Annotated in this window: 59 protein-coding genes (1 of these 59 only partly in view); 31 read left to right on the forward strand and 28 right to left on the reverse strand. The window is 68.3% G+C overall.

Annotated elements, in window-relative coordinates; translation table 11 throughout:
* Positions 1–142, forward strand: partial view of an alpha/beta fold hydrolase gene (locus EV652_RS07585; protein WP_132208263.1) — the 3' end only. It extends 953 nt beyond the left edge of the window; only the last 142 of its 1095 coding nucleotides appear in the window; its start codon lies beyond the left edge, outside the window; it ends in the stop codon at positions 140–142.
* On the opposite strand, the gene EV652_RS07590 is transcribed toward EV652_RS07585, so the two are convergent.
* From EV652_RS07590 to EV652_RS07635, 10 genes are all read right to left on the reverse strand, one after another.
* On the reverse strand, positions 82–888 hold the full coding sequence (locus EV652_RS07590) for a carbohydrate ABC transporter permease (protein ID WP_132208264.1): 807 nt from the start codon (positions 886–888) through the stop codon (positions 82–84). The two genes, EV652_RS07585 and EV652_RS07590, sit on opposite strands and share 61 nt — an antisense overlap.
* The gene (locus tag EV652_RS07595) at positions 885–1763 is read right to left on the reverse strand and encodes a carbohydrate ABC transporter permease (protein ID WP_132208265.1); all 879 of its coding nucleotides are present in this window, start codon (positions 1761–1763) and stop codon (positions 885–887) included. Before EV652_RS07595 ends, EV652_RS07590 begins: the two co-directional genes overlap by 4 nt.
* Complete coding sequence (locus EV652_RS07600; RefSeq protein WP_132208266.1) at positions 1760–3100, reverse strand: extracellular solute-binding protein; 1341 nt, start codon at positions 3098–3100, stop codon at positions 1760–1762. The genes EV652_RS07595 and EV652_RS07600 overlap by 4 nt, the downstream gene beginning before the upstream one ends.
* 9 nt (positions 3101–3109) lie before the next feature.
* Positions 3110–4312: a threonine ammonia-lyase gene (gene ilvA, locus EV652_RS07605; RefSeq protein WP_132208267.1), complete on the reverse strand. Its 1203-nt coding sequence runs from the start codon at positions 4310–4312 to the stop codon at positions 3110–3112.
* Positions 4313–4348: 36 nt separating this feature from the next.
* Positions 4349–5101, reverse strand: a complete 753-nt coding sequence (locus tag EV652_RS07610; protein ID WP_132208268.1) for a hypothetical protein — start codon at positions 5099–5101, stop codon at positions 4349–4351.
* 125 nt (positions 5102–5226) lie between these two features.
* Entirely contained in the window at positions 5227–6030 is an 804-nt protein-coding gene (locus EV652_RS07615; protein ID WP_132208269.1) for an ABC transporter permease, read from the reverse strand.
* Positions 6030–6812 carry an ABC transporter permease gene (locus tag EV652_RS07620; RefSeq protein WP_132208270.1) on the reverse strand — a complete coding sequence of 261 codons (783 nt, stop codon included), beginning with the start codon at positions 6810–6812 and terminating at the stop codon, positions 6030–6032. Before EV652_RS07620 ends, EV652_RS07615 begins: the two co-directional genes overlap by 1 nt.
* The gene (locus EV652_RS07625) at positions 6812–7759 is read right to left on the reverse strand and encodes an ABC transporter ATP-binding protein (protein ID WP_132208271.1); all 948 of its coding nucleotides are present in this window, start codon (positions 7757–7759) and stop codon (positions 6812–6814) included. The genes EV652_RS07620 and EV652_RS07625 overlap by 1 nt, the downstream gene beginning before the upstream one ends.
* Before the next feature lie 54 nt (positions 7760–7813).
* Complete coding sequence (locus EV652_RS07630) at positions 7814–8542, reverse strand: SDR family oxidoreductase (RefSeq protein WP_132208272.1); 729 nt, start codon at positions 8540–8542, stop codon at positions 7814–7816.
* A gap of 51 nt (positions 8543–8593) precedes the next feature.
* Positions 8594–8833 (reverse strand): hypothetical protein, encoded by a 240-nt coding sequence (locus tag EV652_RS07635; RefSeq protein WP_132208273.1) that lies wholly within the window; start codon positions 8831–8833, stop codon positions 8594–8596.
* 112 nt (positions 8834–8945) lie between these two features.
* On the opposite strand from EV652_RS07635, the gene EV652_RS07640 reads away from it, so the two are divergent.
* From EV652_RS07640 to EV652_RS07660, 5 genes are all read left to right on the forward strand, one after another.
* Positions 8946–9545, forward strand: a complete 600-nt coding sequence (locus EV652_RS07640; RefSeq protein WP_132208274.1) for a MarR family winged helix-turn-helix transcriptional regulator — start codon at positions 8946–8948, stop codon at positions 9543–9545.
* Positions 9542–11152 (forward strand): MDR family MFS transporter, encoded by a 1611-nt coding sequence (locus EV652_RS07645; RefSeq protein ID WP_132208275.1) that lies wholly within the window; start codon positions 9542–9544, stop codon positions 11150–11152. Before EV652_RS07640 ends, EV652_RS07645 begins: the two co-directional genes overlap by 4 nt.
* A gap of 104 nt (positions 11153–11256) precedes the next feature.
* A complete protein-coding gene (locus tag EV652_RS07650) occupies positions 11257–11787 on the forward strand; it encodes a hypothetical protein (protein ID WP_132208276.1) in 531 nt (176 codons plus the stop codon).
* 161 nt (positions 11788–11948) lie between these two features.
* Positions 11949–12530: a hypothetical protein gene (locus tag EV652_RS07655; protein WP_132208277.1), complete on the forward strand. Its 582-nt coding sequence runs from the start codon at positions 11949–11951 to the stop codon at positions 12528–12530.
* An 8-nt stretch (positions 12531–12538) separates the two neighbouring features.
* On the forward strand, positions 12539–13570 hold the full coding sequence (locus tag EV652_RS07660; RefSeq protein WP_132208278.1) for a hypothetical protein: 1032 nt from the start codon (positions 12539–12541) through the stop codon (positions 13568–13570).
* 57 nt (positions 13571–13627) lie between these two features.
* Here EV652_RS07660 and EV652_RS07665 read toward each other — a convergent pair whose 3' ends face one another.
* The 3 genes from EV652_RS07665 to EV652_RS07675 are packed head-to-tail and all read right to left on the reverse strand — an operon-like array spanning position 13628 to position 17497.
* Positions 13628–14914, reverse strand: coding sequence for an AI-2E family transporter (locus EV652_RS07665; protein ID WP_132208279.1), 1287 nt, complete (start codon positions 14912–14914; stop codon positions 13628–13630).
* Between the two features lie 54 nt (positions 14915–14968).
* Positions 14969–16339, reverse strand: a complete 1371-nt coding sequence (locus tag EV652_RS07670) for a glutamate mutase L (protein WP_132208280.1) — start codon at positions 16337–16339, stop codon at positions 14969–14971.
* Positions 16340–16342: 3 nt separating this feature from the next.
* Positions 16343–17497, reverse strand: coding sequence for a cystathionine gamma-synthase (locus tag EV652_RS07675; protein WP_132208281.1), 1155 nt, complete (start codon positions 17495–17497; stop codon positions 16343–16345).
* Between the two features lie 287 nt (positions 17498–17784).
* Here EV652_RS07675 and EV652_RS07680 point away from each other — a divergent pair, with 287 nt between their 5' ends.
* The 4 genes from EV652_RS07680 to EV652_RS07695 all read left to right on the forward strand — a co-directional run bounded on the left by EV652_RS07680 (position 17785) and on the right by EV652_RS07695 (position 20796).
* Positions 17785–18366, forward strand: coding sequence for a hypothetical protein (locus tag EV652_RS07680; RefSeq protein ID WP_132208282.1), 582 nt, complete (start codon positions 17785–17787; stop codon positions 18364–18366).
* An 11-nt stretch (positions 18367–18377) separates the two neighbouring features.
* Positions 18378–19778, forward strand: coding sequence for a hypothetical protein (locus EV652_RS07685; RefSeq protein ID WP_132208283.1), 1401 nt, complete (start codon positions 18378–18380; stop codon positions 19776–19778).
* Positions 19779–19982: 204 nt separating this feature from the next.
* Positions 19983–20414, forward strand: a complete 432-nt coding sequence (locus tag EV652_RS07690; protein ID WP_132208284.1) for an SRPBCC domain-containing protein — start codon at positions 19983–19985, stop codon at positions 20412–20414.
* Positions 20404–20796: an ArsR/SmtB family transcription factor gene (locus EV652_RS07695; RefSeq protein WP_242001624.1), complete on the forward strand. Its 393-nt coding sequence runs from the start codon at positions 20404–20406 to the stop codon at positions 20794–20796. Before EV652_RS07690 ends, EV652_RS07695 begins: the two co-directional genes overlap by 11 nt.
* Before the next feature lie 39 nt (positions 20797–20835).
* Here EV652_RS07695 and EV652_RS07700 read toward each other — a convergent pair whose 3' ends face one another.
* From EV652_RS07700 to EV652_RS07710, 3 genes are all read right to left on the reverse strand, one after another.
* On the reverse strand, positions 20836–22080 hold the full coding sequence (locus EV652_RS07700; RefSeq protein WP_132208285.1) for an endonuclease/exonuclease/phosphatase family protein: 1245 nt from the start codon (positions 22078–22080) through the stop codon (positions 20836–20838).
* A gap of 92 nt (positions 22081–22172) precedes the next feature.
* Complete coding sequence (locus tag EV652_RS07705) at positions 22173–22472, reverse strand: DUF1905 domain-containing protein (RefSeq protein ID WP_132208286.1); 300 nt, start codon at positions 22470–22472, stop codon at positions 22173–22175.
* A 57-nt stretch (positions 22473–22529) separates the two neighbouring features.
* Positions 22530–23096 (reverse strand): TetR/AcrR family transcriptional regulator, encoded by a 567-nt coding sequence (locus tag EV652_RS07710; protein WP_132208287.1) that lies wholly within the window; start codon positions 23094–23096, stop codon positions 22530–22532.
* Between the two features lie 139 nt (positions 23097–23235).
* On the opposite strand from EV652_RS07710, the gene EV652_RS07715 reads away from it, so the two are divergent.
* Entirely contained in the window at positions 23236–25395 is a 2160-nt protein-coding gene (locus tag EV652_RS07715; RefSeq protein ID WP_132208288.1) for an MMPL family transporter, read from the forward strand.
* A gap of 76 nt (positions 25396–25471) precedes the next feature.
* On the opposite strand, the gene yczE is transcribed toward EV652_RS07715, so the two are convergent.
* Positions 25472–26131, reverse strand: a complete 660-nt coding sequence (yczE, locus tag EV652_RS07720; RefSeq protein ID WP_132208289.1) for a membrane protein YczE — start codon at positions 26129–26131, stop codon at positions 25472–25474.
* 62 nt (positions 26132–26193) lie between these two features.
* Between yczE and yczR the strand changes: the two genes are divergently transcribed.
* The 3 genes from yczR (at position 26194) to EV652_RS07735 (ending at position 29386) form a co-directional block, all read left to right on the forward strand.
* Positions 26194–27633: a MocR-like transcription factor YczR gene (yczR, locus tag EV652_RS07725; protein ID WP_132208290.1), complete on the forward strand. Its 1440-nt coding sequence runs from the start codon at positions 26194–26196 to the stop codon at positions 27631–27633.
* 90 nt (positions 27634–27723) lie between these two features.
* Positions 27724–28362 carry a peptide-methionine (S)-S-oxide reductase MsrA gene (gene msrA, locus EV652_RS07730; RefSeq protein WP_132208291.1) on the forward strand — a complete coding sequence of 213 codons (639 nt, stop codon included), beginning with the start codon at positions 27724–27726 and terminating at the stop codon, positions 28360–28362.
* Positions 28363–28738: 376 nt separating this feature from the next.
* A complete protein-coding gene (locus EV652_RS07735) occupies positions 28739–29386 on the forward strand; it encodes a hypothetical protein (protein WP_132208292.1) in 648 nt (215 codons plus the stop codon).
* A gap of 270 nt (positions 29387–29656) precedes the next feature.
* On the opposite strand, the gene EV652_RS07740 is transcribed toward EV652_RS07735, so the two are convergent.
* Positions 29657–30196 carry a helix-turn-helix domain-containing protein gene (locus tag EV652_RS07740; RefSeq protein WP_132208293.1) on the reverse strand — a complete coding sequence of 180 codons (540 nt, stop codon included), beginning with the start codon at positions 30194–30196 and terminating at the stop codon, positions 29657–29659.
* An 85-nt stretch (positions 30197–30281) separates the two neighbouring features.
* On the opposite strand from EV652_RS07740, the gene EV652_RS07745 reads away from it, so the two are divergent.
* Positions 30282–32231, forward strand: a complete 1950-nt coding sequence (locus tag EV652_RS07745; RefSeq protein ID WP_132208294.1) for a vWA domain-containing protein — start codon at positions 30282–30284, stop codon at positions 32229–32231.
* Here the strand turns inward: EV652_RS07745 and EV652_RS07750 are convergent.
* Positions 32218–33657, reverse strand: coding sequence for a serine/threonine-protein kinase (locus EV652_RS07750; protein WP_369410002.1), 1440 nt, complete (start codon positions 33655–33657; stop codon positions 32218–32220). The two genes, EV652_RS07745 and EV652_RS07750, sit on opposite strands and share 14 nt — an antisense overlap.
* Positions 33658–33730: 73 nt before the next feature.
* Here EV652_RS07750 and EV652_RS44515 point away from each other — a divergent pair, with 73 nt between their 5' ends.
* On the forward strand, positions 33731–33868 hold the full coding sequence (locus EV652_RS44515; protein ID WP_199238081.1) for a hypothetical protein: 138 nt from the start codon (positions 33731–33733) through the stop codon (positions 33866–33868).
* Positions 33869–34152: 284 nt separating this feature from the next.
* Here EV652_RS44515 and bfr read toward each other — a convergent pair whose 3' ends face one another.
* Together bfr and EV652_RS07765 are read right to left on the reverse strand one after the other, a co-directional pair.
* On the reverse strand, positions 34153–34641 hold the full coding sequence (gene bfr / locus EV652_RS07760) for a bacterioferritin (protein ID WP_132208297.1): 489 nt from the start codon (positions 34639–34641) through the stop codon (positions 34153–34155).
* Entirely contained in the window at positions 34628–34837 is a 210-nt protein-coding gene (locus EV652_RS07765; protein WP_132208298.1) for a (2Fe-2S)-binding protein, read from the reverse strand. The genes bfr and EV652_RS07765 overlap by 14 nt, the downstream gene beginning before the upstream one ends.
* Before the next feature lie 158 nt (positions 34838–34995).
* Here EV652_RS07765 and EV652_RS43965 point away from each other — a divergent pair, with 158 nt between their 5' ends.
* Entirely contained in the window at positions 34996–35136 is a 141-nt protein-coding gene (locus tag EV652_RS43965) for a hypothetical protein (protein WP_158441110.1), read from the forward strand.
* 47 nt (positions 35137–35183) lie between these two features.
* Here EV652_RS43965 and EV652_RS07770 read toward each other — a convergent pair whose 3' ends face one another.
* Positions 35184–35714: a DinB family protein gene (locus tag EV652_RS07770; protein ID WP_132208299.1), complete on the reverse strand. Its 531-nt coding sequence runs from the start codon at positions 35712–35714 to the stop codon at positions 35184–35186.
* 52 nt (positions 35715–35766) lie between these two features.
* Between EV652_RS07770 and EV652_RS07775 the strand changes: the two genes are divergently transcribed.
* Together EV652_RS07775 and EV652_RS07780 are read left to right on the forward strand one after the other, a co-directional pair.
* Positions 35767–37449, forward strand: coding sequence for an HD domain-containing phosphohydrolase (locus EV652_RS07775; RefSeq protein ID WP_132208300.1), 1683 nt, complete (start codon positions 35767–35769; stop codon positions 37447–37449).
* Between the two features lie 56 nt (positions 37450–37505).
* The gene (locus EV652_RS07780) at positions 37506–38219 is read left to right on the forward strand and encodes a DUF998 domain-containing protein (RefSeq protein ID WP_132208301.1); all 714 of its coding nucleotides are present in this window, start codon (positions 37506–37508) and stop codon (positions 38217–38219) included.
* A 192-nt stretch (positions 38220–38411) separates the two neighbouring features.
* Here the strand turns inward: EV652_RS07780 and EV652_RS07785 are convergent, their stop codons facing one another.
* Entirely contained in the window at positions 38412–40178 is a 1767-nt protein-coding gene (locus EV652_RS07785; protein WP_158441111.1) for a DUF2207 domain-containing protein, read from the reverse strand.
* A gap of 270 nt (positions 40179–40448) precedes the next feature.
* Here EV652_RS07785 and EV652_RS07790 point away from each other — a divergent pair, with 270 nt between their 5' ends.
* The 6 genes from EV652_RS07790 (at position 40449) to EV652_RS07815 (ending at position 44569) form a co-directional block, all read left to right on the forward strand.
* Positions 40449–41381 carry a hypothetical protein gene (locus EV652_RS07790; RefSeq protein WP_132208303.1) on the forward strand — a complete coding sequence of 311 codons (933 nt, stop codon included), beginning with the start codon at positions 40449–40451 and terminating at the stop codon, positions 41379–41381.
* A gap of 18 nt (positions 41382–41399) precedes the next feature.
* A complete protein-coding gene (locus tag EV652_RS07795) occupies positions 41400–41579 on the forward strand; it encodes a hypothetical protein (RefSeq protein ID WP_132208304.1) in 180 nt (59 codons plus the stop codon).
* The gene (locus EV652_RS07800; protein WP_132208305.1) at positions 41576–41782 is read left to right on the forward strand and encodes a hypothetical protein; all 207 of its coding nucleotides are present in this window, start codon (positions 41576–41578) and stop codon (positions 41780–41782) included. Before EV652_RS07795 ends, EV652_RS07800 begins: the two co-directional genes overlap by 4 nt.
* 481 nt (positions 41783–42263) lie before the next feature.
* The gene (locus EV652_RS07805) at positions 42264–43088 is read left to right on the forward strand and encodes an alpha/beta fold hydrolase (RefSeq protein ID WP_132208306.1); all 825 of its coding nucleotides are present in this window, start codon (positions 42264–42266) and stop codon (positions 43086–43088) included.
* 79 nt (positions 43089–43167) lie between these two features.
* Entirely contained in the window at positions 43168–43986 is an 819-nt protein-coding gene (locus EV652_RS07810; protein WP_132208307.1) for an alpha/beta fold hydrolase, read from the forward strand.
* A gap of 79 nt (positions 43987–44065) precedes the next feature.
* The gene (locus EV652_RS07815) at positions 44066–44569 is read left to right on the forward strand and encodes a GNAT family N-acetyltransferase (protein ID WP_132208308.1); all 504 of its coding nucleotides are present in this window, start codon (positions 44066–44068) and stop codon (positions 44567–44569) included.
* Between the two features lie 43 nt (positions 44570–44612).
* On the opposite strand, the gene EV652_RS07820 is transcribed toward EV652_RS07815, so the two are convergent.
* Positions 44613–46085 carry a M28 family metallopeptidase gene (locus tag EV652_RS07820; protein ID WP_132208309.1) on the reverse strand — a complete coding sequence of 491 codons (1473 nt, stop codon included), beginning with the start codon at positions 46083–46085 and terminating at the stop codon, positions 44613–44615.
* Positions 46086–46217: 132 nt separating this feature from the next.
* Between EV652_RS07820 and EV652_RS07825 the strand changes: the two genes are divergently transcribed.
* Entirely contained in the window at positions 46218–46982 is a 765-nt protein-coding gene (locus EV652_RS07825; RefSeq protein WP_132208310.1) for a DinB family protein, read from the forward strand.
* Here the strand turns inward: EV652_RS07825 and EV652_RS07830 are convergent.
* Complete coding sequence (locus tag EV652_RS07830) at positions 46979–47806, reverse strand: AAC(3) family N-acetyltransferase (protein WP_132208311.1); 828 nt, start codon at positions 47804–47806, stop codon at positions 46979–46981. The genes EV652_RS07825 and EV652_RS07830 overlap by 4 nt on opposite strands.
* Positions 47807–47916: 110 nt before the next feature.
* On the opposite strand from EV652_RS07830, the gene EV652_RS07835 reads away from it, so the two are divergent.
* The gene (locus EV652_RS07835) at positions 47917–48492 is read left to right on the forward strand and encodes a chloramphenicol phosphotransferase CPT family protein (protein WP_132208312.1); all 576 of its coding nucleotides are present in this window, start codon (positions 47917–47919) and stop codon (positions 48490–48492) included.
* A gap of 146 nt (positions 48493–48638) precedes the next feature.
* Entirely contained in the window at positions 48639–49550 is a 912-nt protein-coding gene (locus EV652_RS07840; RefSeq protein ID WP_132208313.1) for an SDR family oxidoreductase, read from the forward strand.
* Between the two features lie 52 nt (positions 49551–49602).
* Here the strand turns inward: EV652_RS07840 and EV652_RS07845 are convergent, their stop codons facing one another.
* Positions 49603–50094 (reverse strand): NUDIX domain-containing protein, encoded by a 492-nt coding sequence (locus tag EV652_RS07845; RefSeq protein WP_132208314.1) that lies wholly within the window; start codon positions 50092–50094, stop codon positions 49603–49605.
* Positions 50095–50123: 29 nt separating this feature from the next.
* On the opposite strand from EV652_RS07845, the gene EV652_RS07850 reads away from it, so the two are divergent.
* A complete protein-coding gene (locus EV652_RS07850) occupies positions 50124–50897 on the forward strand; it encodes a hypothetical protein (RefSeq protein WP_132208315.1) in 774 nt (257 codons plus the stop codon).
* Here the strand turns inward: EV652_RS07850 and EV652_RS07855 are convergent.
* Entirely contained in the window at positions 50886–52286 is a 1401-nt protein-coding gene (locus tag EV652_RS07855) for an FAD-binding oxidoreductase (protein WP_132208316.1), read from the reverse strand. The genes EV652_RS07850 and EV652_RS07855 overlap by 12 nt on opposite strands.
* A gap of 179 nt (positions 52287–52465) precedes the next feature.
* On the opposite strand from EV652_RS07855, the gene EV652_RS07860 reads away from it, so the two are divergent.
* Together EV652_RS07860 and EV652_RS07865 are read left to right on the forward strand one after the other, a co-directional pair.
* Positions 52466–53695: a lactate racemase domain-containing protein gene (locus EV652_RS07860; protein WP_132208317.1), complete on the forward strand. Its 1230-nt coding sequence runs from the start codon at positions 52466–52468 to the stop codon at positions 53693–53695.
* Between the two features lie 35 nt (positions 53696–53730).
* Entirely contained in the window at positions 53731–55188 is a 1458-nt protein-coding gene (locus tag EV652_RS07865; protein WP_132208318.1) for a flavin-containing monooxygenase, read from the forward strand.
* Between the two features lie 241 nt (positions 55189–55429).
* On the opposite strand, the gene EV652_RS07870 is transcribed toward EV652_RS07865, so the two are convergent.
* A complete protein-coding gene (locus EV652_RS07870; protein WP_132208319.1) occupies positions 55430–56803 on the reverse strand; it encodes a cystathionine beta-synthase in 1374 nt (457 codons plus the stop codon).
* Between the last annotated feature and the right edge of the window lie 24 nt (positions 56804–56827).

A 56827-nucleotide genomic window follows, 5' to 3' on the forward strand; every position in this document is an offset into this window, starting at 1 on the left:
GGCCCACCTCGCGCCCTGGGAGGAGCCCGGTAAGACGCTCGTCAGTCTGCTGACGTACGTGCGCCCGCTGGCCGGGACTGATCACTCCCGTACGGCGCCTTCCAGCATGCCGGCGATGAAGTGGCGCTGGAGGAACGCGTAGACGAGGACGACCGGTAGACCCACGATCACCGCACCCGCGGCGAGCAGCGTGAAGCCGGATGTGTACTGACCGGAGAAGAACGCCAGCCCCAGCGGTGCGGTCCGCAGCGACTCGCTCGTCACCATCACCAGTGGGATCAGGAACTCGTTCCACGTCCACATGAACACCAGCACGATCAGCGTCACCAGCGCGGGCCGGGCCGGTGGCACCAGCACCAGCCACAGCGTGCGCCAGTGCCCGGCGCCGTCGAGCCGGGCCGCCTCGACCATCGACCGGCTGGACGACCGGAAGTACGCCCGCATCCAGAAGGTGCCGAAGGCAACGGACTGGGCGATCTGCGGCAGCGCGACGGCCCAGAACGTGTCGGTCAGCCCGAGCGTGCGCAGATCGAAGTACAGCGGTACGACGATCGCCTCGGTCGGCATCATGATCCCGATCAGGAACAGGTAGAACAGCGGCCCGGCCCCGCGGAACCGCATCGTGCCGAACGCGTACCCGCTGAGGATCGACAGCAGCACGCTGACCACCACGACCGTCACCGACACCGCGACACTCATCCGCAGGTAGGTGCCGAAGTGCCCGATCTCCCAGGCCTTGCCGAAGTTCCCGAACCCGCTCGACCCGCTGCCCGCGTCGTCCGGGGCGAGTGCGGCCGCCAGGATCGTCACGATCGGCCCGAGCGCGAACAACCCGAAGACGGTCAGCAGCGCGTAGTTGCCGATCCGCTCGGTCAGTGACGCCCTCACGCGGTGCCCCGATCCGCCAGCCGGTTGACGCCCAGCGTGATCACGAAGATCAGCACCGTCAGGCAGACCCCGATCGCCGCCGCCGATCCGACCTGGCCGAGCTCGAACGCTCGGTGATAGACCTCGTACGACGGAACGCTGGTCGACGTACCCGGACCGCCGCTCGTGGTGATGTAGACCAGGTCGAACGTCCGCAGCGCGGCGATCACCGTCAACGTCACCGCGACCGCGATCTCACCCCGGACCGCGGGCAGCACCACCGCGAAGAACTCGGCGAACGGCCCGGCTCCGTCGAGCCGGGCCGCCTCGTACCGCTCCCGTGGGATCCGTGACATCCCGGCCAGCAGCAACACGGTCACCAGCCCGGTCTCGAACCACGTCCCGATCACCCCGACCGCAGGCAGGGCGAATGTGTAGTCCCCCAGCCAACCGCGCGCCACACTGTCCAGCCCGATCGCCCGCAGTACGTCGTTCAGCGGACCGTCGGGAGCGTAGATGTGGCGCCAGGCAACGGCCACGACAACCATCGCAACCACTTGTGGGAGGAACACGATGGTCCGGAAGAACCCGAGCCCGCGAACCCTGGCCCGCTGCAACACCGAGGCCAGCGCCAGCCCGATCAGCACCGGAAACACCGCGTAGAAGATGATCAGCACCAGCGCGTGCCCGAACGCGGCCCGCAGTCCGGCGTCCCGGACCACGTCCGCATAGTTGCTCAGGCCAACGAATCGGGCGAGGGTGATCCCGTTCCACTCGAACAGCGACAGGTGCACCGCGCGAAGCAACGGGTACAGCAGGAACGCGCCGTACACGAGCAGCGCCGGCAGGATGTAGAGATACCCGATCCGGCGCGGCTCCCCGGGCGGTGAACTCACTTCCCGGCGAACTTGCTGTAGTCGGTCTCGAGCGTGGTGAGGAACTGCTGCGGTGTCGCCTTCTTCGCCAGCAGGTCCTGCAGCGACGCGCCGATCGTGTCGTACATGGTCGGCGTCGCGTAGTCGAGGTACGGCACCAGCGCTTCCTTGCTGACCGCCGTACCGAAGCTGCTGAAGATGTCACTGGCGAGACCGGGCGGGGCCTGCTGGGCCGAGGTGTCGGCGATCGGCAGGTTCCCGGTGCTGGTGAGGATCTTCATCGCGTCCGGGCTGGTGATGAAGTTGATGTACGCCGCGGCCGCGTCCGCGTTCTTGGCCTTGTTGGTGATCGCGAACGGCAGACCGGTACCACCGGTGACGACCGGCTTGGCGTCGGCCGACTCACCCGGCGGCAGCATGAAGCCGACCTTGTCGCCGAGCGCCTTCTGCAGATCGGCCTGCAGCCAGGTGCCGGCGATCAGGAACACCCCGTTGCCCTTACCGAAGTCCTGCCAGGCCGGGTCGTACCCCTGCCCGTTGAAGCCCTGGTTGAAGTAGCCCTTGTCCACCCAGGACACCAGAGTCTCGGCGGCCTTCGTGTTCTCCGGCGTGCTCCACGACGCACCCGCCCGGCCGAACGCGAGCGTGGTGATCTTGTCGGCCGGCACGAACCGGTCCTGCACCGTGCCGAACACATGGATCGCCGGCCACTTGTCCAGGTTGCCGAACTGCATCGGCACCTCACCGGCCGCCTTCGCCTTGGCCAGCGCGTCCTCGAACTCGGCCCACGTCTTCGGCGGCTGTACGCCGAGCTTGGTCAGCTTCTCCTTGTTGTAGTAGAGCCCGACCACCTCACCGACCTGCGGCAGCCCGTACAGGTTGCCCTCGCCGAAGGTCTTGCCGTCGGCCGAGTAGCGCGAGTACTGCAGCACCGAGTCCGGGTACCGGCTGCCCCAGTTGTATGCCTTCGCCCACTCGTCCAGCGGCAGCAACTGACCGGCCTTGACGAACTCGCCCATGTCCGAGCGGCCGTTGTTCGCCTGGACGACGTCCGGCGCATTGTTCCCCGACAGCGCCAGCCGCAGCGTCGTCTTCAGGTCGTCGAACGAACGCGAGACCCGGGTGATCTTGATGTTCGGGTACTTCGCCTGGAACTGCTTGACCAACTCGGTCATCTGGGCCGCCTGGCCGCCGCGGACCTCCTGGTCCCAGACGGTCAACTGGACGTCGCCGAGTGCGGCGGCGTCCGTCTTCACGGTGCTCGGCGCGCTGGTGCCGCCGCTCGGGCTGTCGGATCCCGGCGTACAGGCTGCTGCCGAGAGCAACAGAACCGCGGCCGCTATGAGCGTCTTCTTCACAAGGACTCCTCAGTTCAGCGTGTACGTGTACCCGTTGCCGGTAAGGCTGGCCAATACCCGTTCACGGTGCTCCTCACCCCGCAGTTCGAGCTGCAGGGCAACCTCGACCTCGTCCAGATTCAGCGTCTCCGAGATGCGTTCGTGCAGCACCTCGATCAGGTTCGCGTCCAGGGTCGCGAGCTGGGTCAGCAACGTCGCCAGACCACCCGGGGTGTCCGGGATCCGCACTCGCAACGACAGGTACCGGCTGGCCGCGGCCATACCGTGCTGGATCACCCGCATCAGCAGGATCGGGTCGATGTTGCCGCCGGACAGCACCACCACGACCGGCGGTGTGAACCGCGTCGGCTCGTCCAGTACGGCGGCCACCGCGGCGGCGCCGGCCGGCTCGACCACCAGCTTCGCGCGTTCCAGTACCAACAAGAGGGCCTTGGACAACGAATCCTCGCCGACCGTCAGCATCTGCCCGACGTACTGCTGGATCGCCTCGAACGGCACCTTGCCAGGCAACCCGACGGCGATCCCGTCCGCCATCGTCGACATCGAGTCCAACTGGACCGGCTCACCGGCCGCGAGCGAGGCCGGGTACGCCGCCGCACCGGCAGCCTGTACGCCGACCACCTCGATCGGCACCCCGTCGCGCTGCATCGCGCACGCGATCCCGGCGACCAGCCCACCGCCGCCGGTCGGTACGACGACCGTCCGCACCTGCGGGCATTGCTCGACGATCTCCAGCCCGGTCGTCGCCTGACCCGCCACGATGTCCGGGTGGTCGAACGGGTGGATCAGGACCGCACCGGTGTCGGCCTCGAACTCACGAGCCGCCCGCAGGCAGTCGTCGATCGACGTCCCGACGAAGCGGATCTCGGCGCCGTACGCGCGGGTCGCCTTCTCCTTCGGGATCGGTGCGCCGTGCGGCATGAACACGGTCGCTTTGATCCCGAGCAGTTGCGCCGCCAGCGCCACGCCCTGCGCGTGGTTGCCGGCGCTCGCCGCGACCACCCCGCGGGCCCGCTCGGCCTTCTTCAGCCGGGCCATCCGGACGTACGCACCGCGCAGCTTGAACGAACCGGTCCGCTGCAGGTTCTCGCACTTGAGGAACACGTCGCCGCCGACGAGTTCGCTCAGCCAGCGCGAGTACTCCAGCGGCGTCGGCGCCACCACGTCATGCAGCAGATCCGCCGCGCGAGCAATGTCCCTGGCATCGATCACGCCCTCACATTACGGCGGCAACCGGCTACGTGCTGGTCATTTGGCCAGTACCGCGAGCTGGTTGCGCATCGCCCGTCGTACCGGCGGATCGAGGTGACGGTCCCAATCCGGCCGACGCTCGCCGCGGAGCAGGGCGTAGTACGCGAGTGCGTCGGACAGGGCCGCCTCGCGGAGGTACCCGCGGGCGAGCGGCTGCTTGCCCTTCCCGTTCGGCCGCGGCCGGCGCTCGTACGCCGCATTCGCGGTGAAGATCCCGAGTCCGTAGAACACGGTGAGCAGATCGGTCAGCGACTCGTGGTCGGGCCGGTGCGCGAACGAGATCCGGCCGCCGCCGAGCAACAGTTCATGACCGGCCTCGTGGGCGAAGATCGCGATCAGTGCGACCGGGTCGGCGGCCAGCGCGGGCGCGTGCTGGATCTCGTTGCGGTCGGCACCGCGGACCCACCGACCGGACGACTCCTTCACCACTCCCCGGTACGCCGGACGTCGTACCCCGTCGGCCACGAGCCCGAAGCTCAACCCGCAGTGCCCCGACGGCAGGTCCATCCGCTCCGAGACCAGGGCGCACAACTCCTCGGCTGCCGCGAGCCCACCGTCGTACCCGATGGGGATCAACTCCCCCGGCACCACGATCGGCCGGAGCAGGACGTCACGCCCGAACTCGGCCACCAGCCAGTCCATCGACGACCGGATCCACCGCCGCCGCCCACCCGGCAACCGCTCCCGCGGCGCCTTCAACCGCGCCCGCACCTGCTGCTCCCGCCGCAACACCCCGATCGGATTCCTCACCCGCCGAATCATGCCTGTCGGACGCGCCCGCAAACCTCCCGGGTTCCGCAGCGTCACTATCTGCGCACGTCAGGTCATCACTTTGGCCCGGCCGTCAGCCCCGCAAGCATCCGGATCCGGAGTTCCTACTTGAGCAGGATCTTGCCGAGGCGGCGGGAGGCGACGTACATGCCGACGGTGCCCATGGCGGCCAGGTAGGCGGCGTTGATCAGGAGGGACCAGCTGACGGTGCCGGTGGTGAAGGCGCGTTCGAGGACGACGCCCTGGTAGAGCGGGGTGATCTCGACCAGCCAGCGGATCGCCGCCGGGTAGGTCTCGACCGGGTAGAAGGTGGCCGAGAACAGGAACATCGGGATGATCGCCAGCTGGACGAACTCGAAGTCCTGCCAGCTGCGCATGAACGTGGTCAGCGCCATCCCGGCCCCGGCGAACGCGAACCCGATCAGCACCGAGGCCGGCAGCGCGGCCACCGCCCACCACGACTCGACCAGCCCCATCCCCAGCATCACCAGGATGAACATCGCCGAGTAGCAGGCACCGCGCAGCAGCGCCCAGGTCACCTCACCGGTCGCGACGTCCCACGGCCGCAGCGGTGTCGCCAGCATCGAGTCGTAGAGCTTGGCGTACTTCATCCGGAAGAAGATGTTGTACGTCGAGTCGAAGATCGCACCGTTCATCGCCGAACTGGCCAGCATCGCCGGCGCGACGAAGGCGGCGTACCCGATCGTGGTGCCGTCGGACAGGGTGAAGTCGCCGACCAGCTGGGCGACGCCGATACCGATCGACAGCAGGTAGAACACCGGCTCGAAGAAGCCGGACAGGAAGACGACCCAGGACCGGCGATACAGCAGGAAGTTGCGCTCCACGATATGCCGCCCGCCACCGAACCGGAGCGGCACCGGAACAACCCGGGCGGTAAGCGTCGCCATCAGCCGACCAACTTCTTGGTGAAGCCGCGGACCGCGAGCCAGGTGCCTATCAGGAACCACGCCAGCAGATAACCGACGTTGAGCAGCGCCATCCACGGATCGACCGTGCCCAGGCTGAGGTCGCGGGACAGCTCGACGCCGTGCCACAACGGGCTCACGTAGGCGAGCCACTCGATCCAGTTCGGGAGCTGGGACACCGGGAAGAACGCACCGGAGAACAGGAACGCGGGGACCACCCCGAACCGGAAGATCATCGCGAAGCCCGCGTCGTTCTCCAGTTTCGTCGCGTACGCCGCGATCGGACCGGCAACGGCCATCCCGACCAGCAGCGCGATCGGCAGGCCCAAGGCGCCGAGCGGTGACTTCAATCCACCGAACGCGGTGATCACCACCAGGAACACAGCACACGTGCTGGTCACCCGGAACGCAATGAACCCGAGCTGCCCGTAGACGACATCCGCCGGCCGCAATGGCGTGGCGATCATCGAGTAGTAGAACTTCTGCCACTTCAACCCGCTCATCACCGGGTACGTCGCCTCACCGACGGCGATCTGCAGTCCGGTCGCGGCGAGCAGCCCCGGCGCGATGTACTGCAGGTAGCTCACCCCGCCCAACGCGCCGCTCCCGTTGCTGTCCACGAACGACCCGAGCCCGATCCCCATCGCGGCCAGGTAGAGCAGTGGCAGCAGGAAGCTGCTGATCAGCGTGCCCTTCCAGGTGCGCTTGTAGACCGTCAGCCAGTAGTCGAACTGGCGACGACCGTTCTCCAACGCGAGTGCCATCAGTCCACCAACGTCCGGCCGGTCAGGCGCAGGAACACGTCCTCGAGCGTCGAGCGCCGTACCAGCACCGCTGCCGGCTCCAGACCACGCTCATGGACGGCGGTGACCGCGTGCTCACCGTCGTCGGTGTAGAGCAGCAGGCGGTCCGGTAGCACCTCGATGCGCTGAGCCAGATCCTCCACCTTCTCCGCGAGCGCGTCGTGGTCCGACAGCATCACCTCGGGGCCGAACCGCAGCTCGGTCACCTCACGGGTCGAGTAGTCGCGGATCAGCTCGGCCGGTGAGCCCTCGGCCGCGATCAATCCGCCGTCCATCACGACCAGCCGGTCGCACAACTGCTCGGCCTCGTCCATGTAGTGCGTGGTGATGATCAGCGTCACGCCGGCCTGCTTCAGCCGGAACAGCTTGTCCCACAACAGATGCCGGGCCTGCGGGTCCAGACCGGTGGTCGGCTCGTCGAGCAGCAGCAGGTCAGGCTTGCTCACCAGCGACCGGGCGATCGTCAGCCGCCGCTTCATCCCGCCGGACAGCTCGTCGACCTTGACCTTGGCCTTCTCGGTCAGCGCGACGAACTCGAGCAGCTCATCAGCCCGCAACCGGCACTCGGCCCGGCTCAGCCCGAAGTACCGCCCGTAGATGGTCAGGTTCTCCCGGACGGTCAGCTCGGTGTCGAGGGTGTCGTCCTGAGGGCACACGCCCAGCCGGGCCCGGATCGACGGCCCCTCGGTCGCCGGGTCCATGCCGAGGATGCGCAACGTGCCGCCGCTGGCCGGCGAGACCGCGCCGATCATCCGCATCGTCGAGGACTTGCCCGCCCCGTTCGGCCCGAGGAACCCGAACGCCTCGCCCTTCCACACGTCCAGGTCGATCCCCTTGACCGCCTCGAAGTCGCCGTACGCCTTCCGCAACCCGCGGACATGGACCAGAGACTCCCGCTGCTCACTCACGAGCCCGACCCTAGACCGCCCAGCCGACACTTTCTTGTCGTTTTGGGTGCAACCTCAGCCGCGGCCGACGTACGGCATGCCGGCGGCCATGATGGTCAGCGTCGGTACGGCGACCGACGTCGGGAGCTGGGCGATCCGGACCACGAAGTCCGCGACGACCTTCGGATCGAACGTCGGCTCGACCGCGACCGACCCGTCCGGCTGCAGCACGCCCTGGCCCATCCGCTCGGTCATCGGGGTGGCGGCGTTCCCGATGTCGATCTGGCAGGCGGTGATCCCGTGCCCCCGGCCCTCCAGTTCGAGGCCCTTGGTCAGACCGCTGATCGCGTGCTTGCTCGCGGTGTAGGCGATCCCGTGCGGCCGCGGTACGTGGGCCGAGATGGACCCGTTGTTGATGATCCGCCCACCCTTCGGGTCCTGCCGCAACATCAGCGCGAAGGCGGCCTGCGCACACAGGAACGACCCGGTCAGGTTGGTGTCCACGACCCGCCGCCAGTCCTCCTCCGACACGTCCTGGACCGGCGACGCCGGCGCACCCGTGCCCGCGTTGTTCACCAGTACGTCGATCCGCTCCAGCCCACCGAAGAACGCCCGTACGGCGGAACCGTCCGCAACATCCAGTACGACGGAGTCGACAGAGGCACCGCCCAAGGCAGCGGTCTCGCGCAGCGTCGACTCGGTCCGCCCGGTGACGATCACCTCGAACCCGGCTGCCGCCAACGCCAGTGCCATCTCCCGGCCGAGTCCCGACCCACCACCGGTCACCACCGCTACCTGCGCCATCCGCACGCCCTCCTGCCGCTCGCCGAATCGACGTCCAGGATTGCAGGACGCTCAGTCGGACGCCGTCATGGTGCCTGTCGGGGTGCGTCGCCAGTACCAGCCGACGGCTCCCGCCACCGCGGTCAGGACGAGCAGCTCCACCCAGACTCCGTTGCCGAGGGGAGGAATCAACTCCTCGCAGAGGTTCCACGCGGCGTGCACGAGGATGGCCGCCGGCACGCCACCGCGGAGGCGTTCGCTGACGAACAGCATCACGTAGGTCAGCGGAACAGCGCCAGGCGCCAGGTCCACCTCTTCCACTCGATGTGACCACCCGGACACGAAGAGCAAATGAGTGGCGACTCAGTCAGGAGTCTTGGAAACTCATTTGCGTGTATCACGCAAGCATGTATATGCTTGCAGCATGCAAGTAAACGACGCGTACTCTCCGCAGACCCCGATCGAGGGTGTGCTGCACGCGTTCACCCGGATCGGCCGGCGTCTGAAGGGCAAGCAGCCCGGCGACACCCTCGACCACAGCGCCCACGTGGTCCTGTTCGTGTTGCGCTGCAGCGGCGCCCTGCGGCTGTCCGATCTGGCCAGCCGGCTCGAGCTCGACGCCTCCACCGCGAGCCGGCACGTCCGGGCGCTGGAGCAGCTCGGCCTGGTCCGCCGCTCCCCCGACCCCGACGACGGCCGCGCCTTCCGGGTCGAGCTGACCGAGCAGGGCCTCGAGCAGTGGGAGGCCGGCGCCCGCCGCCGGATGGAACTACTCAGCGCCGCCATGGAGGGCTGGTCCGAGGACGACGTCCTGACCTTCGAGCGGCTGATGTCCCGGTTCGCCGACGGCGTCGCGAGCCAGACCGACGGCGCCGACAACCGCACCTGGGCCGACAAGGGCTGGGCCGCCGTCGCCCCGCGCATCCGGCCGGTTGCGGTTGAGCGCAGTACCGAAGACTTCGCGCCCGGTGGGGATCCTGCTGCCCGCGAGAACACCGACAAGAACCTGGAGAGCACCAGATGAGCACCACCGAGCCCGCCACCACCGGCGGCGCTGCGCCTGAAACCGGGTCCGATACCCCGCAGTACCTGTCCCACAAGCAGATCCTCGTCGTCCTCGGCGGCCTGATGGCCGGCATGTTCCTGGCCGCACTCGACCAGAGCATCGTCGGGACCGCACTGCCGCAGATCGTCAGCGAGTTCAACAGCCTGGACAAGCTGTCCTGGGTGGTCACGGCGTACCTGCTGACCTCGACCGCCTCCACCCCGCTGTGGGGCAAGATCTCCGACCTCTACGGCCGCCGCCCGCTGTTCATCGCGGCGATCGTCACCTTCCTGGCCGGCTCGGTGCTGTCCGCGCTGTCACAGAACATCGAGATGCTGATCGGCTTCCGGGCCGTCCAGGGTCTCGGCGCCGGCGGTCTGATGTCGCTGGCCTTCGCCACCATCGGCGACGTGATTCCGCCGCGCGAGCGCGGTAAGTACATGGGGTACTTCGGCGCCGTCTTCGGTCTGTCCTCGGTGGCCGGTCCGCTGCTCGGCGGTCTGCTCACCGACGGTCCGGGCTGGCGCTGGATCTTCTGGATCAACCTGCCGATCGGTCTGGTTGCCCTGGGCATCGTCGCCGCCGTACTGAAGCTGCCGCATGTGAAGCGGTCGCACAAGATCGACTACCTCGGCGCCGCCGTGATCACCGGCGCGGTCACCTCGCTGCTGCTGGCGATCTCGTGGAGCGGCCCGGGCCACGGCTGGGGCGACGGGACCACGATCGCCCTGCTGGCCGCGGCCGTCGTGCTGGCCGTCAGCTTCGTCTTCATCGAGCTGAAGGTGTCCGAGCCGATCATCCCGATGGACCTGTTCAAGGGCCGGATCTTCTCCGGGTACGCCGGGTACGCCTTCCTGCTCGGGTTCGCGATGTTCGGTGCGCTGATCTTCCTGCCGCTGTACCTGCAGGCGGTGAAGGACATGTCGCCGACCCAGTCCGGCCTGGCGCTGCTGCCGATGATCGTCGGTATCTTCTCCGCCTCGATCCCGAGTGGCCAGCTGATGAGCAAGAACGGCCGGTACAAGGCGTTCCCGATCATCTCCGCGGTGCTGGTCGGCGGCGCGATGGTGCTGCTGTCCACGCTCAGCATGACCACGCCGTACTGGCAGCTGGCGATCTACATGTTCTTGATGGGTGCCGGCCTGGGCCTGTCGATGCAGATCACCGTCACCGCCGCGCAGAACAGCGTGCCCCGGCAGCACATGGGCACCGCGACCTCGACGATGACCTTCTTCCGCTCGATGGGCGGCGCGATCGGTACGGCGGTCTACGGCGCCGTACTGACGACCCGGCTGAAGGAGCACCTGACCGACATCGTCCCGAACGCGACGCAGAGCATGGTCGACGGGCTCGCCAAGGCGGCGAACAGCGTCGAGGCCCTGCACGGCTTGAAGGAGCCGATGAAGGGCTGGGCCCTGCACGGTCTGGTCGACGCGATGGACGACGTCTTCCTGGTCTCGCTGCCGTTCCTGGCGATCGCCTTCATCCTCGCGGTCATCACGCCGGAGCAGCGCCTGGCCGGCCGGTCCGACGACACGAAGCCGGAGGACTCGGTCGAGAGTTCCGCAGCCGCCGCGATGCACTGACGGCGGCCATATGAACGGAGGGTCTCACCGGGAAACCGGTGGGGCCCTTCGCGTTCTCCGTCGGCCGTCTGGTGCGTGAGGCGGACGCCTGAGCTGACCAGGCCGTGTACGAGGACCAGATCCTGCCGCACAGCCCGTTCAGCGGGTGGGTCGCGTTCGCGATCGAGCCCGATGACATCCCCGCCGCCGAGGCGGGACTGGACGAGCACTGGCCGGCCAAGTTCGAGCTGGCCCGCAAGCACTGGGGCCAACCGTCGTACGTCGGAACCGACGACCATCCCGGGTTCGTCGACGCGTGGGCCCCCGGCGCGGGCCAGGAGCGACGGCACCTCGCGCTCGCGGCCAAGCGGCAGTTCAGGGAAGGTGCCAGGGATGCGTTGGCCAACAGCGACCTGCCGCCCGGCACCGGGGCGAGCAGCAGCGTCTCACCCGAGTCGCTCACCACGATCGCCCAGGGAGCCGACGCGGCCGCGCGGCAAGCGTCCGCACCGGGTCTTTCCAGCGATCTGCAGACCAGCCTCAACGCTGCGACGGCGCCGCCGCTGAAGCCCGGGCAGGCGCGCGGCACCGACGCCGGCCAGCGCCCGCAGACCACCGGCCAGATCGACCGCGGCGCCGGCAGAGACGGCCGTTAGCCCAGGCGGCTGATGTCCGCTGTGATCTAAACCAATCCGGCTGCCGGAGTGCCCGGCGTTAGAGATCTGCCAAGTCGGCGACCGGCGCGTTCGCATGACCCTGATCGCGCCCTACGGTGGCCGACGATGGCTTGAGTCACGGACGGAAGGAACAAGCCCGGATGAAGACGCAGGACAGGCCGCTCGACGAGGACGACCTGGCGATCGCCGACCTCGCCGAGATCGCGGACTGGACCACGCTGGCAGGCCCGAACAGCGACGACTCCGGACCCGCCGTGGTCCGTGCATTGGTCCAGCGGGTCACGACGGCGACCGGCTGGGAGCCGTGGCCGCTCAAGCCGGGTGAACAGATCAACCCGGTGATGGCCTCCTGGGGATTCACCACCAAGCGCGGAAGCTCGATCATCATGTTCGACGGGCTGGCCTTCGCGGACTGCCCCAACAGCGGGTGGTCGGCGTACGAGATCGGGCCGGACGACATCGCCGAGGCCGAGGCCGGGCTCGACGCCCACTGGCCGGAGCACCTCCAGCTCGCCCGGAAGCACCTGGGCGAGCCCGCCTACGTCGGTGACGACAGCAGCCCCACCTTCCTTGACGAGTGGGCGCCGGGTGCGGGGGCCGACCGGCGTCACCTCGCGGTCTGGGTCCGCCCGGGCGCGCAGTTCCACCTGTTCAGCAACAAGCCGACCCGGGATCCGCTGACCAGCGCGGTGGGTGTCACCTACGCGGTCTACATCGACTAGGAGATCGAATGTCCACACCTCACCAGGGGCCGGGGCAGTGGGAACCGGGTAACTGGGTCGCCGCCACCGACTACCTCGCGAACCTGAACGCCCAGCAGCAGCGGAACCTTCAGCTGGTGCTTGACATGACCCAGGAGCAGTCGCAGAAGCTGGAGCGGATGCTGAACAAGCAGCCGCTGCGGGCCCGGATTCATACCGCGATCGGCAACGCGGTGGCCCGGGTTCACCAGGTCTATGACCAGACGAGGACACGGCTGAGCAAGGCCGCCCAGACGCTGGCCACTCAGGCCAACCAGTACCGGCAGGCCGCGGTAGGTACTGCGAATCTGGTCGCCCAAGGCGTCGCGCAGGGCTATCGGGACGTCCGGGAGGACGTGGCGGACCTGGCCCAGCGTGGTGCGGTCGCCGCAGACCTCGCCGCGCAGCGAGTGGGCGAGGGCGTCAACGCCGCCGGCCGCGCGGTGGCGCAAGCCGCCGAGGCCACCCGCCAGAGCGTTGTGCAGGGCGCGCAGGCCACCCGCCAAGGCATCGTGCAGGGCGCGCAGGCCACTGGCCGAGCGGTTGCCGAGGGCGGTCGGCAGGCCGTGGCGGCCGGGCAGCAGCTGGCCGGCAACGTGTCCCGCTGGTTCCAGGACAAGAAGGCCCATGCCCAGACCCGCGCCGAGGCCGCCCGCGCGTCCTTCGCCGCGTTCCGGATGGACCCGACGCTGCCGCGGGACGCGGGGAGCCTGCAGGATCGCCTCGAGCTGAGCCAGCAGTTCAGCAAGATCATGTCCGCTCCGACCTACGAGGCTCGCATCACGGCGGTGGACGACCTGCTCCGGTCGACCGAGGCCAAGATCGGCGCCACGCAGGAGAACCCCCAGGCGGAGGCACAGAACGCGGCGTTCCGCGCTTTCAGCGGCGTCCACCCGCCCACTCACACGTCGGCGCCGGCCGCGGCCACCACCGGCCAGGATCAGAGCAACGAGCAAGGTGCGCAGAGCACCGTCAACCTCAACAAGAACCCACCCACCAAGGGTGGCCCGACCATCGGCTGACTTTGACGAACGCTGGAAGGCGTCGCCGAGAGCTTCTCGGCGGCGCCTTCTCGTGCTCTAGCCGTCGGCGACTTCGGGTGCGCGGTGTCTTCGCCGGGGTAGCTGGCGGCTGGGTGGTTCGGGGTCGACGTCGTTGCCGGCCAGGTGGTTGACGATGGTGTTGACGACCGCGGCCGTAGGTACGGCGATCAGCGCGCCGACGATCCCGGCGACGATGACACCGGTGGCGATCGCCAAGATGATCGCCAGCGGGTGGACAGCGACCGCGCGGCCGAGCAGGAACGGCTGCAGGACGTGCGCCTCGAGTTGCTGTACGCCGATCACGACCCCCAGCATGATGATCGCGATGATCAGGCCCTTGGCGACCAGTGCGACCAGTACGGCGACGACGCCGCTGATCAGCGCACCGACCACGGGGATGAACGCGCCGACGAAGACCAGGATCCCGATCGCGCTGACCAGCGGCAGGCCGAGGATCGCGGCCCCCAGCGAGATACCGATCGCGTCCACCGCGGCGACGATGATGGTGGCCCGCACGAACGCGGTCAGCGAGACCCACGCCTTCCGGCCGGACGAGTCCGCCTTCTCCCGCGCCTGCCGCGGGAACAGCCGGACCAGCCAGGCCCAGATCTGCTCGCCCTGGTAGAGGAAGAAGAACAGGCAGAACAGCGCGATGAACAACCCGGCGACGACGTGGGTCGCAGTGGTCCCGACCTCGGCCGCGCGCTGACCGAGCGCACCGCCGGACGTGACCGCCTCTCGCAGCGAGTTGAAGGCGCTGGTGATGTCCTGGTCGTCCAGGCCGAAGTTGATCCGGGCCAGGTCACGCAGTTCCTGCACACCTTCGCCGACCTGTGCGGACAGGCTCTCGAACTGGCTGGCGATCTGGGTCCCGACCAGCGTGAGCAAACCGGCCACCAGCACGACGGTGGTGAACACGGTGATTCCGGCCGCGGGTCCGCGCGGGATCCGTAGCCGCTGCAGTCCGTCGGTCACCGGCACCAGCAGAGCGGTGAGCAGTACGCCGACCGTCACCGGAACGACCACCTCGGACAGGTAGCGCATCCCGTACCCGATCACGAGCACCGCGGCCACGAGCACCAGGAACCGCCAGGCCCAGGCACTGGCGATCTCCATCCCCGGCGTCACCCCGGTGTTCACCCGCCCCCGGCTCGACGCGGCCACCAGGTCCTGCTCGACCGCCGTATCTTCACTGGACCGGTCGTCGACCGAGTGCTCGGGGTCGACGGCGCCGCTGGTTTCCTCCAGCACCTGGTTGTCCGCCACCGGGCTCGGGTCGTCGTTCCCGACGTCCGGCACGTCGTCGTCCCGCCCCTTGCTCATCACACCTCCGCAGCTCGCCGTGCTGCTGAGAGCAGCCTTGCCTTGCTGCTGAGACTAGTGCCCGGTGCGGACCGTTCCATGAATGCGGGCGGCCAGGCCTTGGGCTGCTTGGGGGTCGAGGTCGGCGAGGAGGCCGACGCCGGCGAGCACGTAGTCCTTGTCGACACCGATCGCCGCGCGCTCCGGGACCAGCCAGCCCTCCTCCTGCGCGTTCGCCGCCACGGACCCGAGGATCCGTGCCGCCACGTCCGGCCCGTTGTGCCGCAGTACTCCCCCGGACCCGACCAGCAGATCCACCTCGCGCAGATCCTTGCCGGACCGCTCGATCACCCGGCCGCCCGGCCCGAACACGATCCGCTGCCGGCCCGCATGCCGTCTGAGTGCGACCGTCGCGGCAACCTTCGCCAGCATCTCGTCGTACGACGTCTCGATCGCACTGTCCGGCAGGTATGACGGATCGTCGTGCCGGCGGACCGCAGCCTGGCGAACCACTTCGTCGTCAGGGATCAAGCCGGCCTCGACACCAGCCGCGATCACCGGAACCGCGCTCCATCGCATGCCGAGGTCACCTTCGACGGTCCGCGTCACCGGATGGGTCGCGACCACTTCACGCCCGAGGTTGGCGTCCTCCGGATCGAGCTCGATCACCGAGTGCACGTCGGTGGTCGCCCCGCCGATGTCCACGACCGCCACGTCACCGTGCAATCGGGCCAGCACTTCGACTCCCCGCAGTACGACATCCGGCGTGGCGGCCCGGACCATCCGCGCGAAGGACGGGTCCTTGGACAGGTTCTTCCCACCGATCACGTGGGCGAGGAACATCTCCCGGATCGCGGCCCGTGCGCTGTCCGGCGCGAACACCCCGATCTCGGGTACGACGTTGTCCGCGAGCACATGGGGAACCTCGGCGGCCGCGAGGGTTTCGCCGATCTCCGCCTGGGCCTCGACGTTGCCTGCGACAACGACCGGACGTCGCCACCTGTACTTCGCCAGCGTCTGTGCGGCGGTCAGCAAGACGGCAGAGTTCCCGCCGTCCGTGCCGCCCAGCAGCAGTACGACGTCCGGACGGTCCTTGCGCAGGTCCTTCAGGGACGTTGCCGTCAGCCCACCGTTGACCACGGCAACCACACGGCCGCCGCTGGACAACGCGACCCGACGGCCGGCCTCGGCGGTGACCAGCTCTTCGTTGCCTACGACACCGATTCGGAGGCCGCCGCCCGCACTCGAACAGGCCACCACGTCAGCCTTGGCGACGCCGCGATCGGCTTCCTCGAGCACGGCCCGGCAGGCATGCCAGCCGTCCATCACATCGGTCCCGATCGTGGTGCGGTGCTCGGCTCGGGCGATCAGGTCGCCCGAGCCTGAATCCACCGCGATCGCCTTCGTGAACGTCGACCCGAAGTCGACCGCAACCACGAGGCCCACGGGTTACGCCATCGCGCGGTCGAGGTCCAGCAGCAGGTCGTCGATCGTCTCGATGCCGACGCTCAGCCGGATCAGGTCGGACGGCACCTCGAGCGGCGTACCGGCGACCGAGGCGTGCGTCATCTTGCCCGGGTGCTCGATCAGCGACTCGACACCGCCGAGCGACTCGCCCAGGGTGAAGACCTCCGCCTTGTTGCAGATGTCGATCGCCTGCTGCTCGCCGCCGGAGACCCGGAACGACACGATGCCGCCGTACCGCTTCATCTGCTTGGCGGCGGTCTCGTGACCGGGGTGGCCGTCGATGCCCGGGTAGAGCACCTTGGTGACGGACTTGTGCCGCTGCAGGAAGTCGACGACCCGCTCGGCGTTGTCGCTGTGCCGGTCCATCCGGACGCCCAGGGTCTTGATACCGCGCAGCACCAGCCAGGAGTCGAACGGGCCGGCCACTGCGCCGATCGCGTTCTGGTGGAAGGCGATCTTGTCGATCAGCTCGGCGTCGCGGACGATCAGCGCACCGCCGACGACGTCGGAGTGGCCGCCCATGTACTTCGTGGTCGAGTGAACGACCACGTCCGCACCGAGCTCCAGCGGCTGCTGCAGGTACGGCGACGCGAACGTGTTGTCGACGACCAGCAGAGCACCGGCGTCGTGCGCGATCTGGGCGACGATGGCGATGTCGGCGACGTTGAGCAGCGGGTTGGTCGGGGTCTCCAGCCAGACCACCTTGGTCTTACCCGGGCGGATCGCGGTGCGGATCGCCTCCGGGTGCGTGACCGCGGCGGGCGTCATCTCGACACCCCAGGCGCCGAGCACCTTGGCGAACAGCCGGAACGTGCCGCCGTACGCGTCGTCGGGGAACACCACGTGGTCACCCGGCACGCACAGCGAGCGGATCAGGGTGTCCTCGGCGGCGAGACCACTGGCGAACGCGAAGCCGCGGTTCCCCGCTTCGATCGCGGCCAGACACTCCTCCAGCGCGGTCCGGGTCGGGTTCGCCGACCGGGAGTACTCGTAACCGTTGCGCAGCCCGCCGACGCCGTCCTGCTTGTAGGTGCTGGTCGCGTAGATCGGCGGCACCACCGAACCGGTGGTGGGGTCGGGCTCGTTTCCGGCGTGGATGGCGAGTGTCTCGAAGCCGTAGTGGTGTTCCTTGTTCACCGGACCAGCGTACGGCCTGGTCTGCTACCGCTGACGCGCGCCGTCCACAGGTGAGATGAACCGCTATGTAAGAGATGGATCCAGGTTGTCCACAGACGCGTCGAACCCGCTGGCATCTGACCCACAGCGCGCCATACCGTTGCGGTCAGTGATGACCATCGCCGACGCAGGGTAGTTGCCTGTTGTTGGGGAGTAGTTGCCGCGTGGTTGTCATGGAGTTGCCATGTCGGCGGCATGTAGTTGCCTGGGTCAACGCACGAGCGCAGAAGGAAGGACGACGGCACCGGATGAAGACACAAGCCAGGCCGCTCGACCAGGACGACCTGGCGATGGCGGACCTCGCCGAGGTTCGGGACTGGACCGCAATCGCCGGCCCGGACAACGACGACTCCGGCCCACAGGTCGTCCGTGCGCTCGTCAACCGGGTGATGTCGCAGATCCCGTGGCGCCCCTGGCCACTGGAACCGGGTGAGGTGATCGCGGCCGAGATGGTGTCCTGGGGATTCACCACTCCCCGCGGTACGACGATGATCGTCTTCGACGGCCTGGTCTTCTCCGACTGCCCGGACAGCGGCTGGTCGGCGTACGAGATCGGGCCGGACGACATCGCCGCCGCCGAGGCCGGGCTGGACGCGCACTGGCCGGAGCACCTCGCACTGGCGACCCGGCATTGGGGCCAGCCGGACTACGTGGGTGACGACAGCAGCCCGACCTTCGCCGACGAGTGGGATCCCGGCGCTGGGGCCGGCCGCCGGCATCTGGCTGTCTGGCTGCGGCCGGGCGCGCAGTTCCACCTGTACAGCAACAAGCCCAGCAAGGACCCGCTGACGACGTCTGTCGGGGTCAACTACGCGGTCTACATCGACTAGGAGACCCCTGAATGAGCGAGCCCTCCCAGGAGCCCGGCCGGATCCGCCGCATGTCCAACGGCGTCTCGCGCTGGCGGGAGACCCGGCGCGGCACCAAGACGCTCAAGGCCGCCTACGCCCGGGCCGCGAGCGAGGTGCAGCGGATCGACCCCGTCGTCCGCGAGCGGATCGGCCGCGCCAACCTGACCAAAGCCGACCTGCAGCAACTGGCCACCGCTCACATCGCCGGCCGCTACGGCGAGCAGGAGCACCGCGACCTCTCCCAGCGGCTCGACCAGGCCGCGGCAAGTCGTGTCCCGGCGAACGGGCGGACCAACCGGTTCTCCCGCTGGCGCGCGACCAGACGGGGCACGAAGACGCTCAAGGCCGCCTACGCGCAGGCGGCGCGGGACGTGAAGAAGATGGATGCAGGGATCCGCCGGCAGATCGGCCAGAGCCAGATCAGCCGCTCGGACCTGCAGGCGATGTCACGAAGACACCTGTCGACCGTCTTCCGCCCCGAGGGCCGAACGGGCGGGCCCGCACCCGGGGCGGCGCCCGGCGCGGCTCCTGGAGCTGTGGCCGGGGCCCTTGGAGCGCAGCAATCCCAGCAGGACCCGGCCCAACTGGATGCCCTCAGCGAGCAGATCCTCCGGACCGCACAGCTCCAACTGCAGGCCACCATGCTCCAAAACCAGCGCCTCCAGGAGATCCAGCAACAACTGGCCGACCTCCAACAAGCCCAACAACAAACCACCCAGCCCCAACTCACCCAACCCGGCCAACAACCCCAAGCCGTCCCCGGACAGCAACCGCAGGCCGTCCCCGGACAGCAACCGCAGGCTGTAGCTGGGCAGCAGCCGGAGGTCTCGCGGCCAGAGGCACAGAACCCCGACCATGTCGGGCAGCACGCAGTGGTTCCGTCGGAGCCGCAGGCGCCGGCGCAAACCCAGCCCGCACAGCGGCAAGCCCAAGACCCCGCCCTGGCTGAGCCCCAAGCCGACGTGAGGTCCGACTGGGTTGCCTCAGGCACCGGCCAAGGCACCCGCCAACCCGCCGCCCAACAACCCGCTCCCGAGCAAGAGGCTGGGCAACAGCCAGCAGCACAGGGGCGGGTGCCTGCTGCGCAGCTGTCCCCACGACAGCAGGCGACCGCCGCGCAACAGACTGGTCCAGAGCAGCAGGTCGCGGCTGCAGCCAACCAGCAGTGGACACCCAACCCACAACACGGCGGACCGGACATGTCGCCCCAGAACCAGGCCGACATGAAGGGCGAGGCGAGCAAGCTGCACCACGTCGCCTTCAGCGGCCAGGCTCAACCCACGATCCAGACTGACGGGGAGTCACGCCCCGCCGGCGAGCGTCCGGTCGGCAACGAGGCCCACCGCTCGTCGGGACCAGGCACCGACCGCAAGGACACCAAAGAGCGCTAACCGAAGCAGGCACGCCACGAGCCCCAGCCACACAGAGCCCACGCGCCCGCGGACCTGGGGCTCGCGCGGACCTGGGCTTGCGTGAACCTGGGTGACCCACGTGAACGCCCGGGTGACTTCGTGCCTGGGCGACTGAGCTTGACGCAACCGGGGAGTTGCAATAGGTTTGTGGCAACTGAACGGTTGCTACTTGTGGAGGTTGTGATGGGGTTTCCGGATCGGATCGAGCGGACCGTGGAGATCGGGCATCCGCCGGCGAAGGTGTGGGCTGCGTTGACCACCGCCGAAGGGTTGGGGACGTGGTTCGGGCACCAGGCGACGATCGACCTGCGGCCGGGCGGATCCGCGCAGATGACGTGGACCAGCGGCGACCAGGCCGAGATGCGGATCGAACGGGTCGAGGAGCCGACCACGTTCGGTTTCACCTGGCACATCTACGGTCTGCCGGCCGACGACCCACGCCGTACCTATGTCGAGTTCACCCTCGAGCCCGTCGACGCCGGCACGCGATTGACCGTCATCGAGACCGGCTTCGCCCAGTTGCCGGAGGACGAGTACCGCAAGGCGTTCGAGGCCAACACGGACGGCTGGACGTCCGAGATCGACGAACTGGTCGAATACCTCGATGCAGCCTGACGCTCAGCGCCCCGAGCCGCCCCGAGCAGCCGACAGCAGCGCGGGTACGGCGACCCGCGCCGAGATGGAGGCGGTGGCGGAGCAGGTGTTCGTCGCGCTGGCCGATCCGAGTCGCCGCAGCATCCTGGCCACGCTGGCCTCGGGCGGTCCCGCGACCGCCACGGACCTGGCGGATCGCCTGCCGATCACCCGGCAGGCGATCGCCAAGCACCTGACACTGCTCTCCGACGCCGGGCTCGTCACAGCGGAACACGGCGAGCGCCGCCGCGTGCGGTTCCGTCTGCACTCAGCGCCGATGCAGGTGGCGCAGCAGTTCCTGGCCGCGATGGCCCGCGACTGGGACACCCGCCTCGACGCCCTGAAAGATCACCTCGAGGGCTGACTGGGCCTAGCCGTCGTCAAGCCGGCTAGGCCCGTCCGCTCAGTGCTTGCGGAGGTCGACCCACACCAGCCGATGGTCGCTGGTCGGGAACGGGAAGACCCCGGTCAGCCGCGACAGCGGATCCGCCTGAACCGGCCAGAACACTCCCGCACCCACGGGCCTCAGCTGACGTGACGGCAGCACGTAATCGGCCCGCAGGTTCCCAGGCGCCGGGTTGTCCGCGAAGTCGGCCGTGTCGTACTTCGGATCGCCCTCATGCGACGCATTAGCCCCACCCTGCAGTACGGCGGCCTCCGCCGCACCGGCCGATGTCGGCAACGGGTCGATGATCCGCGGGTGCTCGATCAACTGCTGGATCGAGCCCGGCACCGAGTCCCCGTCGACCGGGTCGCTGTTCTGGTCGCCCGCGATGACGAACGCGCTGCCCGGCCGCAGACCGCCGTACCGGCCGTTGTCGTCATAGATGTACGACGACCGCTTGCCCGGCTGCACGTAGTCGGCCCAGAACCGGATCTCGTCGTGGTTCCGTCGCCCGTTGCGGTCCTCGGCACCGTCGAACGTCGGCGGTGTCGGGTGCGAGACCAGGAAGTGCACGGTGCGCTTGCCGATCTGGATCGGCAGATCCCAGTGCGACTTGCTGGACAGCCGGAAGACGCCGAGCTCGGCCGGCGAGTACCAGTCGGCGGGCGCCGGCGTCGCCGGGTCGTCGGGCAGCAGCGCGCCCGGCATGTCCTTCCACTTGAAGAGCTGGAACGTCCGCACGTGACGGGTGTCGATCGGGTAGCGCGAGTACACGACCATGCCGAACTGCCCCTCGAACACCCCGAACCCGAACGCGTCGTCGCCGCCCGCGACCTGGCCGTCGTTGTTCAGGTCGAATCCACTCGGGATCCCGGTGTTCGACGGCGCGACGTACACGTACGGATAGTTGATCGGCGTCGCACCACCTTGCCCGACCGCCAGATAGTTGGCCTGGAACAGCTTCGCCGCCTGCTGGTTCGGCACGAAGTCGAACTCGTTGATCAACAGCACATCCGGCCGCGTCCGCTGAATGACCTCAGCCACAGCCTTGGCCTGCGCATTGCCGCCAGTACTCAAATCCGCGACCAACTGCCCGGCCGCACCCCGGTTCAAGCTCGCGTTGTACGTCGCCACCCGCACCGAGTCGTGCCGACCACCACCCCCGGACTCCGCGACCCCAACCGCATGCCCCGGCGCGACTACCGCCGTACCAACTCCAAGAACCACTACGAGTGCGCCCACCAGCCCACGCGACCTACGCATAACGCCCCTCCACTCAATGGATCCCCAAACGCTAACCACCGCAGCGTTCGCCCGACCTGAACGCCAAGTGAACTCTCCACAGACCCGCGCCGCTACAGCTCAGCCAACTCCAACCGAGTCTCGACGGCGTCGCCTGGCGTGAGGTCCTCGATAGTGCGGACGGCCTTCTTGACCGGCAGGAGGTAGGTGCCGGTCTTGCTGTCAGGAAACACGGAGGTCTGCCAGACGGTGGAGCCGACCGCGGCGGTGACGCGGACCGAGCCGAAGCCCTTGCGGGTGGCGGCGGTGAGGTGGGCGATGTCGTCGCTGATGTCGGCGGGCACCGAGATGAAGTACCAGCTACCTTCGCCCGGGTGCTGCCACAGTGCCGCCGAGAAGTGGAACGTGGTCACGAAGGCGACCGTAGCGGCCGGCACCGACAAGCGGTCTGGGTACGACGGGCCGCGCAGTCAGGTCGTCTCGGGGGCGGTACCGCGGCGGGCGAGGATGGCGGTGGCGGCATCGAGGAGGACGGCGCGGATCTCGGCATCGGTGACACCGAGGTCGAGTTCGACCGAGATGGCGGCGCCGACGGTTTCGACCGCGGCGGCGGCGCGGAGGCGGTCGGCGGGTGAGGGGTCCGGGCCGGCCAGCCAGAGCTGGAAGCGCCGGCTCTGCGCGATCAGCCTGTCCAGGTCGTCCCCGAACGCGGCCAGTACGGCGGCGATGTCGCGCAGCAGCGTTGGCCCGGTCGATCGGTGCTCGATGACCACGTCGACGTACGCACCGAGCAGTTCACGCTCGGTCTCCGGTGACCACGGCAGCTCGTCGACCTGACTCAGAACCCGGGAGATGTCATCCAGGAAGGTGCCGACGATCGCGCGGAGCAGGTCCTGTTTGGACGAGTAGTGGTAGTACAGCGACGCCTTGGTGATGCCGACCTGCTCGGCGATCTCGCGCAGGCTCGTCTTCTCGTACCCCTGGCTCGAGAACAGTTCGACCGCCGCGCGATGGATCTCGGTCTTGGTGTCTCTCACCCGCTCACGGGGATTCGTCGCGTGCTGCACGTGACCACCCTCTCATTGATCGCGCACCGGGGCCGCTTCCCGTACTTACCGGTCGGCAGGTAGTCTACCAACCGACCGGCAGGTAGACAGAGCCTCAGGAGGGGTTGGGGTGTTCACCAAACTCGGACGATTCGTCGTCCACAACCCGTGGAAGGTGATCGCCGCCTGGGTGATCGCGGCAATCGCCGTGGTCGCCTTCGCGCCGACACTCGCCGACGTGACGAACAAGGACCAGGCGGCCTTCCTGCCCGACAAATACGAGTCGGTGCAGGCGCAGAAGCTGGCCGCGGACGCCTTCGGGCAGACCAACGACGCGACCGCGAGCATCGTGGTCAAGCGCAGCGCGGGCGGCGAACTGACCGCGGCCGACCAGGCCAGGATCACCGAGCTCGCGGCAAAGATCACCGCGGCGAAGATCGACCGCGTGACCGGCGCGATCACCGGCCCGCAGGCGGTCTCGCCGAACAAGCAGGTCCAGATCGTCAGCGTCGGCCTCAAGGGTCTGCCCGACGACCAGGCCGTGCTGGACGCGGTCCAGAAGATCCGCGACGTGACCGGCCCGGCGCTGAGCGGCAACGATCTCGAGTACGGCGTGACCGGCGACGCCGCGCTGTATCTCGACAACCAGGACGCCTTCGAGAACGCGTTCGTCGTGGTCGGTATCGCGACCGTCGTACTGATCATCGGCCTGCTGCTGGTCATCTACCGCAGCCCGGTCGCCGCGCTGCTGCCGATCCTCACGGTCGGCCTGGTGGCCTCGATCGCGCCCGGTCTGATCGCACTGGCCGCGAAGGCCTTCGACCTGCAGGTGACGCAGGATCTGCAGACCATCCTGACCGTCGTGCTGTACGGCGTCGGCACCGACTACATCCTGTTCCTGCTGTTCCGCTACCGGGAACGTCTCCGCGCCGGCGAGCCGTCGAAGGAGGCCCTGGTCAACGCGACCGCGCGGGTCGCCGAGGTGATCGTGTCGGCCGCGGGTGCGATCATCGTCGCCTTCAGCGCCCTGCTACTGGCCGTCTTCGGTGGGTTCAAGAGCCTCGGCCCAGGCCTGGCGATCGCGGTGGCAGTGATGGCGTTCGCCGCGATCACACTGATCCCGGCGGTGGTGTCGCTGCTCGGCCCGAAGGTGTTCTGGCCGTCGAAGTCGTGGCAGAAGACGCCGAAGGGCGCGATGTTCAAGCGATTCGGCCGGTTCACCGCTCGCCGCCCGGCGGTGGTGGCCGTGGTCTCCGGCGGCCTGATGGTCGCCCTCGCCCTCGGCGCGTTGGGGATGAAGGTCGACTACGACGCGTTCAGCCAACTGCCGGACGGCACCGAGTCCGCCCGCGCGATCAAGGATCTGCAGGCCGGTTTCCCGGCCGGCGCGCTCAACCCCACCACGGTCTACGTCCGCAGCACCGACGGTACGCCGCTCGATCCGGCCGAACTCACGACGTACGCCGGGAAACTCGCCAAGGTGGACGGTGTCGGCGCCGTACTCCCGGCCGGTGCGGACGGCAGCCTGGCGTTGCTCAACCCGGACAAGACGGTTGCCCAGATCAACGTCGTACTGGACGGCGCGCCGTACGCGACGTCGTCGCTGGACCTGGTCGACGGGAAGCTGCGCGACGTCGCGCACGCCGACGCGCCGGCCGGGTCGACCGCCCTGCTCGGCGGGGTGACCGCGAGCTACACCGACATCCGGGACGCGAACAGCCGGGACCTCTCGGTCATCTTCCCGGTCGCCGGCGGGCTGATCGCGATCATCCTGGCGCTGCTGCTGCGGTCGCTGCTGGCCCCGATCGTGCTGATGGTCGCCGTGGTGCTGAGCTTCTTCAGCTCGATCGGTGCGACGGTGTTCGTCTTCCAGGGCGCCGCCGGGCACGCCGGGGTGACGTTCTCGCTGCCGATCATGCTGTACCTGTTCGTCGTTGCCATCGGCACCGACTACAACATCCTGATGATCGCCCGATTGCGGGAGGAGGCGGAGCAGGGCACCGAGCCGCGGGAGGCCGCCGACCTGGCGATCGAGCACGGCGGTCCGTCGGTGGCGGCGGCCGGGCTGATCCTGGCCGGCACGTTCTCGTCGCTGATGCTGGCCGGGATGGCGCTGCTCACCGAGATGGGCTTCTCGGTCGCGGCCGGCATCGTGATCTCCGCCTTCCTGATGTCGATCTTCCTGGTCCCGAGCGTCACCGCGCTGCTGGGAACCAAGGCCTGGTGGCCGCGCAAGATCAAGCAGCCCTCGAAGGCTCCGGACGAACGCTCCTTGGAACCCGTCGGTTGATCATCCACAGTCCGCAGGCAGAGGGGTCCTGCGAAACAACGGAGTCCCGGGCCACCTGGCCCGGGACCCCGTTGGTCTATTGAGCTTTGAGTCGAACCGTGAAGATCGGCAGCAGGAAGTGCACGAGCGGTCCGATGGCCAAGGCGTAGAAGACGGTGCCGATGCCGATCACGCCGCCGAGGAGGAAGCCGACCGCGAGAACGGTCACCTCGATCGTGGTCCGAACCAGGCGGACGCTCAGGCCGGTATGTCGTACCAGGCCCGTCATCAGCCCATCACGCGGACCGGGACCGAACTGCGCACCGATGTAGAGCGCACCCGCGAGCGCGTTGACCACGACGCCGGCGACCATGAAGACGATCCGCAGCCAGAGCGCATCCGGCCGGTCGACCGTAGCCAGCGTCAGGTCGGTCACCAGACCGATCACGATCGCGTTGCTGATGGTGCCGAGTCCGGGCCACTGCCGCAGTGGGATCCAGGCCAGCAGGACGACGAAGCTCATCGCGATCACCACCGTGCCGAAGCTCAGCGGCAGGTGCTGGGTGATGCCGGAGTGCAGCACGTCCCACGGGTCCAGGCCGAGGTTGCCCTGGATCATCAGGCCCATCGAGGCGCCGTACAGGGTCAGGCCGACGTACAGCTGGACCAGGCGGCGGGGAAGGTGGCCTGCTTTCAGCTGCTGGATCGGGTTCAGCGCGGCGAGTTGGCGGGGTGGGGCATCGGAAGTGGCGGTCACGTACTTCAGTCTGCGAGCAAGTGGCCTGGCATTCGATAGCCAATTGCGCGATAGTGGACTGCATGAAGGGGCAATATCTTCCCGCCAGCACGCTCTCCGGCCTGCTCGGGGCGTGGTCGGACGGGACTGGACCGGCGTACCGGCTACTGGCTGAGCGGCTCCGGCTGCTGATCGCGGACGGGCGGATCATGCCCGGGTCGCGGCTGCCGAGTGAGCGAGAGTTGACCGACGCGCTCGGTGTCAGCCGTACGACGGTCGCCTCGGCGTACCGCGAGTTGCGCGACAGCGGCTACCTGCTTTCGCGCCGCGGCTCGGGAAGCGTGACCGCGCTCCCGTCGAAGGTCGAGCCTGAGCTCGGCCGGCACCATGCTCCGGGGATCGACACCGACGGCCTGTACGACTTCACGTGTGCTGCGCCGAGCGCCGTACCGGGGATCAGTGCAGCGGTCGCTGAGGCCACGGCGAATTTGCCAGTGCATCTGGCGACGCCGGGGTATCACCCGCAGGGTCTGCCCGTACTGCGGGCGGAGATCGCAGCTGCCTACGAGGAACGCGGTCTGCCGACGTCGCCGGACCAGATCATCATCACCGCGGGTGCGCTCGCCGCGACGTCGATCGCGGTCCGGGCGATCACCCAGATCGGCGACCGGGTGCTGACCGAGAGCCCGACCCACCCGAACTCGGTGGACTCGATCCGACGCAGCGGTTGCCGTGTGGTCGCCGTACCGACGAGTCCTGGCGGCTGGGACCTTCCTTTGCTAGAGGCAACGATCAGGCAGTCGGCGCCGCGGGCGGCCTGGCTGGTGGTGGATTTCCAGAACCCGACCGGATGGTTGATGCCGGCCGCGGACCGGCAGCGGCTGGCGATCGCGTTCGCGCGCGCCCGGACGACGGCGATCGTGGACGAGACGCTGTTCGAGCTGTCGCTGGACGGGCAGGAGATGCCGCCGCCGTTCGCGTCGTACGACCCGGCCGGCGTGATCACGGTCGGCTCGGTGAGCAAGTCGTTCTGGGGCGGGCTGCGGATCGGCTGGATGCGAGTGCCGGAGCCGCTGATCGCGCGCGTCCTCGATGCGAAGGCGTCGATGGATCTCGGTGCACCCGTGCTGGATCAACTCGTGGTCGCCGGGCTGTTGCGGCGGCGGTCGACGATCCTGCCCGAGCGCCGGCTCGAGATCGCGCGCCGGCGCGACGCGCTGGCGTCTGCCGTGTCGGAGTTCCTGCCGTCGTGGCGGTTCCAGTTGCCGGGTGGCGGGTTGTCGCTGTGGTGCGAGCTGCCGGAGCCGGTCGGTTCTTCACTGGTCGGTGTGGCGCAACGCAACGGCGTACTGCTCGTGGCCGGCTCCCGCTTCTCCCCCGACGGCGGCCTGGAGTCCTTCATCCGCTTGCCCTTCACCCTCGACCCGGACGCCCTCCGCGACGGCGTCGAGCGACTAGCAGCGTCGTACAACGGCTTGACCGCCGGTTCACCGCTCCGCCGACCCGCCGCAATGATCGCCTGAGCACGTCAGCGTGCCGTAATCGGGTGGGGGAAGGTTCACCCCGCAAGGGGCGTTGGGAGACTATGAGAGTCACTCTGCGAGAGGCGTGAGATGTCGTTCTTCAAGCGCAACACAGCCCTGGTCGAGCCCGAGGCCGCTCTGCCCGGCCGGCCGGAGCCCGGTTACCCCGTTCCGGCCGAGAACATCGTTCTCGGTACGCCGCAGACGGTCGCTGCCCCTGAGGGGTACGAGGAGGTCTGGTTCGGCACCGGGTGTTTCTGGGGTACCGAGGAGATCTTCTGGCAGCAGCCCGGGGTCTACACGACCGCGGTCGGCTACGCGGGTGGGTACACGCCCAACCCGTCGTACGAGGAGGTCTGCACCGGCGGCACCGGCCACACCGAGGCCGTCCGGATCGTCTACGACCCGACCAAGACCACCTTCACCAACCTGCTGAAGGTCTTCTGGGAAACCCACGACCCGACCCAGGGCATGCGCCAGGGCAACGACCTGGGCTCCCAGTACCGCTCGGCCGTCTACTACACCAACGACGCCCAGCGCGCCGAGGCCGAGCGCACCCGGGACCTCTACGCCCCCGTCATCGCCGAGCGCGGCTACGACGCCATCACCACCGAGATCGCCCCGGCCACCACCTTCTACTACGCCGAGGGCTACCACCAGCAGTACCTCCACAAGAACCCCAACGGCTACCGCTGCCACAGCAACACCGGCGTACCGTTCCCTGCCTGAAGCTCTTGAAGGCGGCCCCCACCGGTTGGTGGGGGCCGCCTTCGTTTGCAGGAAGTGGCAAAGGAAGGCGGTTTGGTCCGGAGGGGGCGCTATCGTCTGCGGTCCGGGGTTGAGGATTGTGGAGGGATGGGGCGGATGGGCGTGCGGCGACTCGGTTTGGTTCTGGGTGGGGTTGGAGTGTTGGTGGCTAGCGGGTTGCCAGGGCCGGCGCAGGCTGCTGTTGCCGATTCGGTGCCGTGCATCAATCGGATTGTTTGGACTGACAGTGCGCACGCCGTGCAGGAGGCTGACGTCCTCGCTGCAAAAGCCGCCGCGAGTCTGGGATCGCTATCAGGTTGCGCAGTTCGTGCCGGTCCGGGCGATGTCCACCTGGTACATGTCGACGACGCGTCAGGGTGAGCAGTACTCCTATGGGCTGCTGCTGCAGGGCGGGAACCTGTACCGGCACTCGACCATCACCCCGCCGGGTAGCCGGGCACGGGTGACCGCGACCAAGCTCGGCGGCGGGTGGACGAGCTTCAAGGCGATCGCCACGTCGAACTACGCCGACCCGCTGGGTCGCAAGCACTCGTTCCTGTACGGCCTGAACACCAACGGGAACCTCTACCGGTACGCGGCGAGCGGTACCGGCTACAAGGCGTACGGCTCGTTCGGTGGGTTCAAGAGCTTCAAGACGATGGCGATGATCAGCCAGCAGCCGACGTACGACACGCTCCTGATGACGACCACCGCCGGGGCGCTCTACACAATCCACATCCCGACCACCGCGACGGCGAAGCCGGTCGTCAAGCTGATCCGCAAGTCCGGCTGGTCCTCCTTCGAGTCGCTCCTGGTCGAGCACTGCGGCAACAACTACGGGTCCGTCGTCGTGGGCATCGACCACAACACCGACTCCGGCTACCAGTACGCCTTCAGCAGGGCCAAGGGCACGGCAACCGCGATCACGTCGTACGGCAGGATCCCAGTCGCCTTCACCGGCGCAGTCCACGCCTCCCGGACCAACGCCTGGCTGGACGGCGAATAGCCGGGCCAAGCAGCACGCACCTTGCCACCCACCAATCTGCTCTACCCAGCCCGACGCACACCCGCCCTCGCCTGACCAGGACTGGTCGGGCGAGGTTAGTGAGTGGTGGCGGTCAGGGGCCGCGCGATGCGAACCGGCCACGGCACGCAGCACCTCACGAAGTACCGCAGTAGTACTAGGTGCTATCCGATGTGGGCCAGGTGGCCGTGAGGCTCTCGTGCCGCACTCATTAGGAGTGGAGGTGGTGCGCGCGTAGTACCGGGGGAGGTGTCAGCGGCGGTTGGTGAGGTTTGCGTAGTAGGCGCGGGCGTCCTGTGTTCGGCCGGCGCCGAGTACTCGAAGTGCCTCTGCTAGCTCGGGGTATCGGTCGTCCAGCAGTTCGGCGGCTCCTTGGAGATCGCTTGCGGAGGCGACGTCCCGGAGTAGCGACTGGATGGCCGTGACCGGGTCGGCGGAGGCTGCTGGGTCAGTTGGGGCCTCTCGGGTTTGATCGACGGTGAGGGTCGATCGCTGCGCCGCACGAACCTCCTCGACCCTGCGAACCTGCTCAGCCGACGGCAGGGAGTCCCAGCCAGGCTCGTTCACTGTCGCCTCCAGTTGGAGCAGGCGCGACAGCACGGCCGGATTGCTGATCTTGGCGCGCTGGCCGGACATCAGCTGCGACAGCATCGGAGCGGACAGGCCGAGTACGCCGGCGAGTTGCGCCTGGGAGAGGTCGAGATGACCGAGCAAGCGACGGAACCGTTCGCCCAGCGGTTCGCCGTACCACTCCAGCTGCAGCTTGAGGTTCCGTGCGTACAGGTCGGTCACAGGCACCTCCGTGTTACTGTTTGCAAATTGCATATGCAAACGCTAGGTTATCGCATATTCACCGCTCAATGCCTCTGGAGACGCCATGATACGACGCCTCGCCGCCCTGGCTGCGTTACCCGCTCTCACCGTGACGTTCGCGTTCGGAAATGCTTCGACGGCCGCTGCCGAGGGCGAGCTGTCGCCGGTGATGGTGGTCTTGGACTCCTCCGGCTCGATGACCGCCCGCGACGTAGGCGGCAGCGGGACCCGGATGGACGCCGCGAAACGAGCCGTCGTCTCGATGATCGACGGGTTGCCGGCCCAGGCTCCGGTCGGTATGGCGATCTACGGCGCAGGCACCGGATCAAGCGGGGCGGAGAAGGCCGCCGGCTGTCGCGACGTCCGGGTCGTCCAGCCGGTGAAGGCGATCGACAAACCCGCCCTCAAGGCAGCGGTGAACGCGACGAAGGCCAGCGGCTATACGCCGATCGGCCAGTCGCTGCGAGTCGCGGCCGCTCAGCTTCCGAAGGAGGGGCAGCGGTCGATCGTGCTGGTGTCCGACGGTGAGGACACCTGTGCGCCGCCGCAGCCGTGCGAGGTGGCGAAGGAGCTCAGCAAGCAGGGAGTCGACCTGCACGTGCACGCGATCGGCTTCCGTGTCGACGCGAAGGCGCGGGCCCAGCTCGCGTGCATCGCGCAGAACACCGGCGGGACCTATCACGATGCCGCCGACGCCGACTCGCTGCTCGGCGTACTGGGCCGGGTGACCGACCGAGCGCTGCGGCACTACGAACCGACCGGCGTGCCGATCACCGGTACCGCGGATCCGTTCACGGCGCCGGCGATGACGCCCGGCCAATACCTGGACACGCTGAGCCCGGTCGAGGAACGCTTCTACGCGGCCGAGTTGAAGGCAGGTGACACCGCGTACTTCGCGGCGACGGCGGTCTTTCCGCGGGGCAACCCGCGCGAGATCGAGGTCTTGGACATCAAGATCACCGGACCGGGTGGAGCGGACTGCTACACGCGCGAGCGTGAGCTGCACACCCGGGCGAAGGACGACGGTGGCGCGCTGACCTCGGTTCTCAGCTGGAACGGGACTGTGGCCGGCTCGTCGAAGCCAAAGGGCTGCAGCGTGCCCGGCAAGTACGTATTCCGGGTCACCCGGGACGCGAAGGACGGCACCGATCGCGTGCCGCTGGAGCTGCAGTTGCGGATCGAGCCGCCGGTGACCGGCAGCCTCGGTGAGCCGGCGCAGACCGGCCTTGTCAGTTTCGCGCAGCAGCCGGCCGGCGCTGTTCGTCCGGTCCGCGGCGGTGGTTCGTTCAACGAGGCGACCTCTCTGACGGGCTCCGGTCGCTACGGCGAGACGATCTACAACGGCGAAGAGCTGTTCTACCGCGTGAAGCTCGACTGGGGGCAGGGTCTGGCCTATCGCGTCACCTTCGGTGCCGTTCCGGATGCGCAGACGACCAACATCCGTACCGGCCTGTTCAGCCCGGTCCGCTCGGAGATGAAGTTCGACACGACGGCCTACACCGGTACGACGAACATCCTGCCGTCGAGCGGCAAGGCGATCGCCACCCCGCGAACGGCGTACCTGAACCGCAACGCCGGCGACGCGCTGCTCCGCAAGGCGAGTGTCGACGGCTGGTACTACATCGTGGTCAAGCTGGGTACTCCCTTCGGCGACCACCAGCCGGGCGGCGTACCGGTGACGATGGACGTGGCGGTCGCGGGCGACAAGGTCGCTGGACCCGAGTACGGCGCGTCGACCGGTGAGACCCCTGCGACCCCGACCTCGACCCCGTCGGCCGGCCAGAGCGAGCCGACCCCCTCGGGGGCCGGTACTACGGCAGGCCAAGGATCCGGTGGCGACACCAAGCCGGTGGCGGCCGAGACTTCCTCGCCACTGCCCTGGATCATCCTCGGCGCCGCGCTCGTGCTGGGTATTGCGGTCGTCATCGCGGCGCTGATCCTTCGCCGTCGCAAGTCTCCGATGCCGCCGATGTATCCGAACGGGCCGGGGCAAGGCTGGTCTAACCAGCCTTGACCCAGCGGTAGGAGGAACCCTGCTGGCGGCACACGACCCGGGTGCCGCCAGCAGTCGTCTCGATGCTGCCAGCCTCTTGCCAACCGCACGCTCCGCCGACCTTCACTTCAGCGTTCGGCGACGGCGTGACGGGCCTGGTGCCGATCGTCTGCGGGGTGGACGACTGATTCGGCGATGGCGTCTTCTTGCCCGCCTGGTCCCCGTCGAGAGCCAGAACCGCGATCACGGCCGCCGCCACGAGCACCGCAACGCTGGACGCGGCCAGTACGACGCGACGCCTTCCCGGAGCCGGCCTGCCTTCGGGCGGCTGGGGCAGTCCGGCCAGTTGGGGCAGCTCGGTTGGCTGGAACAGCCTGGCTGGTTGGGGCAGCTCGGTTGACTGGGCCGACTCGGCCGGCGTTGGGGAGTTTGGTGGTTCTGGATGGTCCGGGGGCTTGGGTGTCTCGGCGAGAGCCGCGTACGGTCCGGGAAGTGGCGGGAGGTGGTCGAAGACCTCGATCGGTTCTCCGTCGAGCGTGAACGCCGGGAGTTTCAACGGTTCCGCCAGAAGTGGCGCAAGCGCCGCCAGCGCGTCCTTGGCCGAGGGGGTGCGGTCAGCCGCCTCGGGGTGCGCCAGGCTCTCGACGACACGCCACAGGACGCTTTCGTCGGCCGCATCCGCAGGACGGCTCGGCGGTGGGCCGGTGGCCGGTGGTTCCTCGCCGGTCAGGAGTTGCCAGCCCGTGACGCCCGCGGCGTACAGGTCCTGGCTGATGGAAGGCGGCTCGCCGGCGAGCGCCTCGGGTGCGACGTACCCCGGCGTGCCGACGACCGCGCCGTGCTGGGTGAGGCGCGGTTCTCCCAGCGACAACGCGATGCCGAAGTCGCTCAGCCGGAGTACGGGACGACCGGTACCGGTGATTTCGAGCAGGAGGTTCGCCGGCTTGATGTCCCGGTGGACCAGCCCGGCGGCGTGGACCTGATCGAGCGCGCCCAGCAACTGCGCCAGCAGCTCAGCCGCATAGCGCTCGGGCAGCGGACCGAAGTCTGCGACCAGACTACTCACCGAACCACCACCGACCAGGTCCATGGCCAGCAGAGCCTGATCGTCCTCGGCCACCCAGCTGTATGGGCTCAGCACATGCGGGTGATCCAGCCGGAGCCTCTGCTCGCGAACGAACCGAAGCATGGATCCCGCATGCCGCTGCCGAAGCACCTTCGCAGCGCAGAGCCGCCCCAGCCGACGATCCCAAGCACGCCAGACCACACTGTTGCCACCTGCATCAACCGGGTCGATGAGCTCAAACCGCCCGGCAAACACGTCACCCACCACGACCCTCCGCTCACCTGGTCCAAAGCACCCCGACGATAGATCAGGTACGGCGTCCCCCACGCGCCCGCCACCTCCGCTGTCTACGTCGCTCCGGCTCTGGGCGCTCCCACCCACCTTGGTGAAGCGCTCCTGCGTCGCTCCGGCTCCAGCCTCCAAATTTCATGCCGGTTCGGCGTGTCGCTGAACCGTGTTCTGGCTGCCTTCTGATGCCGGTGTCCTTGCCGGTGCGGATCCGGTCTTCGACTCGGGCGTGGCCGCGGTGGCGCATCTCGAGGTCGGCGAGTTGGCCGCCGCGGGTGGCGGTGAGGAAGGCGGTGAAAGCTGAGCTCGTAGTCACGCTAGGGCGCCGTCCGCGCGACGGCGCCCTCGTCGTACGTCGACGCCGCTCGGCCGTCGTACGACCACGAAATCAACGGCGTTACGAGTCCGAACGCGGGCCGAGGATGCTGTGTACGATCGCGCCCGCGGGAATCTCCGAGGTCCCGTGTTCTCTCTCGTATCAGCTCCAGCAGTTTCGTTCGGAGCTCGTGGGCCGGTTCGCCAAGGCCGATCGCGCTGAGGACCAACGCTCGAGGCTGCCATCACCGCCGCAACACCGACTTATGAGGTTCAGGCGGGGGATTTGTCGGGGTCGATTTGCTGGGCGAGGTACTGCTGGGGGCCGACTCGTTGGATCGCGTCGAGTTGGGTTTCGAACCAGTCGACGTGTTTCTCCTCGTCGCGGACCATCTCCTCGAAGACGGCGGCGGTGCCGTGGTCGCCGAGGTCGTGGCACTCCTTCGCGGAGGCGTTGAACTTCGCCACCGCGGAGTGCTCGCTCTCGAGGCCCAGCCGGAGCATCTCCTGGGCGTCCTCACCGACCGTCACGGCGCCCAGCTTCTGCAGGTTCGGGTGACCGTCGAACAGCAGGATGCGGTTGATCAGCGCGTCGGCGTCTTTCATCTCGTCGATGGACAGGTCGTAGAAGACCTTCCCCAGCCGGCTGAATCCCCAGTTGTCGAGCATCCTGGCTTCCAGGAAGTACCCGTTGATCACCGTCAGCTCGAGCGTCAGCGCCTCGTTGAGCAGTACGACGACGCGTGGGTTAACCGGTTGCACCTGCCACCTCCGTGAACGATGGTGCCGGGACCGACCTCCCATGCTGGCACAACAACCGCTTGAGCGAGAAGACGCAGCCACCACAGTTCCGCCCGGCCCCGGTCGCCCCGCACACCTGCGCGACCGTGCTAGCGCCGTCCTCGATGCTCTCGAGGACCTCCCGGTCGCTGACGACCTCACAATGGCAGACGATCACGCAGGTGAGGCTACCCTAACCTCCAGGCCAGACACGACCGCGGCCCGAGCAGTCCCGGATATCGGACCCAACTGATCCTGCTGCATCGACGAGGGCGTGCGCGATCTAGGGGCATCCTCTTCGCCTTCGGCTCGCGCTTCGGCCGCCATGCCCTCTACGTGAAGGACACCGACGACTACGCCGGCGAACCGCCGTACCGGTTCACCGGCGGCAGGATCAACCGGGTCGCGATCGACGTCAGCGGCGACTCGTACCTCGACCTCGAACGTGAAGCCGCCCTCATGCTCCTGCGCGAGTAGGCGTGGTGAGGGCACCACCCGCTGCGGTGGTGCCCTCGGCCGTGACGTCAGCCCATGGATTTTTGGCCGTCGATGGTTTCGCGGATGATGTCGGCGTGGCCGGCGTGTTGGGCGGTTTCGGCGGCGATGTGGAGGAGGACGCGGCGGACCGACCAGAAGACGCCCGGCGGCTGCCACGGGGCGGCCGGGAGTTCGTAGGTCTTGTCGAGGTCGAGGGTGCGGACGAGGTCGTCGGTGGCGGCCGCGACCTTCTCGTACTCCGCCAGTACGCCGGCCAGCGTCTCCCCGTCGGTGAGCCGGAACTGGCTCTCCCACTCGGCGATCAGCTCCGGGGTGAACTCGATCTCCTCCGGCACCTCCTCGCCGCCGCCCGCCTGAGCGAACTCGGCCCACTTGCGCTCGACCGCGGTGACGTGCTTGATCAGCCCACCGACCGTCAGCGCGCTGACGGTACTGCGCGTGTTCGCCTGCTCGTCGGACAGACCGTCGGCAGTGTGCCGAAGGAAGTACCGATGCTTGCCAAGGAAGTCGAGGATGTCAGCCCGCTCACCGGTCACGATCTGCTCGTTCGTCGTCATACATCGACCCTAAGATCCATAGCGGCCAGCTTCTGACCTCTACTCGGAGACGATGGCGATCTCCTCGCCCTTCGAGCCTGACTTCTGGTACGACGTCGGACGGGCTGTGCTCGACAGCAGGGCGGCGTACGGTCGAGGTGTGGCAGGTGAGCCGGCCCGGATCCAGGACGAGATCCGTACCGCCGAGGTGATCGCGTCACTGTGCCTGGCAACGGATCTCGGCATGGGGCTTCCGCTCGAGCACGGCCTGCAGAGCACCCAGTTCGCGATGCGGCTTGCCGATCGTCTGGGGGTCGACTCCGCAACCGCGTCGCAGACCTACTACGGATGCCTGCTGTTCTACGTCGGGTGCACTGTGGACGCCGAGATCAGCGCCGAGTTGTTCAAGGGCGATCTGCTCACGAACTTCAACTCGGTGATGTTCGGGTCCCCCGCGCAAACGATGGCCGGCATCCTGCGCGCATTGGCCGATCCAGAAAGCCCGATGCCTGTCCGCGCACTGCAGGCGGCCGGCCGCCTGCCGACGGCGGTTCGGGGTCATCGCCGTCACATCGCCGCGATGTGCGAGGTCGCCCAGCTCCTGAGCGAACGGCTCGGTGTGTCGCCCGAGGTGCAACAACTATTCGCCCACCTCACCGATCGTTGGGACGGCAAAGGCCAGCCTGGTGGCCTCCAGGGCGAGGAGATGGCACTCCCGTTACGGATCATCCACGTGGCGCGCGACGCCGCTCTGCAGCGCATGATCGGTGGCGTGGACCATGCCGCACGTGTGGTCCGGGAGCGAGCCGGAGGCGCCTTCGATCCAGCGATAGCGGCGCGACTGGCGGATGAGGCGACCGACGTCCTGGCGCTCGACGACGAGCGGTCTGCCTGGGACGACGTCCTCGCGGCCGAGCCCACTCCTCAGCTGACGTTGCGGGGCGAGGCGATCGACCGGGCGCTCGCGGCGATGGGTGACTTCGCTGATCTGGCTTCGACGTACCTGGTCGGTCACTCGGCGGGTGTCGCGGAGCTGGCCGAGGCCGCGGCACAGCGGTGCGGCTTTCCACCTGGCGACGTGGTGGCGACACGGCGGGCCGCGCTCGTCCACGACGTGGGGCGCGTCGCGGTCTCCGTCCTTATCTGGCAGAAGGCCGGGCGGTTGTCGCCGCACGAGTGGGAACAGGTCAGGCTGCACGCGTACCACTCCGAACGCGTCCTGTGCCGATCGCCATTTCTCGCATCTCTTGTTCCGGTGGCGACGTACCACCACGAGCGGCTCGACGGCGCCGGCTATCACCGCGGGGCGACAGTGGCTGCCCTCACGCCTCCGGCGCGCCTGCTCGCCGCCGCGGACGTGTACCACGCACTGACCGAGCAGCGTCCGCACCGCGCCGCGCTGACGCCGGAGCAGGCGGCTGACCTGCTCGGCCAAGAGGCGCGCGGTGGGCGGCTGGACGCCGACAGCGTCGCCGCGGTACTCGACGCGGCCGGGCATCGGACCCGGCGTGTCACCCGGCCCGCGGGGTTGACCGAGCGAGAGGCCGAGGTCGTCGGACTACTCGCCCGCGGCTTGCAGACAAAGCAGATCGCGCGCGTGCTCGGGATCTCAGCCAAGACCGCGGACCGCCATATCCAGAACGCCTACGCCAAGATCGGCATCTCGACCCGAGCTGCTGCCACCGTGTTCGCGATGCAGCACGGTCTCGCCGCATGGGGAGAACTCCCGATGGTTCCAACCGGTGGCCGACCGTAGCGTCGCAGACGAGCGCACCCGGCAGATCGATCGGGTGCCGTCAGACGGAGGCGGTCATGAGTGCTCTGCAGGACGCGCACAGGCGAAACCAAGAGTCGGCCGGCGGCCGTCTCCAGGAGCGGCCGGACTGGTCCCTCTCCTTGGCGGCCTGGGCCGGCATCATCGGCCCGGTTCTGTTCACCGCGACGTTCTTGGCCCAGGAGGCTTTCCGCAGGAGCGAGTACAGCCCGCTCGCTGAGCCGGTCAGCGCGCTGGAGGCCGGACCCAACGGATGGATTCAGCAGGTCAACTTCGTCGTGTTCGGCCTGCTCACGATCGCCTGCGCGGTGGGACTGCACCGCGGCCTGCAGCCGACGAGGGCGGGTATCGCCGGCCCTGCGTTGCTGTTCCTCAGCGGGATCGGTTGTCTGCTCGCCGCGACCTTCCCGCTGCGGCAGGACGCCGCCGGCGTGACCTACGACCCGGGCGGCCACATCGTCGCCGGGTTCCTGTTCTTCATGACAAGCGCAGTCGGACTGATCGTCGTGTCGCGTCGACTGGCGCATGATCCAAGGTGGCGGAGCCTCGCGACGTACTCGCTCGTCACCGGGATCGTCGCACTCGTTGGCTTCCTCGCAGGTGGAGGACTCGTGATGCCGGATGGCGCTCCCCTGCACGACTGGGCCGGCTTGTATCAGCGAGTGCTGGTCGTCGCCGTCGTGTTCCCCTGCCGCATCCTCCTCTCGATCAGGTTGCTTGCCACAGCAACACCGGCGTCCCATCCCAGCTGACGTCTAGCTAGTGCGACGGATGAGCGTACCGACCGACAGGACGTAGTAATGGTCACTAGGCGCCGCCCCGCTGACAGCCTGGCGAGAGACGCCCACTCCACCGGACACCTCCTGTCCGTCGGTACCGCACCTCACCTCGACGCTTGCCAGGTGTTTGACCCAGCCCGAGGAGATCCGAACCAGTCGGCGCTGTCACCATGAGCCTCCGCCGCCGCCTCCGGAGCCACCGCCCGCACCACCGCTGGAACCTCCGCCGCTATAGCCGCCGGAGGACGTGGAGTCGCCAGAACTGCTGCCGGTGTGAGACCTGGCGCCGTGTGCGGCGATCGGCATGTACATGGCGAGCTGCCAGCGGACGTGATCGTCGGGCACCGTCTGACGGGACGAGGACGAACGCGAACTGTCCGCCGCGCGCTCGGCTGCGGCCAGCCAGGCCCTGGTCTCGCCGAGGGCGACCGCCCATGCGGTGAGCAGGTCCTCGTCGCGGCCGTCCCATCGGTCGATACCGGCCAGATGGCGGCGATACGCCTCGACCTGGCACCACAGCTCCGAGCCATGGGTGGTGCGTGCCCTCAGTTCCCAGGCACGCAGCATCGCCGCGAGACCGGCACCTCCCAGTGCCGCGCCGACTGCCGTTGGTGTGCGCAAAGTCGTGCCCGGAGCCGCGATGTCCCCTGCCGTGACGATGAGGACGATCACCCCGGCGACTATGGCCAAGGCCCCGCAGACCAGAGCCGCTAGGCGCAGTTGCTCCCCGCCCCGTACCCACAGACCATCACCACCTGAGCGGCGCCAGCTCCGCAGACCACGGCGCAGCTTGGTCCATGCGTTGGAGAAATGCCGGTTGTACTTGCGGAGCGACACGTTCGGGTTCCCGGCGAAGAGGGCGCCGAGCACGTCCATCGTCAACTTGTCGGCGCCGCCCGGCTGTACTTCGGACCTGCGGAGCACTGGATGTGAAACCCCAGTGACACGCAGGTAGCCGTCCAGCCCGGCACCCAGCAGCCACCCGACGAGATGGTGCTTGCGTACTCGGTCCGTCAGCAGGATTCCGCCTCGGGCCGGGCCGATGCCGGCTGGTGGCACAGCGGACGGCTGAACGCTCCGGGCCAGACGGCCGATGTCCATCCGCCGGATCCGGCCGTCTGCTCCCTGGACGCGCTCACGTCCCGCCAGCCGCAGGAGCTCCGCGACCACCACCGCCGCCGCGAGCGCGATGCCGGTGACCCACAACCAGACCAGCAAGACACTGCCCCCGCGCTCGGCAGGCGCCGGACCGGTCGGCGGGTCGGGCAACCTGGCACCGCCGCCCCCTCCGGAGTCCGTGATCTGCCCGCACAGAGTCATGCCCTGTCCCTTGCCCAGACCGCCATGGGTGGCGTCAAGTTGACCCGGCAGAGGCTGCTCCATCGCCGCGCATGCATCGTCGGAACCAGACGATCCCGCAACACAAAGGACGGATTTCATGGCGTACGGCGCAGCGAGGTGGACTTGCACCTGCCCGATCGGTACCTCCCACTCAGTGCCGACGGCGTCCCATGCCAGCCATTCCCCGTCCCCCAGGCGCGGAAGGGTGTACTCGATTCGGTAGCGGTGCGTCCCGGTCACCGTCGCCGCCGGGTCGCCGATCACAATCCGCGCCCGACGGCCCTGGTCGACCCGGAACGGAACCTTCGCACCATCCATCGTGACGGAAACGTCGCGCAGGTCACCACGGGAGTCCTGCGGCACTGTCCGATAGATGCCGTGCTTGTTCTCGCCGGCGAAGTCGTAGTCGAGTACTTCGGTGATCCGGGCGGTCCCGTCGCCACGGATGTCCGCCGCGACCCACATCCGCGCGACGCGCTCTCCGTTCTGCCCGAGGACCGCGCACAGCTGGCCGACGAGACCGACCACGATCACACCTGCCAGCAGCAGAACGGCGTCCTGTTTCCTGCGTTTCGCGACTGGGCCGGCCATCGTCGTAGTTCCACTCCTGGGATCTCGGGTGCCCCCACGCGGGAGTCGTGATCCGCGGGCACCGAGGCTAGGGATCGCCACTGGCGCCGCACTGCCCGTACTGCGCCCGTACCGCTGGGTGGCCGTACTCGAGCGGTAGGGCGCGGGCCACGCTGCGCGCATGGCTTATCGGGTGGGGTGAGTTTCGTTTGTGGTGGTTGACGCCGGGTACCGGCCGAGTGGCTGGGGGCCTGGTGGTGTGTACATGATCAGGATCAGGGAGGCAGCGACATGGCCGGAACAGGTGCCGCGGGCAGGCTGGTGAAGGCGTGGGGAACCGGGGTCAAGGAATTGCCGCGGAACACGACGTGGTTGCTGTCGAAGGCGTTGACGCCGCTGGAAGCGACGAAGGACGCGGCCGGCAGCGCGACGCACGCAGCCGGAGGCGGGCTGGTGGACATCGCCCGCCAGGCCGGGGCTTCTGTCCTGGACGCGCTGCCCGTGGGTGACTCGATCGAACTGAAGCTGCAGCGAGCCAGAGCCGCGGCCGACGAGGCCCAGCAGGCCGAGGCAGCGGCAGTCCGCGAGGCCGAGGAGGCGAAGGCAAGGAGCGACGAAGCGCGTCAGGTCGCCGAGCGGTGCCGGGCGTACGTGCGTGAGGTCGAAGGGGAGCAGGCGCAGGAGGTCAGCGAGAAGGTCGCCGAGGCCCGCCGCGAGGCCGATGCGCGGGTCGAGCGGGCTCGTGCGTCGGCGCAGGCAGACGCCGACCGCGTGGTGCAACGGGCGAAGGCAGAGGCGGACGACCGGGTCGCGAAGGCTCGCGAGGAGGCAGAGGCGGCGCAGTCGAAGGCCAAGCAGACGATGGCCGACGCGACGGCCAGCCTTGCGGAGGCCAGGCGACTGGCCGACGAGGCCACGGAAGCGACGAAGGCGGCAGCCGAAGAAGCACACCGGCAGGCCGCGCAGCTCGCCGCGAACGCCAACCGCGAGGCCCAGAGCGCCGACGAACGGGTCCGCGAGGCCGAACAGGTCCGGTCCCGCGCCAGAGTCAGCGCACAGCGCAAGCGCGACGGGCGGGCTCAGACCACCGCCGACCTCAACGAGATGACCAAGACGGACCTGTTGAACCTCGCCACGGCTGAGGACGTCAAGGGCAGGTCGGCCATGAGCAAGCCCGAGCTGGTGACCGCCCTCAAACGCTCGTCCGGATCGAAGCGACGCTAATCAGAAGTGGAGACGACCATGGGACTGCTGCACAGGAAGAGCCGGTGGGAGCGGGTGGTCGAGCCGATCGCGACCAACGCGACGAACGCGATGCGCCGTAGTGCTGTGCGCAACAGCCTTGCCGCCGCTGCCGCGGCGATCGGCATGAGCGCTGCGAGCGCGGTGGTGTCGTCGCGGCGGCAGAAGGACAAGAAATGAAGCTGCGCAGTCTCGCGGTGTTCGGCGTGGGGTACGTGCTCGGAGCCAAGGCGGGACGTGAACGCTATGTACAGATTGTCGAAGCGCTCCAGGCGGCGTCGCAGCGGCTCGACGAGGCTCGCCGTCAACGCGGCAAGCCTTCCCGCGCCGGGAGCGGGAGCAACGGACTCGACAGCTATCTGGACGAGCACAGCCGGAACTAACACCCTCGCCGGCGGCGCTGTTGTACACACCTCACTGGTAGCCCGGCTGCTCGGACTGCGGATCCTGACCGTGGAGGGCACGATAGTGCTGTCACCGGTCTCGTACGGCGTCCCGCCGGCGGTCCCTCCCCGCACGACAGCCCGTACGACGGCCCAGACGACGACTCACACGACGGCCCAGCTGGATGCGAAAACTGCGTCCAAAGGAATAGGGGCAAGGCTCGGCCCGTCAGCGCGGTTGATCGACGAGAGCATCGATGACCTACGCGCACTGGACCACCACTGAACGAAGAGGGTCGTAGCCGGCGTGGCAAGTCGTCGGCGCCGCGAAAACCGTTGGCTGAAAGGCAAGCTGCTAGGTCAACTATTCCCGGTGGTCTGATGGGGTCCTCAGATCGGCCGTCGCGGGTTAGGGTGGCGTGGGGCCGCCCCTGGAACCTGTTGTTGACAAGGGTTTTCGCGCGTTCAAGGGGGCAACACCGTGGGGACGATCACCACCAGCGACGGCACCGAGATCTTCTACAAGGACTGGGGCGAGGGCCAGCCGATCGTGTTCAGTCATGGTTGGCCGCTGTCGGCCGACGACTGGGACACCCAGCTGCTGTTCTTCCTGCAGCACGGCTATCGCGTCATCGCTCACGACCGCCGCGGTCACGGCCGGTCCACCCAGACCGCCGACGGTCACGACATGGACCACTACGCCGATGACCTGGCCGCGGTCGTCGAACACCTCGACCTGCACGATGCGATCCACGTCGGCCATTCGACCGGCGGAGGCGAAGTCACGCACTACTTGGCCCGGCACGGCGAAAGCCGCGCCGCCAAGGCCGCACTGCTCTGCGCGGTGCCACCGCTGATGGTGAAGACCGACGCCAACCCGGACGGCCTGCCCAAGGAAGTCTTCGACGACCTGCAGGCACAGCTCGCGGCGAACCGCTCGGAGTTCTACCGAGCGCTGCCCTCCGGACCGTTCTATGGGTTCAACCGGCCGGGCGCGGAGTCGTCCGAGGCGGTCATCGCCAACTGGTGGCGCCAGGGCATGATGGGCGGCGCGAAGGCCCACTACGACGGCATCGTCGCCTTCTCCCAGACCGACTTCACCGAGGACCTGAAGAAGATCAGCATCCCGGTGCTGGTGATGCACAGCGAGGACGACCAGATCGTGCCGTACGTCGCCTCCGGCCCTCGATCGGCGGAGTTGCTGAAGAACGGGATCCTCAAGACCTACAAGGACCTCCCGCACGGCATGCCCACCACACACGCCGACGTCGTCAACGCCGACCTGCTGGAATTCATTCAGTCCTAGAGATCACCCGCACCACAAAGTACTTCGTCATGCCCAAACGCCCTCCCCCGGCGATGATCGCCTGACGAGAGGACGTGTCATGAGCAGGAACCGATTGCCCCGTACGTTGACCGTGCTGCTGGCGGTCTTGGCCGTCGTACTGACCGCGGTGACGCCCGCCGCGGCGTCGCACTCGGATAAGCCCAAGCCCACCGTCGTCCTGGTCCATGGTGCCTGGGCCGACGGATCCAGTTGGGCCAAGGTCACGAGCCGCCTCCAGTCGGAGGGTTACACCATCCGAGTGCCACCGAACCCACTGCGCCGCCTCGAGAGCGACGCCGCAACCATCAGGCTTTTCCTCTCCACACTGTCCGGGCCCGTTGTGCTGGTCGGTCACTCGTACGGCGGTGCCGTCATCACGAACGCGGCGACCGGCAATCCGAACGTCAAGGCGCTGGTGTACGTCGACGGGTTCGCCCCCGGACAGGGAGAGTCGATCTTCCCGCTGGCCGGCGCGGACTCCGCATTGGCCGTCCCCGACCCCACCACAGTCTTCGACTTCGTCCCCTACCCTGGTGGGCCTGCCGGTGACGTGGATCTGTACCTCAAGCGCGAGACCTTCCTGACGTCGTTCGCGTCCGGGGTGCCGCGCCGCGAGGCCGAACTCTTGTACCCGTCGCAGCGGCCGCTCACGTTGGCCGCCGGAAACGACGTGTCAGGTCCGCCGGCGTACGCCACGATCCCGTCCTGGTACGTGCTCGGCACCCGCGATCTCATCATCACGCCGACCGCGCAGGAGTTCATGGCCGAGCGCGCAGGCGCCAAGATCACCCGGGTCAAAGCCGGCCACCTCGTCCTGATCACCAACCCGAGCGCAGTCACCAAGGTCATCGAACGGGCCGCCCGAGCAACACGCTGACCCGAGCGGTCTGTGGAAAACCCGGCGACCGGATGGCGGTGGGTCGATTACCCTTCGGCGGGAGCGGAAGGGGCTGCCGATGGCTGCTGGGTATGCGATCCGGGCGTTGCGGGACGGGGATCCGGAGGTGATCTCGGCGGCGTTCACTGCCATCGGTTGGGACAAGCCGGTGCGTCAGTACGAGGCCTATCTGGCTGAGCAGCAGGCCGGCAAGCGCGATGTACTGGTGGCGACGGTCGACGACCAGTTCGTCGGCTACGTGACGGTGCGGTGGGAGTCGGCGTACTTCGGCGCGATCCCGGAGATCCAGGACTTCAACGTCCTCCCGCCGTACCGTCGCCGCGGGATCGGCAGCGGCCTGATGGACGCCGCCGAGTCCCGGGTCGCCGAACGGTCCGCGGTCGTCGGCATCGGCGTCGGTCTGTACGTCGACTACGGCACAGCCCAGCGCATGTACGTCCGCCGCGGCTACATCCCCGACGGCCGCGGCCTAATGTACGACAACCAGCCGGTCCCACCCGGCGAAACCGTCCGCAACGACGACGGAGCCAACCTGATGTTCACCAAGTCACTGCGCACCTGACAGCCCGGGCCGTAGCGACCCGGGCTGTCAGCACCTCCGTGAACTACGGGATGGAGGTGAGGTTGAAGGCGTAGCGGGCGGTGGAGTCGGCGATGGCGTCGGCGTTGACGTCCAAGGCCGTGAGGTTGGGGTTGGCGATGGTGTCGCAGGCCTGGTGGTAGCAGATGTCGTAGGCGACTCCCGCCGTACCGCCGAACAGGGCCGCTTCGGCCGCTGTCTTGATGCCTTCGGCGCCGGTGAAGATGCCGCCGGCGGGGATGCCGATCGCGATGAACGGGCCGTAGTCGGAGCGACCGTCGAAGTCGGTGCCGACGGTGGCCAGGTTGCGGCTGGTGAAGAAGCTCGCCAGCTGCTTCTCGATCTCCTCCGAGCCGGGCGGTCCGGCCGGTGCGCCCGTACCGTCGGAGTTGTCGCCGTCGTACAGCTTGTAGGCGTAGTTCGGCGAGGCGATCATGTCGAAGTTGAGGTACAGCCTGATCCGGTCCCGCTCGGCGGCGGTCAGGCCCTCGACGTACTGGTCGGACCCGAGCAGACCGATCTCTTCGGCGGCCCAGAAGGCGAACCGGACCTGGTTCTTCAGCGGGAAGTTCCCGATCTGAATCGCGGTCTCGAGGATGGCCGCCGTCCCCGAGCCGTTGTCGTTGATCCCTGGACCGGCGGGGACGCTGTCGAGGTGGGCACCGACCATGACGACGTTGTTCGGGTCGCCCTTGCGGGTTTCGCCGATCACGTTGTAGTCGGTTCCCAGCGTCAGCGTGGAGTCGACCTTGAGCCGGACGGTCGTGTTCGGGTTCGCGGCCAGCTCGTTGCCGATGGCGAAGCTGGCGAAGACCATCGGGACGCCGGCCCGCCACTCGCCGATGTCGAGCGGGAACGCGTCGGTTCGGCCCGGCTGACCCTCGTTGAAGATGATGATGCCGCCGGCGCCGGCGAACCCGGCGTTGCGCACCTTGGTGGCGAACGGGCAGGTGCCACGCTGGATGAGCGCGATGTTGCCGGCGTCGAACCCGGCGAAGTCGGACATCTCGCAGCCGCTCGTGGACGACGAGACCGGCGCCGGCGGCAGCGTCAGGTCGACACCCTGCACCAGGGCGGTCACGTCACCCGCGGGTGACGGCCGGAAGGTGAAGAACTCGGAGTTGCTGACGTAGGTCTTCGGTGTCGGTGTCACCTGGCTCAGGATGGGCGGGCTGTTCTCCACCCAGGCTTCGACGAAGTTGATCGGGTCGAGTGTGACCTTGTAGCCGGCCAGCTCCAACTGCTGAGCGACGTACTCGGCCGACAGGTCGTAGCCCTTGGTGCCGGCGGCGCGGTTACCGCCGTTCTGGCTGGCGATCGTCTGCAAAGCGACCATGTGCTTCTTGACGTTCTCTCCGGAGACCTTCTTGACCAGCAGCTTGGCGTACTCCTCTGCCGGAACGGCCGCGGCCGCGGCCGGGATCTGTTGGACGGCGACCAGAGCGAAGGCCGCGACGAGACTGACGGCGCCGACGGCGCCACGACGGAACACACGCATGGTTCCCCCCACAAGCGGATAGACCAGTTCCCCCAGGCCTCACGCTCTCGCAATGTAACCGAGCCGACAGCGGTCGGCCAGAGGTCAGCGTTCCGGAAGGGAATCGTCCGGAACCTGTTCTACCGTGAGGCTATGAGGTTCACCGACGGGTTGTCAGGGAAGCGGATCGAGCGGGTCGATCTGACGGGAACGTTCTTCCGCGCTGTGGATCTGCGGGACGCGCGGTTCGAACAGGTGGTCCTGACCGGAGCGAGGATGCGCGGCGTGGACCTCAGCACCGTGACGGTCGACGGCGACGTCGAGGGCCTGGTCATCAACGGAGTGGACGTCGCGCCGTTCGTGTACGCCGAACTGGACCGCCGCTATCCGGATCGGGTCAAGATGCGTCCGACCGATCCGGCGGGATTCCGTACGGCGTGGGACATCGTCGAACACCTGTGGGACGGGACGGTCGCGCGGGCCCGGGCGATGCGGCCGGAGCTCCTGCACGAGCGGGTCGACGGCGAGTGGTCGTTCATCGAGACGCTGCGCCACCTGGTGTTCGCGACCGACGCCTGGGTCGGGCGGGTGATCCTCGGCGATCCGCGGCCGTGGGACGCGCTCGACCTCCCGTTCGACGGGATGGGCGATGTCCCCGGCGTTCCGTGGGATCGCGCCGTACGCCCGTCACTCGACGAGGTCCTTGCCTTGCGCAAGGATCGGATGGCCGTGGTACGGCGGTACGTCGACGAGCTCACCGACGAGCAACTCGAGACCCACACCACCCCCGTCCCTGAACCCGGCTGGCCCGACTCTGTGAGCTACCCGGTCCGCGACTGCCTCCTCATGGTCCTCAACGAGGAATGGCAACACCGGCTGTACGCGGAACGCGACCTCGACATCCTCTCCGGCAACTAGAGCACGGCCAGGCGTTGCTGGTGGGCGGCTGCGCATCTGCAGGTTGGCGTGGTGCAGAGGAGGGCGGCTGGGTCGGCGAGGACGAGTTGGCGGGTGGCGGCCAGTACTGCGGTGACGGGGATCTTGCGGGCTCGGCAGTTGCTGATGGTGGTTTCCCGGGTTGCGGATCGCAGAGTGGGCTCGATCGTGTCGAATTCGTGGCTGTCGCCGGGAATGTTGGGGAACTCGGACCAGACGCGGTCCGCGGTCTTCGCGTAGCGGTAGAAGCGGGAGCGGCCGAGGAGTTGTTCGGCCAGGTGGATGGTGGTGTTGGTCGTGTGGTCGACACCTAGGAGGAGTACGTCGCCGTTCAGTCCGCCGAGTTCCTCGATCGGGCCCAGGGGCCAGTCGGGACGTTGGGCTGCCAGGAGTTGGTCGGCCGCGGGACCGACTGCGATGTAGGAGAACAGCGGGTGTGCGGTGCGTGCGGGGGTGCGTGTCAGGCGGAGTGTTTCGGGGATGCGGCCGAGTTCGCGGTCGATCGGGAGGTCCGGGCTGAAGGCGGTCGCTCGGGTGAGCTCTTCGTCGAAGGCCTCCCACGTCGGCGCGGGGTCGTAGGCGTTGTGCGGGCGGGCGGTTCCGGGCGGCGGGCCGATACCGGTGAAGTCCCACGTCCCGGCCGGCGCCAGCACGGTCCCGCAGGTGTCGGTCAGCGCGTCGCACACTGCTTCGGCGCCTCCGTCGACGTACCCGAAGGACTTCAACGACGAATGGACGATCACGCTGGACGACCGATCCAGCCCCAACTGTCTGAGCCCGTCGGCGATCTCCGCTGCGCTGACCATCGCAAAATGATCCCAGCTCGCCCGCGGTTTTCGCCTAGCATTTTCGCGATGACTGAGGACAAGCTCGACCGCTACCCGATTGGCGCACCCATCACCGAGCAGTTACACGCATGACGATCAGCGTGTCGCATGAGGTGGTTGCGGGTGCGCGGGCTGGACGCGTGATTCTGCTGAACGGCACGTCGAGTTCAGGAAAGTCGAGCATCGCGGCGGAACTGCTCACCGTGCTGGACGGCGCGTGGTTTCACCTGGGGATCGACGGGTTTCACCGGGTCCGCTCGCGGCGCGACTGGTCCGAGGAGGAGTTCCTCCCGATCTTCCAGCGGACCGTGCTCGGGTTCCACCGGGCCGTCGCCGGGATGGTGGCGGCCGGCAACGATGTGGTGATGGACTACGTCCTCGGCGAACGGTGGCGCCTCGCGGACTGTCTCTCCGTCCTCAGCGAACACCAGGTGCTGTTCGTCGGCGTCCGATGCTCGCTCCCCGAACTCCAACGACGCGAACGCGACCGCGGCAACCGAACGATCGGCCGAGCCGAGGCCCAGTTCCCACTCGTCCACCAGCACGGCGTGTACGACGTAGAGGTCGACACGGAGCAGCACACTCCGGCCGAGTGCGCGGCGCAGATCCGCGACCGCCTCCACGAAGGCCCGCCCACAGCCTTCACCCAACTACGCGCTCAATGACGGCAACCGATCGGACGCACTCAAGTTGCCATCAGCAACACGTCGATCGACCCGGCCGCGCCTCGTGCTGAGGGTCGGTTCGGGCTGTGCTGCCGATCTGGTTTGGCCCTGAGGGGTTGCGGCTGGGGAAGAAGAGGTTCACGGTCGTGGTGGGGGTGGTGGTGATGTTGCTGGTGGTCGGGGGTACCGGGGAGCTTGGTGGACGGGTCGTTCGGTTGTTGCTCGGGCAAGGGCATGAGGTGCGGTGCCTGGTCCGGGAGGGGTCGGATGGTGGGCGGCTCGAGGAGCTGGGGGCGAAGGTCGTTCGTGGGGATCTGACTGATCCGGCGAGTCTGGTCGAGGCGTGTCAGGGCATCGACACCGTGATCGCTACCGCGACGGTGATCGCGCGGCGGTTGGCCGGCGTACCGGGACCGTCGATTCGCGAGGCCGATGAGGTGGGGATGGGGTCGCTGGTGGACGCGGCGGAGACGGCCGGCGTACGGCGGTTCGTCTACCTCTCGTTCGCCGGTGTGGACGCCGCGCTCGGGACGCCCATCGGGAAGGCGAAGCTGGCCACGGAGCAACGGCTCGCACGGTCGGGTCTGCGGCGTGTCGTCGTCCGGCCGGATGCGTTCCAGGAGATCCATCTCGGGCCGCTGGGGCGGTTCGATATCGCTGCGGGCAAGGTGTCGGTGTTCGGGAAGGGTGACAACAAGGTGCGGTGGTTGAGCACCGATGATGCCGCGGCACTGGTGGCGGCGGTGGCGGTCGAGCCCGATCCGCCGGCGCTGGTCGTGTTCGGCGGGCCGGAGGCACTCAGCAGGAACGAGGCGATCGCGATCGCTGAGGACCTGACCCACCGCACGATGAAGGTGCAGCGGATGCCGCGGACGCTCGCCCGGCTCTCGGTCCGCATCCTCAACCACACCAACGACGGGCTCGCATCCGCGTTCGGCGTCGGTCTCCTCCAAGACCAGCACGCCATCACCTGGGACGACGAACCCTTACGCCAAAGGGGAATCACGCCTCGCTCAGCCACCGACTTCCTCCGCGACCAGGCAGGTCAACTGCCGTAGCCGCGTCGCGCCCGGTGCCGGTCATCTAGGCGCCGAGCCACGGGCAGCTTGCCTACCGAGCCTGAAACAGCCCTGACGCGCGATAGGCCTCGTACAACTCCAGCACCACTCGCGTTGGCGGATGGAGGTCGCGAGGCGGCTCGTCGAAGAAGGCGAGCTCCAGGACCTCGTCCGGGTCCGCCGTGAGTTCGCCGGTCCAGCGGCGGGCCTCGACGCACAGGGCGAAGCAGTGGAGGACGTCGCCGTTCGGGTAGGTGAGAGTGTGAAGATCCGCCTCGGACAGCGAAGCGAAGGGGACCAGGTCGTCCTCCGCCACCAGCAGCCCGGTCTCCTCGAGGAGCTCGCGTGCCGCCGTACTCCGGAAGCTCCCGCCCGGCTCGGCCGCTCCGGCGGGCAGCTCCCACAACCCGGAGTCCCGACTCCGTTGAAACAGCACCCGCTCGGCGTCGTCCACCACCAGGACCTGGGCGCCGGGCATCAGCAGCAGGCGGGAGCCGACCTGCTGCCGGATGTCCCACAGGTATGACCCCTCGTATGCCGTCATGGGTGGAAGTGTGGCCTAGGTTGGGGCGCGTGGAGAGGATCAGAAGGCGTGCGGGAACCCTGCTCGGGATCGCGCTCGTGTTGGGGCTGGCGTGGACAGTCGCGGTCACCACGTCGATGCCGAGCTGGTTCGATCCGGCCGAGGCGTGCGCGTTGCGGTTCGGTGGCGCCGACAGCGCGAACGTCGAGGTGCACACCGGCTGGTTCCCGCCCCAGGCGAGCTGCGACTTCGGCAGCGGCAACGTCCAGGACTTCATCTCGCCGGCGAAGTCCGCAGTCCTGTCCGTGGTCGGCGTACTGATCCTCATCGTCCTGATCACCGGCCTGATCCTGACCGTCCAGCGGCTGACCGGCGAACCGGGCGCACAGAAGACGGCGGACGATATCGACCTGGGAAAGCGGCGGATGAGCCAGCTGACCTTCGGCGCGCTGGATATGGCGGTCGTGGTCGCCGTTCTGACCGCGGCCAACGCGTTCGCGATCGTCCTCGGCGGTCTCCCCGGCGGGATCATGTTCGCCGTCGCGGCCATGGTCGGGTTGTCGGCGATGTCCGTCGTACTCGATCGGCACCTGGGCCCACTCCCGAGTACGGCGCTCGACAGCCGGCGACGAGGCACCGTCGCCGGACTGTCCGTCTTCGGGGTGATCTTCGCGGCGACCGCGGCCGCCGGGCAGCTGCCATTCTTCCGGCTCTGGTCGGTACCGCTGGCCGCGATCACGTACGCCGTCGTCGCCGCCGCCCAGTGGTCCCGCCTACCCCACAACAAACGGGACCACCAGACGTCGCCTCACTCAGTCGGCTGATTTCTCCGGCCAGCCGGGGAGGATGTTCTGGTTGAGGTGGAACACGTTCTCGGGGTCGTACTCGCACTTGACCCGCGACAGCCGGTCGTAGTTCTCCTGCCCGAACCCGGCGATCACCCGGTCCTGGCCCTCGTTGCCGATGAAGTTCAGGTACACGTACCCGGTCGCCCACTCCTTCAGGTCGGTGCACAGGTCCCGCGACCACTGCCGCCCGCGCGCGTCGTCGGCCGGGTCCGACCACAGCCCGAACGGGTGCACCACCCACGCGGCCCGTCGGTGCGGCAGCGGCCACTTGTCAGCGCCGCGCAGGACCTCCCCGCCCCACGGGAGGGCGATCTGCTGCGACGGTGACGGCGACGGCATCTCCATCGCCCGCTCGTTGAACACCTGTACGGCGGGGTCAGGGAACGAGGACAGATGCTCGGCCGACCAGTAGTTGCGATGCCCCGGCGGATCGTCCAGCGCCGAGTTCAGATCGGCGTACGGCATCTCCGCGACGAACTCACCAACCGGATCGAGCGCGAACATCGCCGCGAACGCATCCCGCGCTTCCGCCTCGGGACCGGCGTACACCGCACCGGCGGCCACCACCAGCTGCCCTTGCAGATGCTCGGGTACGAACGGCTCCGGCGGCCCGGTCAGGTAGATCACGCCACCACCGAGGTTCTCGGACACGCCCTCCTCGATCATGTCCCGGTACGCGCGGACCACGGCAGGACCAGCCTCGGCGGGCCACATCAGCATCGCCAGCGTGCTCGTCGGCACGTCCTCCAACCGGAACGTCAGCGACGTCGCCACCCCGAAGTTGCCGCCACCGCCGTGCAGCGCCCAGAACAGCTCGGTGTTCTTCGTCTCGTCCGCGATCAGCAGCCGGCCGTCCGCGGTGACGAGTTCGACCGAGATCAGGTTGTCGCAGGCCAGCCCGAACTTCCGCTCCAGCCACCCCGATCCGCCACCGAGAGTCAGTCCCGCGACCCCGGTCGTCGACACCCGGCCGCCGGTGGTGGCCAGACCGTACGGCTGGCAGGCGCGGTCGAAGTCGCCCCACGTCGCACCGCCGCCGACCCGGGCGATCCGCCCTGCCGGGTCCACCTGGACGCTGTTCATCCGGCGCAGGTCCACCACCAGACCGCCGTCGGTCACGCCGGCCCCGGCAACGCTGTGGCCGCCTCCCCGGACGGCGACCTCCAGCTCCCGCGCGACGCCGTACTTCACCGCCGCCACCACGTCGGCCGCCGACTCGCACTGCGCGATCATCGTCGGCCGCTTGTCGATCATCGCGTTGAAAACCGTTCGGGCCTCGTCGTACGCCGCATCTCCCGCCTGCAGCACGACTCCCCCGAAACCTTCCGGTCTCGCCCCTGCCGGCCGTTCGATCGTGTCGGACATGGTCCAACTCCCCCTTGATGGTGTCGGCGCTCCCCACCTGACACGCCGATCCTGCGCCGACCGCCCGGGCCGGTCAACGGCTCGACTCCTTACCCGCCGATGACGTGATCCCTCTGTCTACCAACGGTCCCCGATCGATCACGGCTCGGAGCCGTCCCCGAGGCACTAGGCTGGAGCCCATGGATGCGGCGGTGATCGGTGGACCCGGCCAGGTGCTGACCGAGGACGAGGTGACGAGCTTCATCGGCGACTCCCTCAGCGGTGCCGGGCTGGAGGGCCGCAGCGTCTGCGTGATCGTCCCGGACGCCACCCGCAGCTGCCCGCTGCCGCTGCTGCTGACGGCGGTGCACCAAGCCCTCGACGGCCGGGTCAGCAAGCTCACCATCTTGGTTGCCCTGGGCACCCACGCGGAGATGACGCCGGACCAGCTGCGCACGCACCTCGGCGGCGAGTACGACGGCGTGCTCAACCACGAGTGGTGGAAACCCGACACCTTCGCCGATCTCGGCACGATCAGCGCGGACCGGATCGGTGAGATCTCCGACGAGATGCTGCGCGACGAAGTACCGGTGAAACTCAACCGGGCCGTGGTCGAGCACGATGTGGCGCTGGTCGTCGGCCCGGTGTTCCCGCACGAGGTGGTCGGCTTCTCAGGCGGCAACAAGTACTTCTTCCCGGGCGTGGCCGGTCAGGAGGTCATCGACTTCTCCCACTGGCTCGGCGCCCTGATCACCAGCGCGAGCATCATCGGTACGCCGGGCATCACTCCAGTCCGGGCCTTGATCGACGAGGCCGCCGCGCTGATCCCGGCGCAGAAGCTCGCCCTGTCGGTGGTCGCACAGTCGGGCACGAACGCCCTGCACGCGGTGGCTTTCGGCGACACGATCTCGTCCTGGCGCGCCGCCGCCGAGGTCTCCGCGCAGACCCACGTCCGCTACCTCGATCACCCGGTCCATCGGGTCGTGTCGGTGATGCCGACCAGGTACCAGGACATCTGGACGGCGGCCAAGGGCTTCTACAAGGTCGAGCCGATCGTCGCCGACGGCGGCGAAGTCATCCTCTACGCGCCGCACGTCACTGAGCTCGCCGCGATGCACCCGGAGATCGAGGAGATCGGCTACCACTGCCGCGACTACTTCCTCGGTCAGTGGGAGAAGTTCCGCGACCTGCACTGGGGCGTCCTCGCGCACTCCACCCACCTCCGCGGCGCCGGCACCTGGGACCCCGCGACCGGTGAGCACCTCCGCGTCCACGTCACCCTCGCGACCGGCATTCCCGAGGACGTCGTACGCCGGGCCAACCTGGCCTACCTGGATCCGGCCGACGTCGACCTGACGGCGTACGAGAACGACCCCGACACTCTCGTGATCCCGAACGCCGGCGAGATCCTCCACCGCCTGAAGCACTAGCCCGCGAGTGTGACCCGCCGGTAACCTCGGCTGCTATGACAGAGGCCGAGGTCGTCATCGTGGGGTCCGGGTTCGCCGGGTTGTGCATGGGGATCAAGTTGCGGCAGGCCGGGTGCGAGAACTTCGTCATCCTGGAGAAGGCCGGCGAACTCGGCGGCACCTGGCGGGACAACACCTATCCCGGCTGCGCCTGCGACATCCCGTCGTACCTCTACTCGTTCTCGTTCGAGCAGAACCCGCGCTGGACCCGGATGTTCGCGCCCTGGAACGAGATCCTTGCCTACCTCAAGCACTGTGCGGACAAGTACGGCGTCGCCGGCAAGATCCGGTACGGCGCCGAGGTCACCGAAGCCGTCTTCGACGAGGCGACCGGCCAGTGGACCGTCACGGTCAACGGGTCCGAGACCATCGAGACCCAGGCCCTGGTCGCCGGCGTCGGCAGCCTGCACCAGCCCAAACTGCCGGACATCCCGGGCCTCGACTCCTTCGCCGGTACGACGTTCCACTCGGCGCAATGGGATCACTCGCAGGACCTGCGGGGGCGGAACGTGGCGGTCATCGGCACAGGCGCCTCGGCGATCCAGTTCGTGCCGCGGATCGCCCCGGACGTCGGGCAACTGGACGTGTACCAGCGGACGCCACCGTGGGTCATGTCCAAGCCGGACCGTGCGATCGGCCCGTGGGAACGCCGACTGCACGAGCGGTTCCCGGCCGGGCAACGCACCATCCGCAACGCGATCTACTGGGGTCTTGAGGGTCGCGGCGTCGGATTCGCGGGCAACCCGAAGCTGATGAAAGGCCTTGAACTACAGGCGAAACGGCATCTTCACAAGCAGGTCACCGATCCCGAGCTGCGGGCCAGGCTGACGCCGGCGTACCAGATCGGCTGCAAGCGGATCCTTTACTCCAACGACTACTACCCAGCGCTGTCCCGCCCGAACGTGGATGTCGTCACCACCCCGATCACCCGGATCACACCGACCGGTGTGGTCACCTCGGACGGGGTCGAGCGGCCCTGCGACACGATCGTGCTCGGCACCGGGTTCGAGGTGTCGGCCAACCTGACCCGGATGCCGATCCTGGGCAAGGACGGCGTCGATCTGACCGACCACTGGAAGCGCAACGGCATCGGCGCCCACCTCGGCATCACGGTCGCCGGCTACCCGAACCTGTTCCTGCTGGTCGGCCCGAACACCCTCCTCGGCCACTCGTCGATGGTCTTCATGATCGAGGCCCAGGTCCGCTACGTCATGCAGGCCCTGCACCTGCTCCGCCGGCGCGGAGCGTCGTACGTCGAGGTCCGCGAGGACGCCCAGGAACGGTTCGTCGGCGGCATCCAGGGCGAGCTGGACGGCACCGTCTGGCAGTCCGGGTGCAACAGCTGGTACCTGGACGCCCAGGGCCGGAACTCGACCATCTGGCCCGAGTTCACGGTGTCCTACTGGCGCCGTACCCGCCGGCTGGATCCGGCTGATTTCGTGCTGGTCCACTAGGGGTTACCCGCACTCCTGAAGTAGGAGTGCGGGCGTCTCGGTGTACGACCTTGGGATGAAGGCAAGACCGGTCCTCGGGCCGATGTCCGGACGCGCCCACTGAAGGATTCTTGAGGTATGGAAATCCTTCAGCTCGCCGGAGCGGCGGCCATCGTGATCGGCATCGTGGTCATGGTCCTGCTCGCCATCGTGCCCTCGGTCGTAGACCGATAAGTCTCAGCCGCGGCCAGCCGCGGCTGAGTCAGTCGACGGACAGGTGGACCAGCAGGTCCTGCCGGGTCAGAACGCCCACCGGCTTACCGTCGTCCAGCACCATCAGGGCGTCCCGATCCTCGAGCAACTGGACCGCCTTGGTGACCGGTTCGCCGGCGCCCAGCGACGGCAGCGCCGGGTCCATGTGCAGCTCGACCATGTCGGCCAGCCGCGCCTTCCCGGAGTACAGGGCGTCCATCAACGTCCGCGACGACACCGCGCCGGCCACCTCGGCCGCCATCACCGGCGGCTCCGCCCGGACCACGGGCATCTGCGAGACGCCGTACTCCCGCAGGATGGCGACCGCCTCGGCGATCGTCTCGTGCGGATGGGTGTGGACGAGCGGCGGCATACCGCCGTCCTTGCTCGCCAGGATGTCGCCGAGCGTCGTCCCCTGCCGGGAATCGGCGAGGAAGCCGTACTGCGCCAGCCAGTCGTCGTTGAAGACCTTGGTCAGGTAGCCGCGGCCGCCGTCCGGGAGCAGTACGACGATGACGGCCTCGGGATCGTCGAGTTCGTGGGCCAGGCGGATCGCGGCCGCGGCCGCCATCCCGGCCGAACCGCCGACCAGCATGGCCTCCTCGCGGGCCAGCCGCCGGGTCAGCGCGAACGAGTCCGCGTCCGACACCTCGATGATGCGGTCGCAGATGTTCCGGTCGTACGTGTCCGGCCAGAAGTCCTCGCCGACACCCTCGACCAGGTACGGCCGGCCGGTACCGCCGGAGTACACCGAGCCCTCCGGGTCGGCGCCGATGATCTGCACCCGGCCGCCGGAGACCTCCTTGAGGTACTTGCCGGTGCCGGTGACCGTGCCGCCGGTGCCGACACCCGCGACGAAGTGGGTGATCCGGCCCTCGGTCTGCTCCCAGAGCTCGGGGCCGGTGGTCTCGTAGTGCGAGCGCGGGTTGTTCTGGTTGGCGTACTGGTTCGGCTTCCAGGCGCCGTCGATCTCGCGGACCAGACGGTCGGAGACGTTGTAGTACGAGTCCGGGTGCTCCGGTGCCACCGCCGTGGGGCAGACCACGACCTCGGCGCCGTACGCCTTGAGCACGTTGCGCTTGTCCTCACTGACCTTGTCCGGGCAGACGAAGACGCACTTGTAGCCCTTCTGCTGGGCCACCATCGCCAGCCCGACACCGGTGTTGCCGGAGGTCGGCTCGACGATCGTGCCACCCGGCTTGAGGTCGCCGGAGGCCTCGGCCGCCTCGATCATCCGGACCGCGATCCGGTCCTTCACCGAGCCGCCGGGGTTGAAGTACTCGACTTTCGCGAGCACCAGCGGCTTGGCGCCGTCGGTCGTCTTCGACAGCCGCACCAACGGGGTGTTGCCGACCAGGTCCAGGAGAGATTCTGCGTAACGCACACCTTCACTGTAGTGCGGTCTCTG

It is taken from the genome of Kribbella steppae (genome assembly GCF_004342025.1).
Taxonomy (GTDB): Bacteria; Actinomycetota; Actinomycetes; order Propionibacteriales; family Kribbellaceae; genus Kribbella; species Kribbella steppae.

Excerpts from the sequence above, each read along its gene's own strand:
- EV652_RS07615 (WP_132208269.1), bottom strand. The coding sequence starts at position 6,030 with ATGGCGACGCTTACCGCCCGGGTTGTTCCGGTGCCGCTCCGGTTCGGT.
- EV652_RS07620 (WP_132208270.1), bottom strand. The coding sequence starts at position 6,812 with ATGGCACTCGCGTTGGAGAACGGTCGTCGCCAGTTCGACTACTGGCTG.
- EV652_RS07630 (WP_132208272.1), bottom strand. The coding sequence starts at position 8,542 with ATGGCGCAGGTAGCGGTGGTGACCGGTGGTGGGTCGGGACTCGGCCGG.
- EV652_RS07640 (WP_132208274.1), top strand. The coding sequence starts at position 8,946 with ATGCAAGTAAACGACGCGTACTCTCCGCAGACCCCGATCGAGGGTGTG.
- EV652_RS07645 (WP_132208275.1), top strand. The coding sequence starts at position 9,542 with ATGAGCACCACCGAGCCCGCCACCACCGGCGGCGCTGCGCCTGAAACC.
- EV652_RS07655 (WP_132208277.1), top strand. The coding sequence starts at position 11,949 with ATGAAGACGCAGGACAGGCCGCTCGACGAGGACGACCTGGCGATCGCC.
- EV652_RS07660 (WP_132208278.1), top strand. The coding sequence starts at position 12,539 with ATGTCCACACCTCACCAGGGGCCGGGGCAGTGGGAACCGGGTAACTGG.
- EV652_RS07665 (WP_132208279.1), bottom strand. The coding sequence starts at position 14,914 with ATGAGCAAGGGGCGGGACGACGACGTGCCGGACGTCGGGAACGACGAC.
- EV652_RS07680 (WP_132208282.1), top strand. The coding sequence starts at position 17,785 with ATGAAGACACAAGCCAGGCCGCTCGACCAGGACGACCTGGCGATGGCG.
- EV652_RS07685 (WP_132208283.1), top strand. The coding sequence starts at position 18,378 with ATGAGCGAGCCCTCCCAGGAGCCCGGCCGGATCCGCCGCATGTCCAAC.
- EV652_RS07690 (WP_132208284.1), top strand. The coding sequence starts at position 19,983 with ATGGGGTTTCCGGATCGGATCGAGCGGACCGTGGAGATCGGGCATCCG.
- EV652_RS07695 (WP_242001624.1), top strand. The coding sequence starts at position 20,404 with ATGCAGCCTGACGCTCAGCGCCCCGAGCCGCCCCGAGCAGCCGACAGC.
- EV652_RS07700 (WP_132208285.1), bottom strand. The coding sequence starts at position 22,080 with ATGCGTAGGTCGCGTGGGCTGGTGGGCGCACTCGTAGTGGTTCTTGGA.
- yczR (WP_132208290.1), top strand. The coding sequence starts at position 26,194 with ATGAAGGGGCAATATCTTCCCGCCAGCACGCTCTCCGGCCTGCTCGGG.
- msrA (WP_132208291.1), top strand. The coding sequence starts at position 27,724 with ATGTCGTTCTTCAAGCGCAACACAGCCCTGGTCGAGCCCGAGGCCGCT.
- EV652_RS07735 (WP_132208292.1), top strand. The coding sequence starts at position 28,739 with ATGTCGACGACGCGTCAGGGTGAGCAGTACTCCTATGGGCTGCTGCTG.
- EV652_RS07745 (WP_132208294.1), top strand. The coding sequence starts at position 30,282 with ATGATACGACGCCTCGCCGCCCTGGCTGCGTTACCCGCTCTCACCGTG.
- EV652_RS07770 (WP_132208299.1), bottom strand. The coding sequence starts at position 35,714 with ATGACGACGAACGAGCAGATCGTGACCGGTGAGCGGGCTGACATCCTC.
- EV652_RS07775 (WP_132208300.1), top strand. The coding sequence starts at position 35,767 with ATGGCGATCTCCTCGCCCTTCGAGCCTGACTTCTGGTACGACGTCGGA.
- EV652_RS07780 (WP_132208301.1), top strand. The coding sequence starts at position 37,506 with ATGAGTGCTCTGCAGGACGCGCACAGGCGAAACCAAGAGTCGGCCGGC.
- EV652_RS07785 (WP_158441111.1), bottom strand. The coding sequence starts at position 40,178 with ATGGCCGGCCCAGTCGCGAAACGCAGGAAACAGGACGCCGTTCTGCTG.
- EV652_RS07790 (WP_132208303.1), top strand. The coding sequence starts at position 40,449 with ATGGCCGGAACAGGTGCCGCGGGCAGGCTGGTGAAGGCGTGGGGAACC.
- EV652_RS07795 (WP_132208304.1), top strand. The coding sequence starts at position 41,400 with ATGGGACTGCTGCACAGGAAGAGCCGGTGGGAGCGGGTGGTCGAGCCG.
- EV652_RS07800 (WP_132208305.1), top strand. The coding sequence starts at position 41,576 with ATGAAGCTGCGCAGTCTCGCGGTGTTCGGCGTGGGGTACGTGCTCGGA.
- EV652_RS07810 (WP_132208307.1), top strand. The coding sequence starts at position 43,168 with ATGAGCAGGAACCGATTGCCCCGTACGTTGACCGTGCTGCTGGCGGTC.
- EV652_RS07815 (WP_132208308.1), top strand. The coding sequence starts at position 44,066 with ATGGCTGCTGGGTATGCGATCCGGGCGTTGCGGGACGGGGATCCGGAG.
- EV652_RS07820 (WP_132208309.1), bottom strand. The coding sequence starts at position 46,085 with ATGCGTGTGTTCCGTCGTGGCGCCGTCGGCGCCGTCAGTCTCGTCGCG.
- EV652_RS07825 (WP_132208310.1), top strand. The coding sequence starts at position 46,218 with ATGAGGTTCACCGACGGGTTGTCAGGGAAGCGGATCGAGCGGGTCGAT.
- EV652_RS07830 (WP_132208311.1), bottom strand. The coding sequence starts at position 47,806 with ATGGTCAGCGCAGCGGAGATCGCCGACGGGCTCAGACAGTTGGGGCTG.
- EV652_RS07835 (WP_132208312.1), top strand. The coding sequence starts at position 47,917 with ATGACGATCAGCGTGTCGCATGAGGTGGTTGCGGGTGCGCGGGCTGGA.
- EV652_RS07845 (WP_132208314.1), bottom strand. The coding sequence starts at position 50,094 with ATGACGGCATACGAGGGGTCATACCTGTGGGACATCCGGCAGCAGGTC.
- EV652_RS07855 (WP_132208316.1), bottom strand. The coding sequence starts at position 52,286 with ATGTCCGACACGATCGAACGGCCGGCAGGGGCGAGACCGGAAGGTTTC.
- EV652_RS07860 (WP_132208317.1), top strand. The coding sequence starts at position 52,466 with ATGGATGCGGCGGTGATCGGTGGACCCGGCCAGGTGCTGACCGAGGAC.
- EV652_RS07865 (WP_132208318.1), top strand. The coding sequence starts at position 53,731 with ATGACAGAGGCCGAGGTCGTCATCGTGGGGTCCGGGTTCGCCGGGTTG.